General features: G+C 63.7%; 40 protein-coding genes (1 of these 40 only partly in view). 25 read left to right on the top strand and 15 right to left on the bottom strand.

The window, feature by feature from the left end; translation table 11 throughout:
- Positions 1–422 precede the first annotated feature (422 nt).
- A complete protein-coding gene (gene der, locus NKI88_RS15740; protein ID WP_352656015.1) occupies positions 423–1,853 on the bottom strand; it encodes a ribosome biogenesis GTPase Der in 1,431 nt (476 codons plus the stop codon).
- 76 nt (positions 1,854–1,929) lie between these two features.
- Positions 1,930–2,592 (bottom strand): tetratricopeptide repeat protein, encoded by a 663-nt coding sequence (locus NKI88_RS15735; RefSeq protein ID WP_023668491.1) that lies wholly within the window; start codon positions 2,590–2,592, stop codon positions 1,930–1,932.
- Positions 2,593–2,785: 193 nt separating this feature from the next.
- Between NKI88_RS15735 and NKI88_RS15730 the strand changes: the two genes are divergently transcribed.
- Positions 2,786–3,790: a polysaccharide deacetylase family protein gene (locus NKI88_RS15730; protein ID WP_352656013.1), complete on the top strand. Its 1,005-nt coding sequence runs from the start codon at positions 2,786–2,788 to the stop codon at positions 3,788–3,790.
- Between the two features lie 33 nt (positions 3,791–3,823).
- Here NKI88_RS15730 and sbmA read toward each other — a convergent pair whose 3' ends face one another.
- The 3 genes from sbmA to NKI88_RS15715 form a co-directional block, all read right to left on the bottom strand.
- Positions 3,824–5,083, bottom strand: coding sequence for a peptide antibiotic transporter SbmA (gene sbmA, locus NKI88_RS15725; protein WP_023684385.1), 1,260 nt, complete (start codon positions 5,081–5,083; stop codon positions 3,824–3,826).
- Between the two features lie 120 nt (positions 5,084–5,203).
- Positions 5,204–6,361, bottom strand: a complete 1,158-nt coding sequence (locus NKI88_RS15720; protein ID WP_023684386.1) for a YbfB/YjiJ family MFS transporter — start codon at positions 6,359–6,361, stop codon at positions 5,204–5,206.
- A 334-nt stretch (positions 6,362–6,695) separates the two neighbouring features.
- Positions 6,696–6,899 carry a hypothetical protein gene (locus NKI88_RS15715; protein WP_023687097.1) on the bottom strand — a complete coding sequence of 68 codons (204 nt, stop codon included), beginning with the start codon at positions 6,897–6,899 and terminating at the stop codon, positions 6,696–6,698.
- Positions 6,900–6,994: 95 nt separating this feature from the next.
- Here NKI88_RS15715 and NKI88_RS15710 point away from each other — a divergent pair, with 95 nt between their 5' ends.
- The 3 genes from NKI88_RS15710 to NKI88_RS15700 all read left to right on the top strand — a co-directional run bounded on the left by NKI88_RS15710 (position 6,995) and on the right by NKI88_RS15700 (position 9,624).
- A complete protein-coding gene (locus tag NKI88_RS15710; protein ID WP_023752591.1) occupies positions 6,995–7,909 on the top strand; it encodes a LysR substrate-binding domain-containing protein in 915 nt (304 codons plus the stop codon).
- Between the two features lie 86 nt (positions 7,910–7,995).
- Entirely contained in the window at positions 7,996–9,252 is a 1,257-nt protein-coding gene (locus NKI88_RS15705) for an aminopeptidase (RefSeq protein WP_352656010.1), read from the top strand.
- A gap of 15 nt (positions 9,253–9,267) precedes the next feature.
- Positions 9,268–9,624 carry a DUF488 domain-containing protein gene (locus NKI88_RS15700; protein WP_352656008.1) on the top strand — a complete coding sequence of 119 codons (357 nt, stop codon included), beginning with the start codon at positions 9,268–9,270 and terminating at the stop codon, positions 9,622–9,624.
- A 138-nt stretch (positions 9,625–9,762) separates the two neighbouring features.
- Here the strand turns inward: NKI88_RS15700 and NKI88_RS15695 are convergent, their stop codons facing one another.
- Positions 9,763–10,110, bottom strand: a complete 348-nt coding sequence (locus NKI88_RS15695) for an ArsC family reductase (RefSeq protein ID WP_023687095.1) — start codon at positions 10,108–10,110, stop codon at positions 9,763–9,765.
- A gap of 164 nt (positions 10,111–10,274) precedes the next feature.
- Between NKI88_RS15695 and NKI88_RS15690 the strand changes: the two genes are divergently transcribed.
- Together NKI88_RS15690 and NKI88_RS15685 are read left to right on the top strand one after the other, a co-directional pair.
- Positions 10,275–10,631: an ArsR/SmtB family transcription factor gene (locus tag NKI88_RS15690; protein WP_023684392.1), complete on the top strand. Its 357-nt coding sequence runs from the start codon at positions 10,275–10,277 to the stop codon at positions 10,629–10,631.
- Positions 10,628–11,107: an SRPBCC family protein gene (locus tag NKI88_RS15685; RefSeq protein WP_023668501.1), complete on the top strand. Its 480-nt coding sequence runs from the start codon at positions 10,628–10,630 to the stop codon at positions 11,105–11,107. The genes NKI88_RS15690 and NKI88_RS15685 overlap by 4 nt, the downstream gene beginning before the upstream one ends.
- A gap of 91 nt (positions 11,108–11,198) precedes the next feature.
- On the opposite strand, the gene NKI88_RS15680 is transcribed toward NKI88_RS15685, so the two are convergent.
- Entirely contained in the window at positions 11,199–11,552 is a 354-nt protein-coding gene (locus NKI88_RS15680) for a nuclear transport factor 2 family protein (protein ID WP_023684393.1), read from the bottom strand.
- A gap of 186 nt (positions 11,553–11,738) precedes the next feature.
- On the opposite strand from NKI88_RS15680, the gene NKI88_RS15675 reads away from it, so the two are divergent.
- A complete protein-coding gene (locus NKI88_RS15675; RefSeq protein ID WP_023684394.1) occupies positions 11,739–12,443 on the top strand; it encodes an SOS response-associated peptidase in 705 nt (234 codons plus the stop codon).
- Positions 12,444–12,883: 440 nt separating this feature from the next.
- On the opposite strand, the gene NKI88_RS15670 is transcribed toward NKI88_RS15675, so the two are convergent.
- From NKI88_RS15670 to NKI88_RS15645, 6 genes are all read right to left on the bottom strand, one after another.
- Positions 12,884–13,969 carry an ABC transporter ATP-binding protein gene (locus NKI88_RS15670; protein WP_023684395.1) on the bottom strand — a complete coding sequence of 362 codons (1,086 nt, stop codon included), beginning with the start codon at positions 13,967–13,969 and terminating at the stop codon, positions 12,884–12,886.
- Complete coding sequence (locus NKI88_RS15665) at positions 13,959–14,558, bottom strand: helix-turn-helix domain-containing protein (RefSeq protein WP_023684396.1); 600 nt, start codon at positions 14,556–14,558, stop codon at positions 13,959–13,961. The genes NKI88_RS15670 and NKI88_RS15665 overlap by 11 nt, the downstream gene beginning before the upstream one ends.
- Positions 14,559–14,839: 281 nt before the next feature.
- Positions 14,840–15,946: an ABC transporter substrate-binding protein gene (locus tag NKI88_RS15660; protein WP_023668506.1), complete on the bottom strand. Its 1,107-nt coding sequence runs from the start codon at positions 15,944–15,946 to the stop codon at positions 14,840–14,842.
- A 25-nt stretch (positions 15,947–15,971) separates the two neighbouring features.
- Positions 15,972–16,799: an ABC transporter permease gene (locus tag NKI88_RS15655; protein WP_502909472.1), complete on the bottom strand. Its 828-nt coding sequence runs from the start codon at positions 16,797–16,799 to the stop codon at positions 15,972–15,974.
- Entirely contained in the window at positions 16,796–17,677 is an 882-nt protein-coding gene (locus tag NKI88_RS15650; RefSeq protein WP_023687088.1) for an ABC transporter permease, read from the bottom strand. The genes NKI88_RS15655 and NKI88_RS15650 overlap by 4 nt, the downstream gene beginning before the upstream one ends.
- 96 nt (positions 17,678–17,773) lie before the next feature.
- Complete coding sequence (locus tag NKI88_RS15645; protein ID WP_352656005.1) at positions 17,774–19,051, bottom strand: NAD(P)/FAD-dependent oxidoreductase; 1,278 nt, start codon at positions 19,049–19,051, stop codon at positions 17,774–17,776.
- A 176-nt stretch (positions 19,052–19,227) separates the two neighbouring features.
- Here NKI88_RS15645 and NKI88_RS15640 point away from each other — a divergent pair, with 176 nt between their 5' ends.
- The 7 genes from NKI88_RS15640 (at position 19,228) to NKI88_RS15610 (ending at position 27,374) form a co-directional block, all read left to right on the top strand.
- Entirely contained in the window at positions 19,228–20,385 is a 1,158-nt protein-coding gene (locus NKI88_RS15640) for a fumarylacetoacetate hydrolase family protein (RefSeq protein WP_023668510.1), read from the top strand.
- Between the two features lie 137 nt (positions 20,386–20,522).
- On the top strand, positions 20,523–22,067 hold the full coding sequence (locus tag NKI88_RS15635) for a sugar ABC transporter ATP-binding protein (RefSeq protein WP_352656003.1): 1,545 nt from the start codon (positions 20,523–20,525) through the stop codon (positions 22,065–22,067).
- Positions 22,064–23,092 (top strand): ABC transporter permease, encoded by a 1,029-nt coding sequence (locus NKI88_RS15630; RefSeq protein WP_352656001.1) that lies wholly within the window; start codon positions 22,064–22,066, stop codon positions 23,090–23,092. The genes NKI88_RS15635 and NKI88_RS15630 overlap by 4 nt, the downstream gene beginning before the upstream one ends.
- Positions 23,093–23,388: 296 nt before the next feature.
- Complete coding sequence (locus tag NKI88_RS15625; protein ID WP_023687083.1) at positions 23,389–24,321, top strand: substrate-binding domain-containing protein; 933 nt, start codon at positions 23,389–23,391, stop codon at positions 24,319–24,321.
- Positions 24,322–24,429: 108 nt separating this feature from the next.
- Positions 24,430–25,416 (top strand): ABC transporter permease, encoded by a 987-nt coding sequence (locus NKI88_RS15620; RefSeq protein WP_023668514.1) that lies wholly within the window; start codon positions 24,430–24,432, stop codon positions 25,414–25,416.
- A 4-nt stretch (positions 25,417–25,420) separates the two neighbouring features.
- Entirely contained in the window at positions 25,421–26,215 is a 795-nt protein-coding gene (locus NKI88_RS15615; protein ID WP_352655999.1) for an ATP-binding cassette domain-containing protein, read from the top strand.
- A gap of 136 nt (positions 26,216–26,351) precedes the next feature.
- A complete protein-coding gene (locus NKI88_RS15610; protein ID WP_023668516.1) occupies positions 26,352–27,374 on the top strand; it encodes a LacI family DNA-binding transcriptional regulator in 1,023 nt (340 codons plus the stop codon).
- A gap of 336 nt (positions 27,375–27,710) precedes the next feature.
- Here the strand turns inward: NKI88_RS15610 and NKI88_RS15605 are convergent, their stop codons facing one another.
- Positions 27,711–28,292: a TetR/AcrR family transcriptional regulator gene (locus NKI88_RS15605; protein WP_023668517.1), complete on the bottom strand. Its 582-nt coding sequence runs from the start codon at positions 28,290–28,292 to the stop codon at positions 27,711–27,713.
- A 242-nt stretch (positions 28,293–28,534) separates the two neighbouring features.
- Here NKI88_RS15605 and NKI88_RS15600 point away from each other — a divergent pair, with 242 nt between their 5' ends.
- From NKI88_RS15600 to NKI88_RS15565, 8 genes are all read left to right on the top strand, one after another.
- Positions 28,535–28,795, top strand: coding sequence for a hypothetical protein (locus NKI88_RS15600; RefSeq protein WP_352655997.1), 261 nt, complete (start codon positions 28,535–28,537; stop codon positions 28,793–28,795).
- Positions 28,789–31,977 (top strand): efflux RND transporter permease subunit, encoded by a 3,189-nt coding sequence (locus NKI88_RS15595; RefSeq protein WP_352521258.1) that lies wholly within the window; start codon positions 28,789–28,791, stop codon positions 31,975–31,977. The genes NKI88_RS15600 and NKI88_RS15595 overlap by 7 nt, the downstream gene beginning before the upstream one ends.
- A 14-nt stretch (positions 31,978–31,991) precedes the next feature.
- Positions 31,992–33,146 (top strand): efflux RND transporter periplasmic adaptor subunit, encoded by a 1,155-nt coding sequence (locus tag NKI88_RS15590; RefSeq protein ID WP_352655995.1) that lies wholly within the window; start codon positions 31,992–31,994, stop codon positions 33,144–33,146.
- Between the two features lie 179 nt (positions 33,147–33,325).
- The gene (locus NKI88_RS15585) at positions 33,326–34,033 is read left to right on the top strand and encodes a GntR family transcriptional regulator (protein ID WP_352655993.1); all 708 of its coding nucleotides are present in this window, start codon (positions 33,326–33,328) and stop codon (positions 34,031–34,033) included.
- A gap of 17 nt (positions 34,034–34,050) precedes the next feature.
- Complete coding sequence (locus tag NKI88_RS15580) at positions 34,051–35,154, top strand: mandelate racemase/muconate lactonizing enzyme family protein (RefSeq protein ID WP_023729287.1); 1,104 nt, start codon at positions 34,051–34,053, stop codon at positions 35,152–35,154.
- Positions 35,155–35,315: 161 nt separating this feature from the next.
- Positions 35,316–36,638 carry an NAD(P)H-dependent oxidoreductase gene (locus tag NKI88_RS15575; RefSeq protein ID WP_023668524.1) on the top strand — a complete coding sequence of 441 codons (1,323 nt, stop codon included), beginning with the start codon at positions 35,316–35,318 and terminating at the stop codon, positions 36,636–36,638.
- 20 nt (positions 36,639–36,658) lie between these two features.
- Positions 36,659–38,146, top strand: coding sequence for a xylulokinase (locus NKI88_RS15570; RefSeq protein ID WP_352655990.1), 1,488 nt, complete (start codon positions 36,659–36,661; stop codon positions 38,144–38,146).
- A gap of 97 nt (positions 38,147–38,243) precedes the next feature.
- Positions 38,244–38,837 (top strand): hypothetical protein, encoded by a 594-nt coding sequence (locus tag NKI88_RS15565; RefSeq protein WP_352655988.1) that lies wholly within the window; start codon positions 38,244–38,246, stop codon positions 38,835–38,837.
- Between the two features lie 17 nt (positions 38,838–38,854).
- Here NKI88_RS15565 and NKI88_RS15560 read toward each other — a convergent pair whose 3' ends face one another.
- Positions 38,855–39,817, bottom strand: a complete 963-nt coding sequence (locus NKI88_RS15560; protein WP_023668527.1) for a sugar-binding transcriptional regulator — start codon at positions 39,815–39,817, stop codon at positions 38,855–38,857.
- Positions 39,818–40,101: 284 nt separating this feature from the next.
- On the opposite strand from NKI88_RS15560, the gene NKI88_RS15555 reads away from it, so the two are divergent.
- The 3 genes from NKI88_RS15555 to NKI88_RS15545 all read left to right on the top strand — a co-directional run.
- Positions 40,102–41,085 (top strand): ABC transporter permease, encoded by a 984-nt coding sequence (locus tag NKI88_RS15555; protein ID WP_502909473.1) that lies wholly within the window; start codon positions 40,102–40,104, stop codon positions 41,083–41,085.
- A gap of 129 nt (positions 41,086–41,214) precedes the next feature.
- Complete coding sequence (locus tag NKI88_RS15550) at positions 41,215–42,153, top strand: sugar ABC transporter substrate-binding protein (protein WP_023804347.1); 939 nt, start codon at positions 41,215–41,217, stop codon at positions 42,151–42,153.
- A gap of 29 nt (positions 42,154–42,182) precedes the next feature.
- A protein-coding gene (locus tag NKI88_RS15545) for a sugar ABC transporter ATP-binding protein (protein ID WP_352655984.1) crosses the window boundary here: on the top strand, positions 42,183–43,343 show its 5' portion. The gene runs 348 nt beyond the window's last position; the window shows 1,161 of its 1,509 coding nt (coding positions 1–1,161); its start codon is at positions 42,183–42,185; its stop codon lies off the right edge, out of view.

The raw sequence follows: 43,343 nt of genomic DNA, 5'->3' as shown, positions 1-43,343 counted from the left end.
CTTGCACACTTCCTCATCGCGCTTGTGACCGAACCCCTCTCGCAGGAGTTGGGTGTCTCTCCCCCTTGAGCGACGGGCGCCCGCTGCTGTGGCGCGCCACCCGCCAGATCGTCGCCTCTCTGATCGCTACCATCTTTACTCAACCTTCCTTGGCGGCCCTGCGTCAAAATCTCCATGCCTTGCGATATCGCTGGCGCGAACCACCACGAAAGCGCAAATTTCAGTCCATGCCAAAGCTATCTTAGCGCCTATGCCCGCAAGGGGGAGATTGGATCTCGCGAATGCTTCGCCAATTTTCAACGTTGCAAGAGAGGCTCCAAAGACGAAACGACTGATCTCCCCCCTTGCGGGGGAGATGCCCGGCAGGGCAGAGGGGGGTGCTGTCCCGCCAATCTTGCGGAGAATTCCGCAACCGTCACCGCTCACTTGCGCTTGTTCGCTCTCCCCGCGAACGGGTTGTCCGAAGTCCGCAGCGCTATCCTGATCGGCACGCCGGGCAGGTCGAAGGCTTCGCGCAGGCTGTTGGAGAGGTAGCGGACATAGGATTGCGGCATCGCGTCGGGCCGCGAGCACTGGACGACGAAACCCGGCGGCCGGGTCTTGGCCTGGGTGACATATTTGACCTTGAGCCGGCGGCCGGCGACAGCGGGCGGCGGGTGATGCGCCAGAATGCTTTCCAGCCAGCGGTTGAGCTTGCCGGTGGAAACGCGGCTGTTCCACACCTTGTGCGTCTTGACGACGGCATCCATCAGCTTGTCGAGGCTGCGGCCGGTCTCGGCCGAAACGGTCACCGCCTGGATGCCGCGCACCTGCGGCAAAAGCCGTGTGGTCTTTTCGCGCAACTCGGCCAGCAGTTCCTGCGGATTGTCGATCAGGTCCCATTTGTTGAAGGCAATGACCGGCGCCCTGCCCTCGCGGATGATCAGGTCGGCGATCTGCAGATCCTGCTTCTCGAACGGGATGGTGGCGTCGAGCACGATGATGACGATCTCGGCAAAGCGGATGGCGCGCAGGCCGTCCTGCACCGACATCACTTCCAGCTTTTCATGGATCCTGGCCTTGCGGCGCATGCCGGCGGTGTCGAACAGTTTCATCCGGCGGCCATGCCAGTCCCAGTCGACCGAGATGGAATCGCGGGTGATGCCGGCTTCCGGGCCGGTCAACAGCCGCTCCTCGCCGATCAGCGCGTTGATCAGCGTCGACTTGCCGGCATTGGGCCGGCCGACGACGGCAATGCGCATCGGCTTGGTGTCGTCATAGGGGGGTTCGGCGTCGGGATCGGTGATGTCCTCGCCGATCAGCACCTCACTGGCGGCGACGTCCTCGGCCTCGTCTTCTTCCTCGCCGAAGGCGCGGTCTTTGCCTAGCGCCTCGATCACCGCGTCGCGCAGATCGGGCATGCCCTGGCCGTGCTCGGCCGAGACCGGGATCGGCTCGCCGAGGCCGAGTTCCCAAGCCTCCAGCATGCCGCCCTGGGCGCCCTTGGCCTCGGCCTTGTTGGCGACCAGCACGACCGGCTTGCCGGACTTGCGCACGATCTCGGCAAAGGTGCGGTCGTCGGGCAAAAGGCCGGACTTGGCGTCGATGGTGAAGAAGATCAGGTCGGCTTCGCGGATGGCGATCTCGGTCTGCGCGCGCATGCGGCCGGGCAGCGTCGAAGCGGCGGCGTCTTCGAAACCGGCGGTGTCGATGACATCGAAATGCAGATCGTAGAGTTTGGCCGCGTGGACGCGACGGTCGCGGGTGACGCCCGGCGTGTCGTCGACAAGCGCCAGCTTCCGTCCCACCAACCGGTTGAAAAGGGTCGATTTGCCGACATTGGGCCGGCCGATAATGGCGACTTTGAAGCTCATTCGGCTATCCATATCATCGCCCGAACCGCAGCGCGCCCTTGGGTCAGGCCCGAGGGCAGGCTTTGGGCGATGCGTATCATGACGCGCCCGAGCCGCGGATCAGTTCGGACATCAGCGTCGCCCGCTGGCGCGCATTGCGCGGGGCGCCGTCATCGGCGGCGATCTGGTCGAACAGTTTCAGCGCATCCTGGGTCTTGCCTTCTTTCCAGGCGGCAAGGCCGAGCGCTTCGCGCGCCGTGTGGCGTAGCGTGTTGTTGTCGGCGGTCAGCGCCTCGACGCGGCTGGAAACGTCGGCGAAGGAGCCGTGATCGACGAGCAGCAGGGCGGCCCGCAGGCGCGCCATGTCGCGAATGCCCTGGGGAATGGCGGTGTCGGCGGCGACGCCATCGAAATCCGCGACGGCAGCGGCAAAGTCGCCCTTGTCGGCCTTGACGGTTGCCGCGCGCATGCGGGCGAGCAGCGGATAGGCGCCGTAGCCGTCCTTTTCCAGCTGTTCGAGGGCGGTCAGCGACTCGTCGCTCTTGCCGTCATTGGCAAGCTTCAGCGCCTGCGAAAACGCATCGCCCGAGCGGTTGGCGCGGGTCTCGTCCCAATAGCGGTAGCCGACGAAGGCAGCGGTGCCGAGCACCACCAGGACGGCGAGGACAAGGATCGCCGGGCCGAAACGATCCCAAAGCACCTGCGCCTTTTCGCGACGGATCTCGTCGTTGACTTCGCGGATAAAACTGTCGTCGGACATCAATCAAAACCATTGCTGCCCCAACAGGGGCGCTTCTTGAGCCCGCGTTTTAGCGAAATTTCGCGGGCATGGAAGGGGCTCGGCAGGAAAATCGGCTAATCGCCGGGCGCATAGCTGCCGACATTGATCGCACCCACGCCACATTTTGCCGATAGCCGGCTTGGACTGCCTCCGGATCAAGCCCAGATTGCCGATGCCACGTTTGTCCCGCGTTGTTGCGTTTTCCTCAGCCGTGCTTGCCATGGCGGGCACTGCTTTCGCCGACCCGCCGGCGCCGCCTGCCCCGGCAAAGCCGAAGCAAATCGTCATCATCTCGTTCGACAGCGCCCGCGAGATCTCGCAATGGCAGCGCAGCCGGGCACTGGCCAAGCGCACCGGCGCGCATTTCACCTACTTTCTGTCCTGCGTGTTCCTGTTGTCGCAGCAGACGCGCGCCGAATACACCGCGCCGGGCAAGTCCGCGGGCAAATCCAACATCGGTTTTGCCGCCTCGAAACAGGAAGTAGCCGATCGGCTCGACCAGATCGGGCTTGCCGCGGCGGAGGGCCACGACATCGCCAGCCATGGCTGCGGCCACTTCGACGGCAAGGACTGGAGCAAGGCCGACTGGCTGAAGGAATTCGCCTCGTTCGGGCACATTCTGGAGAACGCCTATGCGATCAACGGCATTGCGCCCGAGCCGGCAGGCTGGCGCGCTATCGCCCATGCCGTTGTCAGCTTTCGCGCACCCTACCTCTCGACCGGCAAAGGGCTCTACGAGGCCCTGGATGAAGCCGGCTACCACTATGACGCCAGCGGCGTTTCGAATGGCCCGGTCGAGCCGCCGACCGGCGGCGGCCTGACCCGCTTTTCGCTGCCGCAGATCCCGGAAGGCCCGAACTCAAGGCCGGTGATCGCCATGGACTACAATCTTTATGTCCGGCATTCCGGCGGCTTCGAGCGGCCGAGCCAGGCAGCCGAGTTCAGCGATCGGACCCACCAGGCCTTCCGTGCCGCCTTCGACAAGCAATATCAGGGCAAGCGCATCCCGCTGGTGTTGAGCTTCCACTTCACCTTGATGAACAACGGCGCCTACTGGAACGCGCTGGAGCGCTTTGCCGACGAGACCTGCGTCAGGGCCGATGTCGAGTGCATCAGTTTTCGCGATTATGTGCAGCGCCAGCGCGGCGGCCAGCGGCAGGCGGCGGTGGGCGGCTGAGCCGCCCACCCGGTGCGATCTTCAAAGCTCAGTTTACGCCGGATCTTCGGCGCTCTGCCGCTCAAGGTAACGTTGATCGATGGGCGGGAGCGGCTCGCCTTGCAGTGTCGCTTCGAAGGCGCGCAGGCGTTTGTGGACCGACTGAAGCTCAACGATGGTCGACCAGGAATTGATCAAAAACTGGAGCGATCCCGTCACCCGCCCGAAGGCGTTGGAGATCTGGCTGAGCGAGCCAAAGGTGATCTTGTGCGCGATAAAGGAGGGGGCGAGAATAATGAAGGAGAATATATTGTCTGCCTGAAGAAAGGTGTAACGCACAACGTTAAAGTAGATGTAGTGAAAATACAGGCGGAAATAGTTCTTCCGCACATTGTCGAACAGTTCCGTCGTCGTCTCCGGCTGTGCACGGTCCTCGTGATCCTCGCCATAGACGAGTTCCTTGCGATAGGCTGCCTCGACGCGCTGGTTGCGAAACTGCAGACCCGGGAGTTTGACGCCGGCAAGCATCACGGCGAGCGTCCCAAACAGGCACCAGCCGATCGCCGCCACCACAAGCGGTTGGGGAACAGCGCCGATGATCGGCAATTCGGTAATATGCTGTTGCAGGGCGACCATGACCGGCAGGAAGGCGATGAGTGTCATGATGGACTGGACGAAGGTAGCTCCTAGATCCTCCATGATCTGGGAGAAACGCATCGTATCTTCCTGGATGCGCTGTGACGCGCCCTCGATGTGGCGAAGCCGTCCCCAGTTGGCCATGAAATGGCCGTTCATCGCCATGCGCCAACGGAAGACCCAGTGGCTGACAATGAAGGCATTGACGACCGATACATTCATGCCGATCAACGCCAGCCAGACAAAGCTGGATTGTCCAGCATAAAATTCGCCGACAGTGGATTCAATCTTTCCTGACATCAGCCCTTGGACGTAGTCGAAGAATGGCCCGTACCAGGCGTTGACCGCGACGCTGATCTGCACATTGAAATAGATGAGGAACAGGATGATCGCGGTGACCAGGATCGACCAATTTTGCCATGGATGCGGCGAATACCAAGCCCAGAACGCGTAGAAGGCGGCCACGAAAAACGCGAAATAGACATAAAACCACAGAAATGGGAGCGACCAGAACACAGAGATGTCGCCGATGGCCGGCGCGTCGGCCGCCGCAGGCGGCAAGCCGATGTTTGCGCCCAGCTGCTGGCCGCCGAAGAACCAAAACAGGATGCCGAAAAGGCTCCAGACGGCGGCCGAGGTGAAAAACAGCTTCGGCTGCGGGAAGAAGGATACGAACACTGTGGCGAATTCCTCGGTCGGTGCGCAAATCAGCGGGGTTGCTGGTTAGGGGCATAAAGTCACACATTAGGTGGAAAGCAAATGCCCGTGCCCGATGCCCGGCATCGAGCAAGACCACAATCATGGCGATTTTGGCGCGGCCGACCAGGTGATGCCTGCCGAGACCAGCAAGACCGCAGCAGCGACGATCGAAGCGAGGAAGAAGTTGCCCGAGGCTTGCGCCAGCAGGCCGGCGACGACAGGGCCGACGATCTGGCCGATGCCGAAGGAAGCGGTCATCAGCGCAAAAATCCGGCGCGGCGCCTGCGGGACAAGCAGCCTTGCCGTCTGCAGGCCCAGTGCTGTGACGGCGATGAAGGTGCCGCCGAGCAGGACGCCCGCCAACAGCGGCCCGGCGGTGCCGCCGATGGCGACGCTGGCGGTGACGCCGACCACCTCGACCAGGCAGCCCACGGCATAGGCCGCGTAAAGCCCGATCCGTGCCGCTACCTTCTGCCACAGCCGGACCGAGGGAAAGCCGGCAAGGCCGGTGACCATCCAGACGCTTGCCTCGAAGACGCGGCCGCCGCCGCCCTGGCGCACGATGGCGACCAAGAAGGTCGCCGTCACCACATAGCCAAAGCCGAACAGGCCGTAGGCAACGATGACTTTCATCAGCGACCGGTCCCTCGGCAGTGCCGGTTCGCGGTCGGCCACGCCGCTGGCAGGTGCGGTGCCGCCGGCGAGCAAGGCGACGAGCGCAAGGCCGCCGGCGGAAATCGCTGCCGACCACAGCCAGCCCGAAGCCCAGCCGGCATGTTCGGTGACCAGAACCGCCATCAGCGCTGAGGATGCCGCGATGCCGAGGCCGACGCCGCCGAAATGCAGCGCCTGCAGGTCGCTTCTGTTGGCGGCTGCCAGGTGACCGAAGACGATGGAGGCCATGAACACCATGACGAAGGCGCTGGCGAGACCGGCAAGGAAACGGATGAGGATGAAGGCCGTCATCGTTTCGGTCAGTCCCATCAGGGCGGCGAGCGCAGCACTGGCGGCAAGGCCGCCAAACATCAGCAGCCGCTCGCGCCCATGCGCCCAGCCGCCGGCCGCCGCAAGCGCGCCGACGAGGTAGCCGAGGTAGTTGGCCGACGCGATCCAGCCGGCATCGGCCGGCGACAGATGCAGTTCTTCCATCATTCCGGGCAGGATCGGCGTGTAGACGAAACGGCCAATGCCCATGGCGACGGCCATGGCGATCATGCCGGCGAGAGCAAGGCGCGAGGGTGATGGCGCGGCGTTCATTGCAGCGCACAATAAGGGTGCGGACCGATCAGACCAATCCACTTGCGTTGGGCCAGACTTGGCGGCGGCGACAGTGGCCGTTGGCGTGACTGTGCCGAGGCGCGAGGGCCACTTGGCGTCGCGCCGCCCCGCCTGCCGGCACCTTCTCCCCATATAGTGACGGGGAGAAGGGGGTTAACCGTGTGCCTCGGCGCCCTTGCCTGCAGGGCTGGTGATTGGCGAAACCTTCGGCGCCGGCAACCTTTCTCCCTTACGGGGAGAAATGCCCGGCAGGGCAATGAGCGGCAGCGCTGGCGCCGACAGTATCGCCTTCCCAGTTACCGCGTCCGCGATTTCAGCGGCAGCCTGCTTGCGCCGTCTCGTATGCAGTGCGGCGCGCCGTCAGGCGAAACGGCATGTCGCCGAGTTCGCGCTCCGACATGGTGTCGAGCACGGGATGCGACAGCGGATCGGTCACCCAATTGAGGACATCCCCGTCAGGGCGCCGCCGCGTGCAGCCGGCGGCAAAGACTTTGAGCAATGATACGATCGTCACCATCCTCGCCTCCTCGGTCTGGTTGTCTTCGCTAGAATCTGCCCTGTCTCGCCGTCTTTCAATTGAGATTTCGGCCGCGCCGGTTTAGAAAAACTGGAATGGCCATGCTGAACCGCGTCCATCTCAACGGCCTGCGCGCCGTCGAAACCGTCGCCCGCCTCGGCTCGCTGGCGGCCGCTGCCGGCGAGCTCAACGTCTCCGTCAGCGCCGTCAGCCAGCAGATCAACCGCACCGAAAAGCAGCTTGGACAGGCGCTGTTCGAACGTACGGCGAGCGGGCTGGTGCTGACCGAGTTCGGCACGGTTTTTTCCGCCCGGCTGGGCGCCGGTTTTCGCGAGCTGGCGCAGGCGGTGGCGCTGGCCGACGAGGCAAGCCAGTGCACGCTGGTGGTTTCGGTGGCGCCGGCCTTCGCCTCGAAATGGCTGCTGCCGCGATTGTCGCGGCATTTCGACCGCCATCCCAACGTGCTGCTGCGCATCGACGCCTCGGTGCGGCTCGCCGATCTCGAGCGTTCCGACATCGACATCGCCATCCGGCTCGGCGACGGCAAATGGCCGGGCGGCCGGGCGGAACTTTTGTTGGCGCAGGAGGTCTTTCCGGTCTGTGCGCCGGTGATCGCCAAAAAGCTGACGTCGATCGAAGACCTCGCACAGACCTGCGCCATCACCGACGAGCGGGCGATGGTCAACTGGGAGAGCTGGTTCAAGGCCGCCGGAGCCGAGCCGGTCACCTTCCGCAAGGGCGCGCGCTTCACCGACCCGATGCTGTGCCTGGAATCGGCGATCGCCGGCCATGGCGTCATGCTCGGCTGGCAATTGCTGGCCGCCGATGCGCTGGCCGACGGCCGCCTCGTCGCGCCTTTCGGCGTGCGGGCGCAGAGCGGCCTCGGCTACTGGCTCGTGACCTCGGCGACCAAGACCGAAAGCCGCAAGGTGCGCGATTTCAAGATCTGGATCCGCGAGGAAATCGCGGCGACCGTGGCGCAGTTCAGCGCGCTGGAAAGCGCTGCCTAGGGCTGTCCGTCGCGACAGTGCTGGAAAGCACAGCCGCGCCGATCTATGTTGGAAGCTTCACCCCCAAGACCAAGGCAGGCAGGATCATGACCACACATTCGCGCGGCGTTTCCGCAACGATCGACCCGGTGAAGCTCGACAGGCTGGCGGAAGTCGCCATCAAGGTCGGGCTGCAATTGCAGCCGGGGCAGGATCTGGTGCTGACCTCGTCGATCGCAGCCCTGCCGCTGACCAGGCGCATCGTCGAGCACGCTTACAAGGCGGGCGCCGGGCTGGTAACGCCGATCTTCAACGATGACGAGATCACGCTGGCGCGCTTCCGCTACGGGGCGGATGCCGGCTTCGACCGCGCCGCCGGCTGGATGTATGAAGGCATGGCGAAGGCCTTTTCCAACAATGCGGCGCGGCTTGCCGTGCGCGGCGAGGACCCGTCGCTGTTGTCGGCGCAGGACCCGGCGAAAGTGGCGCGCGCCAACAAGGCGAACTCGATGGCCTACCAGCCGGCGCTGGAAAAGATCACCGGCTTCGACATCAACTGGAACATCGTCGCCTACCCGGATCTCGCCTGGGCAAAACAGGTCTTCCCCGGCGATGCCGACGATGTCGCCGTGGTGAAGCTCGCCGATGCGATCTTTTCGGCATCACGGGTCGATGTGGAAGACCCGATCGCAAACTGGACGGCGCACAATGCAGCGCTGCGCGGCCGCACAAAGTGGCTGAACGAGCACAATTTCCATGATCTGCATTTCAGCGGCCCGGGCACCGACCTCACCGTCGGGCTGGCCGATGGCCATGAATGGATGGGCGGCGCCTCGACTGCCAAGAACGGCGTCACCTGCAATCCGAACATCCCGACCGAGGAGGTCTTCACCACGCCGCATGCACGGCGCGTCTCCGGCCGTGTATCCTCGACCAAGCCGCTGTCCTACCAGGGCACGCTGATCGACGACATCTCGGTGCGTTTCGAAGAGGGCAGGATCGTCGAGGCCAAGGCTTCGAAGGGCGAGGACGTGCTGAAGAAAGTGCTCGACACCGACGAGGGTTCGCGCCGGCTCGGCGAGGTGGCGCTGGTGCCGCATTCCTCGCCGATCTCGGCCAGCGGCCTGCTGTTCTTCAACACGCTGTTCGACGAGAACGCCGCCTGCCACATCGCGCTCGGGCAGTGCTATTCAAAATGCTTCGTCGACGGCGCCTCGCTCACCCAGGACGAAATCGCCCAGCGCGGCGGAAACAAGAGTTTTATCCACATCGACTGGATGATCGGCTCGGACAAGATCGAAATAGACGGCGTGCACAAGGATGGCCGCAAGGTGCCGGTGATGCGCAAGGGTGAGTGGGCGTAAGCTCGCGGAGGGCGGATGGGTTTCGACCTGACGGTCAAGCGAATTTACGAAGCACCCGCGCCCGATGATGGGCAGCGGGTGCTGGTCGATCGCATCTGGCCGCGCGGCATCAGCAAGGAGGATGCCGCGCTGACGCTGTGGCTGAAGGAGATCGCGCCGAGCGATGAATTGCGGAGGTGGTTCGGACATGAGCCGGCGCGATGGGCGGAGTTTCAAGTGCGGTATTCGGTCGAGCTGGATGGGAATAGAGAAGCGGTGGCGAAACTGCGTGGCTTGCTCGGCAAGGCCAAGGTGACGCTGCTTTATGGCGCACATGACGAGGCGCATAACAATGCGGTGGCGTTGGCGGGGTATTTGCGCGAGACGGGTTGAGAGACAGCGAACCGCTGCATACGCCGCAAGCGAAAGCCTTCACAATTAGCGATCGCCCTCCACGCGTTCGTCATCCTCGTGTCTGCGCTGCGTCGCTTCGCTCCTTGCTACGCCATAGGCTGACGAGGCAGGGCTACGCTACTTCACCACCCCTTCATAAGCCTCCGGCTTGAACCCCACCAAAATCTCATCCCCGACCTCGAGCACCGGGCGCTTGATCATCGTCGGGTTGGCCAGCATCAGCTTCCTGGCCTTCTTCTCGTCGAGCCCTTGCTTGTGCTTGTCGGGCAGTTCGCGGAAGGTCGTGCTGCCCTTGTTGAGCAGCTTTTCCCAGCCAACCTTGCCGATCCATCCATCCAGTCTGCCCACCTCTATCCCCTCGGCCCGGTAGTCGTGAAAACGGTAAGGCACATCGTGGCCCTCCAGCCAGGTGCGCGCCTTCCTGATCGTGTCGCAGGTGGTGATGCCATACATGGTGATCGTCAAAACGCACTTCCCTTGGGCTGGTGGTCGAATCCGCCGGACAGCCTAAACCGTCCTTCCCGCTTTGCCAGCACCCCGGTCACATCAGCCCATTTTTAGGGCTTGCCAATACTAAGGAATTTTCCTAAGTATCTTTCTATACCCGTCGACGGACCTCAGGATCGCCCATGCCAAGCCTCCACGCCCCAACTACAAGTCTCCCGCCGATCGACGGCATCTTCCGCGCGCTGGCTGACCCGACGCGGCGGCGCGTGGTCGAGCGGTTGAACCGCAGTCCGGCCTCGGTCAGCGAGTTGGCGCAGCCTTTCGAGATGGCGCTGCCTTCCTTCATCGAGCATCTGAAAGTGCTGGAAGGCTGCGGTCTGGTGCGATCGGAAAAAATCGGCCGCACCAGGACCTATCAGCTGGCGCCCGAACCGCTGCAGCTCGCCGAAAACTGGCTGGCCGAACAGCGCACGCTGTGGGAGCGCCGACTCAATCAATTCGACGCCTATGTGATGAGTCTCAAGGAGCAAGAAAAGTGAGCTATCCCTTCAAGCCCGACCCCAGACTGGACCTTGTGCTGGAGCGCAAGCTCGACGCGCCGCGCGAACTCTTGTGGAGCGCGATGACGGTGCCGGAGCATGTCAAGCAATGGTTCACGCCCAAGCCCTGGCTGATCACCGATTGCGAGATCGACCTTCGTCCGGGCGGACTGTTCCGGACGCGCATGCAATCGCCCGACGGCAAGGAGGTCAACGACCGCCATTGCTGCTATCTCGAGATCGTGCCGAACGAGCGGCTGGTGTGGACCGATGCGCTGCTGCCGGGCTATCGGCCCTCCGGCGAGCCCTTCATCACCGCAGTCATTTCGCTTCAGTCGGATGACAAGGGCACGCGCTACACGGCAACGGCCATCCATCGCGACGAGGCTACCCGCAACAATCATGAAGAGATGGGGTTCTTCGACGGCTGGGGCACGGTGGCCGATCAGTTGGCGCAGTATGTGAAGACCATTTGAGCTTTTCCCACTGCGGCCAGGACTTTGTCCCGGCCGCCTGGTTTTTGGGTCGTGCAGCGAAGCGCGCGCCGGAACCCGACGGCACCCGGGCTCAGTAGTAGAAGCGCTCTTCGGTGATCTTGCCGTTCTTGACCGTGTACAGGCCAACCTCGTCCATGGTGACCCGTTCGCCGGTGGCCTTGGGCGTTATGTCGAACTTGAAGCGCACCGCGAACTGGTCGCCGTTGACATAGGGGCCTTCGACAGAGCCGCCATGGACTTCGTGGTTCTCTTGCCACCATTCGCCCTTTTGCCTGAGAGCCTCCTTGCCACGGGCGATGGCCATCGGCCCCTCCATGGCTTCGAGGCTGACGATATCATCGGCATTGTACTTTTCACCAGCACCCAGGTGATCCCCCTGCTGGAGCATTTCAGTGAAATCCTTGGCAACATCCGCGATGGTCATGTGTGTTCCTCCTGTTCAGACTGGTTTGAAGTAGGGAAGCGCTTGCCGGCCCGCCACCTTTACCCGCACGACAGCTGACAAGGTGTGTCAGGACGATGATATAGCGCGGCTGTGTGACGACGATTGCGGCGGCGTCGGACAGCGACTTCGGTTGCAGACAAAAGCCAATTCCGCAATGCTGGGTGCATGTGCAACCTCTACAACATCACGACGACGCAAGAGGCGGTCCGCCAATGGACCCGCACATTGCGCGATATCAGCGGCAACCTCGAACCTTCGCTTGATGTCTATCCCAATCAACCTGGGCTTGTCGTTCGCAACAGGACGGATGGGGAGCGTGAACTGGCGAAACTGCTTTGGGGGTTGCCAACGCCGCCCGAGCGCATGAAAGGTAAGGCCGACTACGGCACCACCAACGTTCGCAATCCGCAATATTCGCACTGGCAGCAATATGTGGGCGTCGAGCACAGATGTGTCGTGCCGGTGACCAGCTTTGCCGAGCCCAGCCCTGCGGCGAACGATAAAGACCCGGAAACAGGAATCCAGCGAAATTACTGGTTTGCCCGTGGCGAGAGCCGGCCGCTGTTCTTCTTCGCTGGTTTCTGGACGTCTTGGCAGGGCGTGCGAAAGGTCAAGGACGGTCCCGGCGACTTCGAGCTATACGCCTTCATGACCACCAAGCCTAATGCTCTCATTGCGCCGATCCATGAGAAGGCTATGCCCGTGATCCTCACCACGCCGGAGGAAACCGAGGCTTGGCTGACGGCGCCATGGTCGGAAGCACGGCGTTTGCAGCGGACGGCGCCCAACGACGCGTTGGTGATCGTTGAGAAGCCAGCCACACAGATCAAGTTCCCACCACAGGCCCCGGCCCAAGGGTCTCTGTTTTAGCCCGAAATCGGCTCTCCTCAATCGTCGTCTCGCCAGATTACCCGGCGAACCATGCGGATTTCGACAAGACGTCTGACGCGAATTTTAAGGCGTTCAGCAGCGCTTGGCAGAATGATGCCTGCATCGAGCTCACGACCTTTGCAGCGCTCGCACCGCATGTGCCGCTCCACATCCCAAAAGGGGATATCACCAACCAGCTTTGCGAGATCGCCAGGCAGATAGTGTCGAGTGATGTTGCAGTTCCGACATCGAACACGAATTAGCTGCCCGACTTCATGCGCCAAGCAGAGGGTTTGCACATTTCGGCGCGGTCGGGTGCTTAGTTCGGGCATCCCGCAAAGTAGGAATATGTTCCTTTGCGAGTCAATTCACACTTAATTCCACCTTGGCGATCTTCACAGCAGGTTAAATCCAACCGTCGATGAAGGGATTGGGTTGGATCAGCTTCGCAGCATAGGGCAGTTGGCACCACGGCGCAGGCTGATATGCGCCACGTCGCCGACGCTGAATTGAAAGCCCTCGGCCTGGCGCGGCGCATCGATCACCACCGGCAATCCCTGCCCCAGCTCAGCATGCAGCCGCAGCGTGCGGCCGTGGAAGACGATGGAGTTGACGCGCGCCGGCGCGGTGCCGGCGGCGGCATCGGTGGTGGCCAGCAAGTCCTCGGGGCGAACGCCGATGGTGCGCTCAGTGCCTTCGCCGGGTGTGTCGCCGGTTTCAGATGTTGCTTCCAGCGAAAGCCCGCCAGCGGCGAAGCGCAGGCGGTCGCCGTCGCGGCCGATGAAGCGCGATTGCAAGAGGTTCATGGTGCCGATGAAGCTTGCGACGAATTTCGTCGCCGGCCGGTCGTAAAGCGTAGCCGGCGGCGCGATCTGCTCGATGCGGCCCTTGTTCATGACGACGATGCGGTCGGAGATCGACAGCGCTTCGGTCTGGTCGTGGGTGACCATGACGAAGGTGGTGCCGAGCCGCGACTGCAGCCGCTTCAGTTCGACCTGCATCTGTTCGCGCAGATGCGCATCGAGCGCCGACAGCGGTTCATCGAGCAACAGAACGCGCGGCTCGCAGACTATGGCTCGGGCGAGCGCGACGCGCTGGCGCTGGCCACCCGACAGTTCGGAAACGCGGGCGCCGAGCTTGTCGGCGAGGCCGACCATGTCGAGGGCTTCGCGGACGCGCTTTGCCTGCTCGGCGCCGGACAGTTTGCGCAGCGACAGGCCGAAGCCGACATTCTCGGCGACGTTCATATGCGGGAACAGCGCATAATCCTGGAACACGGTGTTGACGGGACGGTCGAACGGCCTGAGCGCGGTGATGTCGCGACCATCGAGCAGCACCTTGCCGCTCGACGGGCTCTCGAAACCGGCAATGACGCGCAGGCTGGTGGTCTTGCCGCAGCCCGAGGGCCCGAGCAGGGTGATGAACTCGCCGCTGATAATGTCGAGATCGACGGCGTCGAGCCCGACAATGCCGCCGGGGAAAACCTTCGAGACCGTGTCCAGGCGTACCAGCGCATCAGGCGCCATCGCGAACCTCGGACGGCTTGGTGGTGTTGACCCAGAGGATCTGGCAAGGCTCGGTGCCGGGATTGCGGAAGGCGTGCAGAAGCGTGCTCTTGAAGGCAAAGGAGTCGCCGCTCTTCAGCACGTATTTTGTCGAGTCCACCACCAGTTCGACCTCTCCCGACAGGACATAGCCGAACTCGTGACCGATATGCGCATAGGCTTCCGCCGTGCCGCCATCGGCTTCCACGGTCACCAAGAGGCCGGTCAGCGCCGCGCCCGGCGGCGACAGCAGCGCCTTGGCGATGCCTTCCGACTTGACCGGGAGCTGCCGCCTTTTGTCGGCGCGCACGCAATAGAGATCGTTGGCGGCTTCGTTGCCGTCGGTGATCAGCGCCGAAGGCTCGATGTCGAGCGCGGCCGCAAGCGGCCAGATCACCTTGACGCGCAGCGAAGACAGGCCGCGCTCGATCTGGCTCAGCGCACCGATGGAGACGCCGGCTTTTGCTGCCAGCTCGGCCAACGACAAATTGCGCTCCAGCCGCAGCGCCCGCACGCGCCGGCCGACGCGAATGTCGGCGTCGGCCTTTGGTTTCGCTTCAAGCATGTCCATCAGTTGGTCCTTGTTGCAGTCTTTGGCGCGGCGGCAAGACCCGCGGGCTTCAGGAGATTAGTCACAATTACCTGCCGTCGGCGCTGCCTCTCATTGTCCTGCCGGACATTTCTCCCCGTATAGTGACGGGGAGAAAGCGGCTGGTCGCAAACTCGGCGCCATTTCTGCAACGTTTGCGATTTGCGAAATCGCTGGTGACAGCGCCCCTCTCCCCGTCACTATACGGGGAGAGGATGCCGGCAGGCAGGTGAGGGGCAGCGCAACCGTCGGCGATGGATCCCTCAGCCGCCCGCCTTCACTTTCTCGAACATCTTCGCCACATCGTCGTTCTGCTTCATCGGGCCGGTGAAGATGGTGGTCTTCAGCATCACCTCCGGGTCCGCCGGCAATTGCAGCTTGTCCAGTTCGTCCTTCGCCACGCCGGCGAAGGCGGTGCTGAGCGAGCTGCCATAGCCGTAGGCCTGGATCAGGTACTTACCCGAGTCGGCGTCGAGCCGGCTGTTGATGAAGTCATAGGCGAGGTCGACGTTTTTGGCGTCCTTGAGCATGACGAAGCCGCAGGCCCAGGTCAGCATGCCCTCCTTCGGCTTCATGAACTCGACCGGCACGCCCTGCTTCTTCAGCGAGGTTGCCGACGCGTTCCAGGTCATGGCGGCGACCAGCTGGCCGCTGGCCAGCGCCTGTTCGACCGAGGTCATGTCGGTGGTGTAGTTGGAGAGGAGGGGACGCTGCTCGCGCAACTTTTCCGCCACCTTGTCCATCTGCTCGGGCGTCATGTCGAAGGGGTTTACGCCGGCCAGAAGTGCGGCAACGATCGGGGTGTCATGCACGGCATCGATGGTCGCCATGCGGCCGGCATATTGCTTGTCCCACAGAAGGTTCCAGCTCGCTTCCGGGTTCTTCACCAGATCGGTGCGGTAGAGGATCGAGGTGTTGCCCCAATCCCACGGCACCATCCAGACCTTGCCGTCGCCGGCCTGGATGTCGGGCAGGTTCTTGAACACCGGGAAGATCGAATCCCAGTTCTTGATGCGCTTGGTATCGATCGGCTGCAGCAGGCCTTCCTTGTTCCAGCGCGCCACCTTGTCGTAGCAGGGATGGGCGATATCGGGGCGGAAGCCGGCCTTGACCTTGGTGAAGGCATCGTCGTCGTCGCCGAAGATCGAGGCCTCGACGCCATCGGGATGGGCCGTCAGGAAGCTCTTGTTGAAGTCGGGCAGTTCATAGCCGGACCAGGTGAAATATTGCAGCTTGTCGGCGGCGAAGGCGACAGTCGACGACAGGACGATTGCAAGCGCGGCAAGCCCGGTGCGGGCTGTCTTTGCAGTGATCGATTTCGGGCCCGTGATCGATTTCAGCCCAGTAATTGATTTCGGGTCGAATGCCATTTCGGTTCTCCTCTTTTGTTATGGTTCAGGCTGGACTGGTGGGCGCCGTCCGACGGGCTGTGCTCAGCCCGCGATGGCGCAGGATTTCGGCGATGCCGGCGATGATGACGGACACAGCAAGGATAGCTGTCCCCAGCGCCATCACGGTCGGCAGCGAGCGAGGAAAACGCAGTTGGCTCCAGATGTAGAGCGGCAGCGTCGGCTCAGTGCCGGCGAGGAAGAAGACGACGATGAACTCGTCGAAGGAAATCAGAAAGGCCAGCATGAAGGCCGAGACGATGGCCGCCAGCGAGAGCGGCAACATCACCCGCCGGAAGGTCGTCCAGTCGGAAGCGCCGAGATCGAGTGCGGCCTCGCGAATGGTTTTCGGAATTGCGGCAAACCGGCTGCGCATGATCACCACGGTGGTCGGCAGCGCCACCAGTATGTGGCCGAGAACGATGGCGATGCGCGACGGGCCGAGGCCGATGAGATTGACGAGGATCAGCAACGATATGCCGACGATGACGCCGGGGATCAGGATCGGCAGCCTGGAGATGGCGCTGATGGTGGCGGCGAGCGGCGAACGACCGTAGAGGTCCATATAGGAGACGGTGATGCCGCAGAGCGTGGCGCCGGCGGCGGCCACGACGCCAATGACGAGACTGTTCAAAAGCGCGCCGGACAGCGCCGGATTGCCATAGAGCGTGGCATACCATTCGAGCGTGAAGCCCTGCAGCGGAAACGCGGCCTGGATGGAGTTGTTGAAGGAAAACAGCGGGATCAACAGCACCGGCAGATAGAGGAAGACGAGATAGGCAAGCACATAGACGCCGAGCCAGCCGCGGCCATCATCTCTCCGCGCCGCGCTCATGTGCGGCTGCCGAATTTGCGGTCGGCGCCGCGTGCGACCAGCACCACGCAGAGGATGACCAGCATCACGCAGACTGAAAGTGCCGCCCCGAACGGCCAGTCATTGGCCTTGCCGAACTGCGACTGGATCAATGTGCCGATCATGGTGCTGGCGGGACCGCCGACCATGGCCGGGGTGACATAGTCGCCGACCGTCGGCACAAAGACGACGAGGGCGGCCGCCAGAACGCCCGGCATCGAATTGGGCAAGACGACGCGGCGAAACGCCGTGAACGGTCTGGCGCCGAGATCGGAGGCGGCTTCGAGCAGTGATTTCGGGATGGTGTCCAGCGCCACATAGATCGGCAGGATGGCGAAGGGCGCATAGGCATGCGCCAGCGTGACGACCACCGCCGCCGGCGTGTTGAGGAAGGCCAGCGTCGGCTCCGACCAGATGCCGCTTTCGATCAGCGCCGAGTTCAAGACGCCGTTGTAGGCGAGCACGATCTTCCAGGCGAAGACGCGCAGGAGATAGCTGGTCCAGAACGGCAGGGTCACCAGAAACAAAAGCAGGCTGCGGCGGCGGCCGGCATGGAAGGCGAGATAGTAGGCGACGGGATAGGCGGTGACGACGGTCGCCAGCGTCACCAGGCCGGCGATCACCAGCGAGCGCAGCGTCACCGTCCAGTAGAGCGGATCGGAGACCACGGTGATGAAGTTGCCTGCCGTGAAGCCGGCGCCGAGCAGCGAACCGTCATTGCCGCGCAAGGCGAGGAACAGCACGAGGCCGAGCGCAAACAGGATCAGGAAGAAGGTGACCAGCCCGCCCGGCAGCAACATGGCGAAGCGGAAGCCCCGGGCGGAGCCTGCTGGCGCTTCAGACGCAACGACGGTCGACATCAGGCTGCTCAATGGAAATATGAAATCGACTTAGCTTTTTTCATATTCATGAAACTGTCAAGCTGAATCCACGAGGCCTAAACGGCCGGCGCGCAATCAGCGCTCGAAGGCGTCGAGCATGCGGTACCAGGCGATCGTCGCGGCGACGCCGATCTGGCGAAAGGCGTGGAACGGAATCGGCCGGATCGGCGACAGCGGGAACGGCAATTGCGCTGCCTCACCGTTTGCCAAATAGCCCGCCATGCGTTTTCCCAGCGCGGTCATCAGGCCGACGCCCCTGCCCTGGCAACCGACCACGGCGAGCAGGCCCTTTTCAGGTTCGTGGATGTGCGGCAGATGATCCGGCGTCATCGCCACGCGACCGAACCAGCGTTTCTCGATGGCGACATCGGAGAGCGCGGGATAAAGCCGCACCAGCGCGCGCTGCAGATGCGCCCAGTCGGCCTCGCTCCTGGGAAGCGCCATGCGGCCACGGCCGCCAAGCACCAGATGGCCGTCGGCTGTTTTGCGGTAGTAGACGAGAATGCGCCTGGAGTCGGACACCGCCTGCCCTTCCGGCAGGATCGTCGCCGCAAGGTTGGATGACAGCGGCGCGGTCGCGACCTGGAAGGAATGCAGCGGCACGATCGTTTCCGCGAGGCCCGGAAGCAGTCCATCGGTATAGGCGTTCGTCGCCAGGACAACCGCTTTCGCCCGCACCTCGGCGCCGCTTTCGGTTGAGACACGCCAAAGGCCGGCCTCCTTGCGGAGTTTCACCACCCTCTGCCGCTCGGCAATGCTGGCGCCGGCGGCGGCGGCGATGCGCGCCAGTTCCACTGTATAGGCGAGCGGATCGATGATGCCGGCGCGGCGGTCGAGCCAGCCGCCGAGATAGCCTTGCGCGCCGGTCATAGCGGCGATCTCGCTTTCATTCAGAAGCCGGACATCGGCGCCACGCGCCCGCCATTGACGATCCCTGTTCGCCGCCGCTTTCAATGCGGTTTCGGTATGCGCGGCCTGGATCCAGCCATTGCGGGTGAACGGCACCGCCAGCTTTTCGTCTTGGATGAGATCGAACACCGTATCCGCCGTCGAGGCGGCGAAATCGACCAGCGCTTGGCCACGCTCGGGGCCGAAATGCTCGAGCAGCCATTCGGGATCATATTTCAGGCCGGGAATGACCTGGCCGCCATTGAGGCCCGAGGCGCCCTGGCCGATCTCGCCAGCCTCCAGCACCTGTACACCGAGACCGAGCCGGGCTGCGTGCAAGGCGGTCGACAGGCCCATGAAGCCGCCGCCGACGATGGCAACGTCGACCGGCGCAGTGACGAGCAACTGGAAGGCGGATGCGGTCTGCGGCTTCTGCCAGATCGGAACGGAAAACGGTGCGGGCAAGGCTTCACCTGGAGTATGCGGAAAATGAAAATTCTAGTGCCAGTTTCATTTTTTTGAAAGAGCGGGCCTCATGTCAGAACCGACAATTGCCTGCGCCACGGGATAGACCTTTGGCGTGAATCCGGTGAAAGTGCAGCGGCCCAGCTGCCATCTCGATCATCAAAGGACCGTAAGCCATGACGAACCCAACGCAGCTTCCCGCCGACGGGCTCTTCATCGGCCGAGCCAGGGCAAGCGATGCCTCGCATCCTCTGGTGGTCACCGTGCGCGACGGGATCGTTTTCGACGTCACCTCGACCACCGCACCCACAGTGCGCGACATCTGCGAGATGGCCGATCCGGCCGGACACGTGCGCTCTGCCAAGGGCGAACCGATCGGCTCGCTCGACGCGATCGCCGCCAACAGTTTTCAGGCCACCCGCGATCCGGCAAAACCCTATCTGCTCTCGCCTGTCGACCTGCAGGCGGTGAAGGCGTCGGGCGTGACCTTCGTGGTCAGCCTGCTCGAACGCGTCATCGAGGAGCAGGCGCGCGGCTCGGCGGAAAAGGCCGACGCCATCCGCGCCGACATTGCCGGGCTGATCGGCCACGATCTGTCGAAGCTGAAGCCCGGCTCACCCGAAGCGATGGAGATCAAGGCCAAGCTCATCCAGCGCGGCGCCTGGTCGCAATATCTGGAAGTCGGCATCGGCCCCGACGCCGAGATCTTTACCAAATGCCAGCCGATGGCGTCCGTCGGCTTCGGCGCCGATGTCGGGCTGCATCCTGTCTCCACCTGGAACAACCCCGAGCCGGAGATCGCCATGATCGCCGCCAGCACCGGCAAGATCGTCGGCGCGACCATCGGCAACGACGTCAATCTGCGCGACGTCGAGGGACGCTCGGCGCTGCTGCTCGGCAAGGCCAAGGACAACAATGCCTCGGCCTCGCTTGGGCCCTTCATCCGGTTGTTCGACGCAAGCTTTTCCATCGACGATGTCAAGCGCGCCACGGTGCGGCTGAAGGTCGAGGGCGAGGACGGGTTTTCGCTGGAGGGCGCGAGCTCGATGGCCGAGATCAGCCGTTCGCCCGAAGAGCTGGTCGCGGCCGCCATGGGGCCGCACCACCAGTATCCCGACGGCTTGGCGCTTTATCTCGGCACCATGTTCGTGCCGTCGAAGGATCGCGGCGAGAAGGGCAAGGGATTCACCCACAAGATCGGCGACATCGTCACCATCTCGTCGGAGAAATTCGGCGCGCTGGTGAACCGCGTGCTTCTGTCGCCCGATTGCCCGCACTGGACCTACGGCGCCAGCCATCTCATGCGGGACCTCGCCAAGGCCGACCTGATCTGATTTCGGAGCAGCGGGACGAACGGATAGCCGATAAACGTTCGTATCCGGTCCCTGTAAGCCGTTTGTTAGCGGAATCCGGGTGACTGTATCGGAAATTCGCTCCAGGATCGGGGCGCGGTCTGTGGGGGCCGAATCGCATGCTCGGTTTGCCGATGATATCGGTGCGCAATCTCGCCATGCGTTATGGCGGCGTTGTCGCGCTCAGGGATATGAACCTGTCTGTCGGACAGGGGACCATCCATGCTGTCGTCGGTGAAAGCGGCGCCGGAAAGTCGACGCTGGTGAAGGTGCTTGCCGGCGTGCTCCGGCCCAACAGCGGCACCATCCGCGTCGGCGACCAGATGGTCACCGTCGACAGCCCGATCGCTGCACGCAAGCACAGCTTCGGCGTCGTCCACCAGGGGCTCGGCCTGTTTGCCGACCGCTCGGTGCTGGCCAATCTGTTCGTCAATCGCGAGCCGTTGCGCAATGGCTTCGTCTCCAGGCGCGAGATGGAGGCACGCAGCCGCACCTTGCTTCGGCAACTCAAGCTCGACGTCGATGTCCACGCTCCTGTGGGACAACTCGGCATGGGCGAACGGCAATATGTCGAACTCGGCCGCGCAATTCTGGAAGGCCCGAGGCTGCTGATCCTCGATGAACCGAATTCTGCGCTCGACCGGCGCCAGACCGAGCACCTGTTCACCGTACTAAGTGACCTCAAGGCCAAGGGCACGAGCGTGCTCTATGTCTCGCACCGGCTGGAGGACGTGTTTGCGATCGCAGACCAGGTCACCGTGATGCGCAACGGCCGTGACGTGCTGACAAGTGAGCGCTCGGCGTTGAGCGAAGCCGATGTGATCGACGCCATGATCGGCCAGCAGCGCGGCAGCCTGTTCCCGCCTGCACTGCCGGCCAATGCCAGCACGATAAGGCCGCGGATCACGGTGGAGGGTCTGAGCGGCGGCCGGATTTCCGGCGTCAGCTTCACCGCCCGCTCCGGCGAGATCCTCGGCTTGGCCGGGCTTGAGGGGTCGGGCGTTGAAGACCTGTTCGAGATGCTGTTTGGCCTGCGCGAGGCGCAAGGCGGCAGGGTGCGGCTCCCCGACGGCTACGGCTTGCCTGGAAATCCGACCGAAGCGGCGCGACGCGGCATCGGCCTGGTGCCGGCCAACCGCCTGTGCAACGGCCTGATGCCCGACCGGTCGCTGGCCTTCAACATAGGCAACATCGCTACCGGCGCCCGCAACTGGGGGTCGCGCCGCTACTCGCCCAAGGCCGCGATCGCCGCCGCCGCAAGGCAGATTGATGCGCTGCGCATCAAGGGCCTGCCGGACGCGCCGGTGAATTCGCTGCTGGCCGGCGATCAGCAGAAGATCGTAGTCGCCAAATGGCTGGAGACGGCGCCGCAAGTGCTGCTCCTCGACAATCCGGCTGGCGGTATCGAGGCGGCTGCCAAGCGCAAGATCTATGCGCTGATCCGGCAGATGGCAGCCAATGGCTGTATCGTTTTGCTGCGTTCGGTCGAGCCGTCCGAACTGACCAACCTCAGCAACCGCGTCCTTGTCTTCCACCGCGGCCGGGTCGCCGGCGAGCTGTCCGGCGCCGAGATGAAGCGAAGGACAGTGCTGCAACTGACCACCACCGGCGAGATGCCGGAGGCGGAGCGGCCGAAAAAGAAACTCGTGGGAGCCATGGCATGACACGATTGGATCCCACGCTGCAGCTTGCCGGTTCGGCTGCCCACCCGAAGCGCAGCCTTCGCCTGGCCGTCGAACTCAGGCCGCTCATCGGGCTCGTTGTCCTGGTGGCGATTACAGGCTTTGCCCGGCCGGATTTCCTCGATGAGGCCAATGTGCTGTCGTTGCTGGAAACCGCTGCGTATCCCGGCATGCTGGCGATCGGCATGGTGTTCGTGCTCGCACTCCGCGAGATCGACCTTTCCGTCGGCTGGATATTCCATCTCGCGGCCCTTCTCACCGCATTCCTTCTGGCCGCCGGCATCGACCCGTGGCTTGCCGCCCTTGCCGGCGTGCTGCTCGGCGCCGGGCTCGGCCTCGTCAACGGCCTGCTGGTGGTGGCGCTGCGACTGCCGGCCATCGTCGTTACGCTGGGCACCTTTGCAATGTTCCGGGGCCTGGCGGCGGTGGCCGTCAAGATGCAAGCGACAGCTCCGGCCAGCCCAGGCGGCGACTTCTTTGAGATCGTTCACGGCAAGCTGTTCGGCCTTGTGCCGACGGCTGTCTTTGTCTTCGTCACAATGGCGGTGGTGATGCACCTCGTGCTTCACCGCAGCCGCTTCGGCTACCGGATCCAGGCCGTCGGCAGCAATCCGCAGGCGGCGCTCTATGCCGGCATCCCGACAGGTGCTGTGCGGCTGCAGACGCTGGTGCTGATGGGCATCGTCTCGGGGCTGGCGGGCGCGCTGTGGCTTGGCGCTCCCGTTACCGACGTCGACCAAGGCGGCGGTTTCGTGCTGATGGCGATTGCCGCGGCGATCATCGGCGGCACCTCGCTTTCCGGCGGGCGCGGCACCGTCTTGGGTGCGGTGATCGGCATGCTGATCGTCCAGGTCATCTTGAGCGGCGTGACCCTGTTCGGCATCGACGCCGCATGGAGCCCCTTCGTGATCGGCGCGGTGATGGTGCTGGCGCTCGCGCTCGACCGGCTGGCCAAGGTGCTGCGCAACCGCCAGGCCGAGCGCTTTCAGGAAAATCCGCGCGCCTGAGTTTAAGCCCCGCCTGCTTGCCGGGAAATATCTCTATCTCTCGGTTGACGCAATTCCGGACGGAAAACCGTTTCACACTTTTCCTGGAATTGCCCTCTAACTGATGCGATCTGATGGGATCGATGATGGCGCGTTGCATCGCGCCACCATCCATTGGGCGGATGGAGGCTTGCCATCGGCCGCAAAAGAAGATGCTCTGCGCATCCGGGTCGGCGCTGGCAGGAGGAGAGGATCAAGGGCATGGCCCGGATCATCGCCGGACGTGGAGGTCGTTTTTCAACATGGGAGGAAAGCAAATGCTGACGAGGCTACGATTACTCGTGCTTGGCTTGATTGTGGCGCTGGCCGTTCCGGCGGCGGCACAGGCCAAGACGTTCTACTGGATTTCGCATGGCGGCCCGGCCGACCCGGTCTGGACCTACTTCCTGGCCGGCGCCAAGCAATGGGCGAAGGACACCGGCAACACCGTCAACACCTCGTTCCACAATGGCGACGTTGCCTCGCAGCAGGAGGCCGTGCGCGCCGCGATCTCGGCAAAGGCCGACGGCATCGTCACCACCAGCCCCGATCCGGGCAGCCTGATCGAAATCGCCAAGGAAGCCAACACGGCCAAGATCCCGATCATCAACTTCAACACGCCCGATCCCAAGGCAAGCTTCGACGCCTATGTCGGCGGCGACAACGTCACCTTCGGCAAGCACTGGGCGCAATATCTGGTCGACAAGGGCCTGGTGAAGAAGGGCGACTTCGTCTGGATGCCGGTCGAAATCCCCGGCGCCACCTACGGCGTCCAGGAAGAGGAAGGCATCAAGAGCGTCTTCGAACCGCTGGGGATCACCTATGAGATCACCGAAGCGACCCTCGACCAGGCCGAAGCCATCAACCGCATGGTCGACTATCTCACCGCCAACAAGGCCAAGGTCAAGGCAATCATCGGCCTCGGCGATCTGGTCACCGGCTCGATCAAGCGGGTGTTCGACCAGGCCGGCATCAAGCCGGGCGAAATCCCGGTCGTCGGCTGGGGCAACTCGCTCGACACTACCCAGGAAGTGCTGACCGGCTACGTCAATGCCGGCCAGTGGCAGGACCCGCAGGCGACCAGCTACGTCGCGCTGTCGCTGGCCAACATGGCGGCGTCAGGCATTCCTCCGGGCTTCAACGTCATCACCGGCGCGCTCTATGAAAAGGACACCGCGCAGGTCTACGACGACATCCTGTCGGGCAAATAACCCAGACCTTCAACAGTCGCGGCCGCAGCCGCGGTCGCGACTGTCTTTTCGCCGAGCCCTTCGCGTTGCGCGCTGGGCTCAGCCTTCCCTTCCTGTCGCAGGTTATCAGTGGAAAACCGTTCGCTCATCCAACGCCTGATCGCGAGGCCGGAATTCGGGCCCTTCGTTCTGCTCATCGTCGAAATCGCGGTGTTCTGGAGCATCAACCACGATTTCCTGTCGCCGCAGAACATCTCCAACACGCTGGCCTTCACCGTCGAGCTCGGGCTGATCGCGCTGGCGATGACGCTGTTGATGACGTCGGGTGAATTCGATCTGTCGGTCGGCTCGCTGTTCGGCTTTTCGCCGGTGCTGATGTGGACGCTGTTCAACAGCGGCCTGACCTCGCTGGAGGTCGGCTTCCTCGCCGCGCTGCTGATCGCGGCCTTCATCGGCCTGGTCAATGGCTGGTTCGTCACGCAGCTGAAAATCCCATCCTTCCTGGTGACGCTCGGCATGCTGCTGGTGGTGCGCGGCACCGCGCTGTTCGTCACCGACGGCTTTCCGCAGCGGACGTGGAGCGCCGAGGGCAGCTGGCTGGCCGAAGCGCTGGTCGGTGATTTCTTCATCGGCCCGTTCCGCATCTATATGTCGCTCTTCTGGTTCATCGCGGCGGCCATCGCGCTGGGCTACGTGCTGACGCAAAGCCGGACCGGCAACTGGATCCAGGCAGCCGGCGGCAATCCAGGCGCCGCAAGGGCGCGCGGCGTCAACGTCAGCGGCGTCAAGATCGGCCTGTTCGTGCTGTCGTCGGTGATGGCTTCGCTTGCCGGCGTCATCTCGTCGCTGCGCACGTCGGCCGCCAACCCCAACAGCGGCACCGGCTACGAGCTCGAAGTCATCGCCATGGTGGTGATCGGCGGCACGGCGCTGACCGGTGGGCGCGGCACCATCATCGGCACCGTGCTCGGCATCCTCATCCTGCGCGTCATGCGCAACGGCATCGTGCTGATCGGCGTGCCCGGGCTGGCCTACAACATCTTCATCGGCGCCATCATCCTCGGCATGATGGCGCTGCACTCATGGCTGGAACGCCGGCATCAGGCAGGGACCTAGAACCATGGCTGAACCGCTCATCCGCATGTCCAACATCAAAAAGTCCTACGGGCGCGTGCAGGCGCTCGAAGACGCCAATTTTCATGTCAACGAAAGGGAGATCGTCGGCCTGCTCGGCGACAATGGCGCCGGCAAATCGACGCTGATCAAGGTGTTGTCGGGGGCGGTGCCGCTGACCAGCGGCGACATTTTCATCCGCGGCAAGAAGGTCAATCTGCGCAGCACCAGCGACGCCATCGCGCACGGCATCGAGACGATCTACCAGGATTCGGCACTGGTGACGCAGCTGTCGATCGCGCGCAACCTGTTCCTCGGCCGCGAGCCGATCAAACCGCCGCGCTTTTTGAACCGCATGGACCAGGAGGCGATGAACAATGTCGCGCGCGACCTGCTGAAACAGGTCGGCATCTCCAAGAACATCCCGCCGACGACGCCGATCGGCTCCCTGTCCGGCGGCGAGCGGCAGGCCGTCGCCATCGCGCGCGCCATGCACTTCGACAGCGACCTGATCATCCTCGACGAGCCGACCAACAATCTCGGCGTCGCCGAGACGCAAGGCGTGCTGAGCTTCGTGCGCAACGCGCGCGATTCCGGGCATTCCTGCATCTTCATCGCCCACAACATCCACCATGTCTTCCAGGTGGTTGAGCGCATCGTCGTCATGCGCCGGGGCAAGGTGGTGGCCGACGACATCGACCCGAAGAAGACCAGCGTGGCCGAGGTCGAACGCATCATCACCGGGATGTCCGACAAGGAGATCCGCGACGCCATCATCGAAGGCGGGCCATCGCACGGCTGAACCGTCTTCGCGCCGTCTGGCACGGAAACGCATCCGCTCTAACTCGTTGTAGAGCATGACCTTTTGACAAAACGGTTCCCGTTTGTCCGAGAAAACCGGTTCCCACTTTTCGGGATCATGCTCTATGACTACAGCCATGAAAGCCACCGTTGCCGACATAGCCAGGAGCTGCGGCCTGTCGACCGCGACCGTCGACCGGGTTCTGAACAACCGGGCCGGCGCGAGCGCCGCCAACCGCCAACGGGTGATGGAGGCGGCCAAGCAGCTCGGCTATTTGCCGGTGGTCGATCAGGTGACGCTGCCGTCGCGGCCGGCGCATCTTGAATTCTTCCTGCCGATCGGCGCCAACGGTTTCATGATCGACCTCGCCGGGCACATCGAGGACTATGCGGGGCGCCTGCCGCTGGTCGCCTCGTGCCGGATCCACAATCTCGGCGGCATCTCGCCGGCAGCGCTGCAGGCGGCGGTTGAAAATCTGTCGCTGAAGGCCAATGGCGTCGGCGTCATTGCCGTCGATCATCCGCGAACGCGCAACATATTGCGCGATGTGGTCGAGGCAGGCATCCGCCTTGTCACGCTGGTCTCCGACGTTCCAGCCGCCCCGCGTTCGGCCTATGTCGGCATCGACAACCGGGTTGCCGGACGCACGGCGGCGCTGTTGATGGGGCGCTTCCTCAATGGCCGCCAGGGTCATCTGGCGATGGTCGTCGGCTCGCGTTCCTATCGCGGGCACGAGGAGCGAGAAATGGGCTTTCGGTCGGTGCTGACAGAGGAATTCCCCAATCTCACGGTCTCGAGTGCGGTCGAGATCAATGACGAACCGGAGGGCAGCTACACCGCAACGATGCAGGCGCTGCACAACGAGCCGGAACTGCTCGGCATCTATTGCGTCGGCGCCGGGCGCTCAGGTGTGGCGAGAGCGCTGCTCGAGGCCAAGCCAAAGAAGAAGCCGGTCTTCATCTGCCACGACCTGACCAAGGAAACGCGCGGCTATCTCGTCGACGACCTCGCCGATGTCGTCATCGACCAGAATGCGCGGCTGATCGCGGAGCAATCTGTGATCCGCCTGCTCGGCTCGATCGCATCCGCCGCGCCATACCTGACGAAGAAGTTCATCGAGCCACGGCTGATCTTCAAGGAAAACGTGCCGGTGCAGTGAAGTCGCGCCGTGGCGGTTTCTCCGATTTGTACGACAAGTCGGGGTAGATGCCGCAAATCTGCACAGCAGCCATGCAACTTTCATTGTTGCCGAATCATTGGGCAACCCGTACTCATCTGGGTGTCGGCCATCTACTCCTCCCAGATGCGATGCCGACGCTGAGCGCGGTGCACCTCCTCCCGCATCTCGCTCGAAATCGAGCCCGCTGCCACCTCCTCCCGGCAGCGGGCTTTTTTCATTCTCAAATGAATCTAAATTAGAGTTGACTGGCAAGTTCGGAGAATAGCCAAAAGCCACCCCGCCGGATGGGGACTCCTCAACTCCGAAAGCTGGAATTCAGCGCGCCCTGAAAGAGCTGATCAGGCCTTCAGCCATGCGCACGAACTGCGTGCTGGGGCCCTGGCAGCCCATGGTCTGCACGCTGACGCGCGCCCCTTCGAACAGCAGCGACAGGGTATCGGCCAGAAGCTCGGCCTGACCGATGCCCGCATCCCGGCATAGCGCAACAAGGCGATCGCGCTGAGCGCTCTTGAGCTCCTTGATCACGCTCCTGGCCGGATGGTCCGGCTCGGTCAATTCGGCGGCGGCATTGGCCATGTCGCAGCCGCGACCGTCAGCCGCCAGGCAAGCAGCGGCCATGCGAATCCAGGCATGCAACTGGGCGAGCTTGTCGCCGGGATGCTCAGCCTCGAATTGGTCCCACATCGCGGCGCCTTTAGCCGCCGACGCGCGCAGGCATTGGACGATCAGTTCGTCCTTGGACTCAAAATGACGGTAGAGCGTCATCTTGTTGGTGCCGGCGGCTTCCGTGATTGCGTCGACACCGACGCCCTTGATGCCATGCTTGTGAAACATGTCCTGCGCCGTCTCCAGGATTCGATCCCGGGGGCGCACACGATCGGTAATGCCGTCTGCCATCGCAGTCTCCTTGTCTCCCTAAAAATTCGGTTCACCTCTTGACTAGGGTGTTACCGGTCTGTAACTATCCGAATGTTACTTACTGGTAACACCTATGTGGCCTTCCGTCAATAACAAGGCCGTGAACTGGTCCTGCCAGATCACAAAGGGTGAAAATTGCAGGTCATGCGGCTCCGGCCGGTGAAGAGATGAAAACCGGTTCGCGATCGTCCGATGCGGGCCGCTGGAATGGAGACGCTCCAATGTCGAAGCGCAAGGATTTGACCATCGATGAAGCCATCCGGGATCCGATGATCCGGCTGGTGATGAAAGCGGACCGCGTCAACCCGCGCGCCTTCGAAGCGATGCTGAGGACCGTGGCCGATGAGCAGGGCCTCAGCGGCGCGGCGCCGTCTTCGTATTTTTTGCAGGACCCGGGCTCAGTCCGCGGCAGGCGGCTGTCCCGGTCTGCCCGTTCTTTTAAAGAGGCCGGTTCTTCTAAAGAGGTTTGCGTGTCGTGGTAAATTTTTTCATTCATCGTCCGATCTTCGCCTCGGCGATCGCCATCATCATGGTGCTCGCCGGGACGATTTGTTATTTCCTTTTGCCGGTTTCGCAGTTTCCCGACATCACGCCGCCGCAGGTCGTAGTCAGCGCCCATTATCCGGGCGCCAGCGCGCAAGTGGTCGCCGATACGGTGACGACGCCGCTTGAGCAGCAGATCAACGGCGTCGAAGGCATGACCTACATGTCGTCGTCGAGTTCCAATGACGGCTCCTCGACCATCACCATCACCTTCGATGTCGGCTATTCCTTGAGCACCGCGGCCGTCGACGTCCAGAACCGCGTTTCGCAAGCCGCCTCGTCGCTGCCGGCGATCGTGAACCAGGGTGGCGTGACGATCAAGAAGCAGAACCCGAATTTCGTCCTCATTGTCAACCTGACCTCGCCCGACAGTTCGGTCGATCCGGTGGCGCTGAGCAACCTCGCCTATCTGCAGGTCGTCGATCCGCTGAAGCGACTGCCCGGCGTCGGCGATGTGCAGATTTTCGGCGAGCGCCGCTATTCGATGCGCGTCTGGCTCGACCCGGACAAGCTCGCCAATCTTGGCATCACCGCTGTCGACGTCCAGAACGCCATCTCGGAACAGAACGTCCAGGTCGCGGCCGGCAAGATCGGCCAGTCGCCGGCGCCCGCCGGCACCGCCTTCGAGATGCAGGTCAACGCCGTCGGCCGCCTGAGCGACCCCAAGGAGTTCGGCGACATCGTCGTGCGCGCCAACACCGGCACCGGCTCGCTGGTGCGACTGCGCGACGTCGCCCGCATCGAGCTCGGCGCGCTGCAATATTCGTCGTCGGCCTTCTTCGGCAAGGACCCGACGGTGGTGCTGGCCGTCTACCAGATGCCCGGTTCCAACGCGCTCGATCTGCAGCAGCACGTCAAGGACAAGATGCAGGAACTGTCGGCCCGTTTTCCCAAGGGCGTCAGCTACGCCATGCACTACGACACCACGCGCTTCGTGTCGGCATCGATGCATGACGTGCTGATCACGCTTGGCGAAGCGCTGGTGCTGGTCGTGGCCGTGGTGTTCATCTTCCTGCAGAGCTGGCGCACGACGATCATCCCGACCATCGCCATTCCGGTGTCGCTGGTGGCGACGATGGTGGTCATGGAAATGATGGGCTTCTCGCTCAACATGCTCTCCCTTCTCGGCATGGTGCTGGCCATCGGCCTCGTCGTCGACGACGCCATCGTGGTGGTCGAGAACGTCGAGCGACAATTGGAGGCGGGCCTCAAACCGCTGGCGGCGACCAAGGCCGCGATGGCCGAGGTCACCGGACCGATCATCGCCACCACCGCGGTGCTGATGGCCGTCTTCGTGCCCGTTGCCTTCATTCCTGGCGTCTCCGGCAAGCTCTACAACCAGTTCGCGCTGACGGTGGCGATTTCGGTCGGCATATCCGCCTTCAACTCGCTGACGCTCAGCCCGGCGCTGAGTGCCGCCTTCCTGCGCCATCGCGGCGAGACGCAGTTCGCCCCATTCCGCTGGTTCAACACGGGCTTCGACAGACTGTCGCATGCCTATGCGCACGGCGTGCGTATCCTCATCCGGCTGCGCTGGATCATGCTCGGTCTGTTCGCGGCCGGCCTGGTGGCCACCTACTTCGTCTGGCAGAAGCTGCCCTCGACCTTCCTTCCGGTCGAGGACCAGGGTTACTTCTTCGTCGTCATCCAGCTGCCTGACGGCGCCTCGCTGGAGCGCACCGACGCGGTGGCCCAGAAGGCGCGCGACATATTGCAGGCTACGCCCGGGGTCGAGATTGTCGGTTCGATCAGCGGCCTGAACTTCCTGACCAGTGCGGCGCAGTCGAACTCGGCGGTCGAGTTCGCCATCCTGAAGCCATGGGAAGAGCGCGGCCCAGACCAGAGCGCGTCCAAGCTCGTAGCCGACGTGCGCGGCAAGCTGATGCAGATTCCGGAAGCCTTCGCGCTGTCCTTCGATCCGCCTTCGATCCCGGGTATCGGCACCACGGGCGGCTTCGAATTCGTCGTCGAGGATCTCACCGGGCGCGGCAGTTCAGCCCTCAACGACGCGACGCAAGCCGTGATCGCCGAGGCGCGCAAGCAGCCGGAAATCAATCCGCAGCAGCTGTTCTCGCCGTTCTCGACCTCGACGCCGCAGTTCAACTACGACCTCGACCGCAGCAAGGCCAAACTGCTCGGCCTCAACCTGCCCGACGTCTTCAACACGCTGCAGATCTATCTCGGCTCGCTCTACGTCAACGACTTCAACCTGTTCGGCCGCACCTTCCGGGTGACCATCCAGGCCGACAAGGACGCACGTGCCGACGCAGGCGACCTTTCGCGGCTCTATGTGCGCAACGCCTCCGGCGGCATGGTGCCGCTGAGCACACTGGGCAAACTGGTGCCGTTCGTCGGCCCGGAAACCGTGCCGCACTACAACAACAACGCCTCGGCCACGATCAATGGCGGCGCAGCCCCCGGCTTCTCGTCGGGCCAGGCGGTTGCCGCGATGGAACGGGCCGCCGCCACCGCTTTGCCCAGGGATTTCGGTTTCGAATGGACCGGCATCACCTTCCAGGAGCTCAAGGCAGGATCGATCGCGTCGGTCGTCTTCGGCCTCGCCATCGTCTTCGTCTTCCTGATCCTGGCGATGCAGTATGAGAGCTGGGCGATGCCGTTCATGGTGCTGCTGGCGGTGCCACTGGCCCTGTTCGGCGCCTTCGCAGCCCTGTTCCTGCGCGGCATGCAGATCGACGTCTACTCGCAGATCGGCTTCGTCATGCTGATCGGCCTCGCCGCCAAGAACGCGATCCTGATCGTCGAGTTTGCAAGGCGGCGGCGCGAGGAAGGCTTGAGCATTGTCGACGCGGCGATGGAAGCCGCGCGGCTGAGGCTGCGGCCGATCCTGATGACGGCCTTCGCCTTCATCCTCGGCGTGCTGCCGCTGATGTTTGCGACGGGTGCGGGTGCGGCAAGCCGGCAGTCGATCGGCACCACCGTGTTTGGCGGCATGGTCGCGGCGACCATCCTGTCGCTGGTGTTCGTGCCAGTCTTCTACGCGGTCATCGAACAGCTGCGCGAACGCCGCGTGCGCAGCGAACCCAACGCTGCTCATGACCAGGACAATAATGAACCGACAGCCGAACCAGCGCCGATGCGCCTGGCCGAAGCAGCCGAATAGAATTGGAGACCAAAATGCGTAAATGGAAAATAGCTTTGGGAACGGCCGTCGCCCTGGGAGCGATCTCGGTGGCAAGCGTCCACTTCCTCGACATGGGCAATCTCAGCCTCAATGCCGGCACGGCGGGAGCGACGGCAGCACCTGCGGCATTCGTTATGCCGGTGCCGGTGACGAGCGTGGTCAAGAAGACGATCCCGATCTATCTCGACTACGCCGCCCGCATCGAGGCGATCCGCAGCGTCACCTTGCAGGCCCGCGTGCCCGGCTATCTGCAGGAGCAGACGGCTGAGGACGGCGCGGATGTGCGCCAGGGTGATCTGCTATACAAAATCTCGCCCGACGACTTCAAGGCGGCTCTCGACCAGGCCAAGGCCGAAGTGCAGCGCGACCAAGCGAGCCTCGACTATGCACGCTCCAATCTCGGCCGCGGCTCCGAACTCGCCAAGAGCGGTTATCTGGCCAAGGATGGGTTCGACCAGCGCACGAGCACCTTGCGTCAGGCCGAAGCGTCGCTTGCCGTCAACCAGGCGGCGGTGCGGACGGCCGAGCTTAATTTGAGCTACGCCGAAATCCACGCTCCGTTTGCCGGCCGCGTCGGCCGCAACCAGGCTTCGGTCGGCACGCTGGTCAGCGTCGCCGGCACGGTGCTGAACACGCTGGTGCAGCTCGACCCGATCTACGTCACCTTCAATCCGAGCGAGACGGATCTGGCCGAAATCGAACAGGCCCGGGCCGCCGGCCCGATCGAGGTCGAGGTGCTGCTGCCCGGCGAGACCGAAGCCAGCCAGAAGGGCGAACTCACCTTCATCGACAACACGGTCGACCACTCGACCGGCACGATTACGGCGCGCGCCACCATCGGCAATGCGAAGTTCTCGCTGCTGCCGGGCCAGTATGTCCGGGTGCGGCTGCACATCAAGCAGCTGCCCGACGCGCTGATGGTGCCGCAGGTGGCGCTGGGTTCGAGCCAGCTCGGCAAATATGTCTATGTAGTCGGCAAGGGCAACACGGTCGACCAGCGCATCGTCTCGCTCGGCGCGACCAGCGGCGACCTTGTGGCGGTGCTCAGCGGCGTTGCCGAAGGCGACCAGGTGATAACCGGCAATCTGCAGAAGATCGGACCAGGAATGCCGATCTCGCCATTGCCCCAGGAGAAACCGGCCAGCTGATAACCCCCATCAGCCCCGGTCCTGCGGCGCCTTCGGCTTCCACGCCGAGGGCGCCGTTTTTTATGGAGCGCCGCACGCCGTTTTTGGAGTAACCGCAAGGCACAAGAATCCGGAACAGACATATTGTAGGATTGTCGACAATCTGCTTGTCTGTTTCCGGCTCTCACTGGAGTGACGGAATGGCCAAGCTGGACTTCAATCCGATCGCGGATACGACACGCCGGGCCGAGATCGTCGCGCTGTTGCGGCGGGCGATCCTGACCGGCCAGCTGGAACCCGGCCAAAAGCTCAACGAGCTGAGGATCGCCGAGCAGATGAGGGTCAGCCGTGCGCCGTTGCGCGAGGCAATGCGCGAGCTGGTGCAGGAAGGCATCCTGACCAGCATTCCCTATGCCGGCACCTTCGTCATCGATGTCACCGCCAAAGATATCGACGACGCCTATTCGCTGAACAAGGTGCTCGATGAATTCGCCATCGAGCGGACATGGAAGCTGCGCGACCAGCGCTTCTTCGACGAACTCGACCGCCGGCACGAGGCAGTGAAGCAGGCGACGCGCGCGCGCGACACCACCCGCCAGATCGAAGCCGCGCTGCAATTGCACGGGCTGATCTATGAATGGGCCGACAATTCGGTGCTGCTGGAAACCTGGCAGCGGCTGACCAGCCGGCTGCAGATGTATTTTGCCCTGCACCAGCGGGCCCGCAACGAGCCGGTGCCGGCCGAAGATCTCCACGAGACCTATGTGCGGCTCTTGAAGGGCGCCGACATGCGCGCTGCCCAGCGCCATGCGCGCGAGCATATCGACCTCGATTTCGAAGAGCTGCTTGCCTATGCGCGTGGCCTCGAGCAGCGGAACATCGAAGGGCTGACCCTCCTCAACGCCTAGAGACAACGGACAGACAAGTGCAGATCAAAACCATCAAGGCCTATCGCGTCGTGCAGCCCTTCGTGGACGGGCCCTACCGCATGTCCAAGGGGCGGGTTGCAGACTGCTTCGATGCGGTGATCGTCGCAATCACCTCCGACAGCGGCGTAACCGGCTGGGGCGAGATGGCGCCGCTCGGCAATTTCTATTCGGCCGCCTTTCCGGCGGGAACGCGTGCGGGCGTGGTCGAGATCGCGCCGCACCTGATCGGCCAGGACCCGCGTGGCCTCGCCGGCATCGGCCGATTGATGGATACGGTGTTCAAGGGCCATCCCTACATCAAGTCGGCGCTCGACATGGCCTGCTGGGATCTGGCGGCCCGGGCCGCCGACGTGCCGCTGGTGACCATGCTTGGCGGCCGCGAGAGCGACATGGCGGAGACCTACCGCGTCGTCACCCACGGCACGCTCGACCAGATGGCGGCACTGGCCAAAAGGATCATCGCGGAAGGCTGCCGGCGGCTGCAGGTCAAGGTCGGCGGCAATGTGCATGACGACATCGACAGGGTGAGCGCAGTCGCTTCGGCCGTGCCGAAAGGCACGGTGATTTTCTGCGACGCCAATGCCGGCTGGACACCCTACCAGGCGCGGCAGTTCGCCGATGCCACGCGCGGCATCGATTACACGTTCGAGCAGCCCTGCACGACGATCGAGGAGAACATGTCGGTGCGCCGCATGCTCGACAAGCCGATGGTGCTGGACGAGAGCGTCATCTCGCTCGAGGCGATGGTGGAAATCCACCGCCTGGGCGCCGCCGACGGGCTGACGCTGAAGATCTCGCGGCTTGGCGGCGTAACCAGGACAAGGCAAATCCGCGACGTCGCCGTCGATCTCGGTTTCATGATCACCGTCGAGGATACGGGCGGCGCCGAGATCGACACGGCGGCGATGGCGCATCTGTCGCTGTCGACGCCGGAAGAACGCCGGCTGCACGCCATCGCCTTCCATGAGTGGGTGACGGTGCGCACGGCCTCCAACGCCCCACCGGTCACCGGCAGCCACATGGGCATTCCCGACGGGCCCGGCCTCGGCATCGATGTCGTGCCCGACCTGCTCGGCAAGCCTTTCCTAGAGATCGGCTGAGATCAAGCGCAGCATGAAGCTGTCACCCCACGAATCCTCCGTGGGAGATTTGGTCCTGCAGCCATTCTCCGATTTGCGGGTTGAAATATTTTTCAAATGGAAATAGGAATGTTCAAAATGATGATTTGACGCTGCGGCGCGTCATGACTGGAGGAAGCGATATGGCCCATCCGCAATTTGCAGCGGAACTTCTGCAGCGCGCTGAAGCCCAAGGGCCCATCACCATCGGACTCGCCGGCGCCGGGCAGATGGGCACCGACATCGTCGTCCAGGTGGCGCTGATGCCGGGCATGCGGATCGGTGCCATTTCCGAGGTGCGCCCGCAAGCGGCGATCGATGCCGCACTGCTCGCCGGCCATGACCGCTCCGACATCGTCCAGGCTGCGAACGCCTCTGCCATCGACCGCGCCATCGAGGCCGGCAAGATCGCTGTCACCGAAGATCTGCATGCGCTGGCCGCGGCCGGCCGCATTGATGTCATCATCGACGCGACAGGCAATCCCAACATCGGCACGCTGTTTGCGCTCGAAGTGATGAAGAACGGCAAGCACATCGTCATGCTCAATGTCGAGGCGGACATTACGATCGGCCGCTTCCTCAAGGAGGAAGCGCGCAAGGCCGGCGTGGTCTACACCGGTGCGGCCGGCGACGAACCCGCCTGCACGCTGGAGATCATCGGCTTCGCCAAGAGCCTCGGCTTCAACATCATCGCCGCCGGCAAGGGCAAGAACAACCCGCTCAAGATCGACGCCATGCCCGCCGACTACGAGAAGGAAGCGGCCGAGCGCAATATGAATGCGCGCATGCTGGTCGAGTTCGTCGACGGTTCCAAGACGGCGATCGAGATGGTGGCGATTGCCAACGCCACCGGGCTGGTGCCCGACGTGCCGGGCATGCACGGCCCGACGGCGACGCTGGAGGAACTGGCCAGCGTGCTTTGCCCGCGCGAGGATGGCGGCGTGCTGCACCGCAAGGGCGTGGTCGACTATTCCATCGGCAAGGGCGTGGCGCCCGGCGTGTTCTGCATCATCGAAACGAGGCATCCGCGCGTGCTGGAGCGCATGGTCGACCTCAAGGTCGGCAAGGGCCCCTATTTCACGATCTACCGTCCCTATCACCTGACAAGCCTTGAAGTGCCGCTGTCGGCGGCGCGCGCCGTTGTCTACAAGCGCGCCGACATGGAGCCGCTCGACCATCCGGTCGCCGAAGCGGTGGCGGTGGCCAAGAGCGATCTCGGCGCGGGCCAATCGCTCGGCATGATCGGCGAGAACGACTATCGCGGCTTCGCCATGACCTGGGAGGACGCCCGCGCCAAGGGCGCGCTGCCGCTCGGGATTGCCGAACGCGCCAAGGTGGTCAAGCCGGTCAAGACCGGCGACTTCCTCACCTATGAAAATTGTGTACCCGACGATTCGATGGTGATAACGCAGATCCGCCGCCGTCTCGACCAGTCGGACGGACAGTTTGTGACCAACGCCGCCTGAACCTTCGGGATCTCCCTGTGATGGACGATGTCGTTATCGGGATCGATGCCTCGACGACGGCGGTGAAGGCAATCGCCTTCACCCGCGACGGCGCGGAGCTGTTCCAGGCGCGCGAGGCCTATCCGCTGGCCAATCCGAAGCCCGGCCATTTCGAGCAGGATGCCGAACATTGGTGGGCAGCCCTCGTCAGTGCGCTGAAGCAGGTTGCCGACAAGGTCGGCGCCGCGCGCGTGGCGGCAATTGCCATAGCCCATCAGCGCGAGACCTTCACCCTGATCGATCAGGCCGGCACGCCGCTCATCCCGGCGATCCTGTGGCTTGACGAGCGCGCCCGGCCTCAAGTCGCCAGGCTGTCGGCCGAGCTTGGCCGCGAGACGATCCGCGACTGGAGCGGCAAGCCGCCGGATCCGACGCCGGCGCTCTATGCCATCGCCTGGCTGGCCGAACATCAGCCGCAGGTGCTGGCCAACGCCGCCGCCCTGGTCGATGTTCATGGCTTCTTCGTTCACCGGCTGACCGCACGGCTGGTTACCAGCACGGCAAGTGCCGACCCGCTCGGCTTGCTCGATGTCGCGACAGGCGAATGGCACCCTGAGCTTGTCGCGGCTGCAGGGCTGCAGCCACGGCAGTTGCCGGCGCTGATCGGCCCAGGCGAAATCTGCGGCGGCCTTGCCGAAAGCATTGCCCAGCTGACTGGCCTCAAAGCGGGCACGCCAATTGTCGCCGGCGCCGGCGATGGCCAGGCCATGGGTCTCGGCATGGGCGTCTATGGTGCCGGCAGGAGCTATCTCTCGCTCGGCTCCGGCGTCGTCAGCGGCTGCTATTCCGGCACGGTCACCACATCGGACGCGTTTCGCACGCTGGTCTCGCCGACCGGCTCCGGCTTCATGCTGGAAACCGTGCTGCGCTCGGGCATGCAACTGGTCGACTGGATCGTGCGCACCACCGGCGCGTCTTCCGCGGCAGAACTGGAGAAGGGTGCGGTCGATGTTGCGGCCGGCAGCGACGGTCTTTTGGTCATGCCCTATTGGGCCGGCGTCATGAGCCCCTATTGGGATGGCGCGGCGCGCGGCGCCGTTGTTGGCCTGTCGCTCGACCATGAGCCCAGGCATCTCTTCCGCGCCACGCTGGAAGGCATCGCTTTGGAGCAAGCCATCGCCAGCGAGGCGATGGAGGCCGAAAGCGGCGGCAAGCCGGGAGAGATGATTGCCGCCGGCGGCGGCACCAATTCGGCGCTGCTGATGAAGATCATGGCCAGCGTGCTGGAGCGGCCGCTGTTCGTGTCGCCGGTCAGCGAGGCGGCGGCCCTTGGCGCGGCCATGCTGGCGGCTTCGGCGATCGGCTGGTTCGCCTCGGCGGAAGACGCCGCCAAGGCAATGGCGGCGGCGCCGGCCAGGCGTGTCGATCCGGATATGACGCTGGTGCCGGCTTACCGGGCGCGCAAGGCGATCTACCGCGACCTCTATCACGCGACACGCGACATCCACGCGCGGCTCGGTGCGATCTGAGTTCAAGCGCAGCTTGCCTGCGTGAGGCTCCCATGCCCAACCTGCCCAGCTTGCCGATTTTGCGTCCTGCCCGGCCAATGCTAGACTCATCGGGCTCATGAAAGCAGTATTTCACCTTGCCGCCCTGCCCTGGATTGTCGCGCTTGCGGCAGCTCCAATGACGGCGCGTGCGCAGGACGAGCCGCCCTTCGAAGTCACGCTCGACATGGACAATGACGGCAGGATGGATCGGGCCGCGATCGCGGCGGATTCCGACAGCGGGCTGGCGGATCTCTCGATCTATCTGGCTGCCGGTGAAGGAAAGCTCGATCCTTCGCGCAAGCCTGACTTCGTCAAGAAGGCGCTGACGCAGGACCGTATACTCGGGCTCGAAAGCAAGGGCAAGGGATCGCTTGCCGTCACCTCGTGCTTCGGCTGCGGCGCCAACAAATCATGGGATACGACGCTGACCATCGTCTGGCACGGCGGTAAATTCCTTGTCGCCGGCTACAGTCGCGACTGGGACTGGAATGTGCAGAAAGCTGACGGCTCAGTCGAGACGACGCTGGGCGGTTGCGACATCAATTTTCTCACCGGCAGAGGCGTTGCCTCAAAGGACCTGGACGACGGCAAACCGGTCGCGGGAAAATTCGTGCCGATCGCACTGGCCGACTGGTCGGACGACAATCGTCCGGAGCCCTGCGAATTCTGACCGACGCCGGACAGCGCTCAACGGTTGAGCAGGCCTTTGGCCGCATCTTCATCGGTAATGAGCACCGAAATCCTGGTGTTGGCGAGCGCGGCGCGCATGACGGCGACCTTCTCCTGACCGCCTGACACCAGGATGATGCTCGGAATATCGGACAGATCCTGCAGCGGATAGGCGCAGACGCGGCGGTTGACCTCATGGTCGACAGGGTGGCCCTCGGCGTCGATGAAATGGCACAAGAGGTCGCCGACCGCGCCGGCCGCCTGCAATTCCTCGAGTTCGCTCGGTTTGATGAAGCCGTAATTGGCGATCGGGCTGTCCTTGGAAAACGAGCCGACGCTGAGCACGGCGATGTTGGCGCGGCGCGCGCGGAAGACCACATCCTGAACGCTGCGCTGGCTCATGAAGGCATCGCGCTGTTCCGGCTTGTCGGCATAGACCGGCACCGGCAGCAGGAAACATTCAGCGCCGATCTTTTCGGCGAACTCCCAGGCGCTTTCGGTCGGGTTGAGCGGCTGCGCGTGGGTAAGGCCGCCGAGCATCGAGACGACCGTCGTCCTGGCAATCGGCCGCCTCGGCAATTCGTTGATGGCGAATTTCAGCGTCCGGCCCCAGCCCAGCGCAATGACGTCGCCGGCATTGACGTTGTCGGCGAGATAGGCGGCAGCCGCGTGGCCGATCATCAGCGGCGCGTTGCTGCGGTCGGCGGCCGACGGCACCACGACCGCCTGGCTTAGCCCAAAGCGCTGCTTCAGGCTCTCCTCGAGCTGCACACATTCGACGACACTGTCGCGAATGCGGAACTGCACGATGCCCTCCTCTCGCGCAGCGGAGAGAATGCGGTGCACCTTGATGCGGCCGACGCCGAGGATCTCGGAAATGCGCTCTTGCGTCAGACCTTCGACATAGTAATGCCAGGCGGCCCGGGCCTTGAGCTCGGCATCGGGGAAGCGCGAGGCCTTCTCGTTTTCGACGGTCGCCATCTTTTGCCCTCCCGCGGCAGATTTCGGAAATCTTTCCGCAAGCGCCGCCCCCTGGCCTTCCCTAGGACAAACCGCCCTGTGGCGCAAACCACCGCCGAATGGCGCAACGGCTCTTGACAATTTTCTAATGAACAGTTTAGCTGAACAAAATTGCATATCAAAGATAAATTGTTCACAGGGAGGTGCCTGGTGAACAAGAGCGGACGGCAGGCCATCGCCGTTTCGCTGACGGAGGAGACGAAGTGGCCGTGAGTAATGATGCAAGCGAGTCGAAGGCTGGCGAGTTGAAAGCCGCGCCCGGCACTCAAGGTGCGACGGCCGCGAAGCTTTCGGCACTGTTTGCCGGAACCATGGGGCCGCTGATCGGGCTGCTGCTGCTTTGCCTGGCGCTGACGTTGACCACCGACACGTTCCTCACCGTGCGCAACATCCTCAACGTGCTCGACCAGATCACGGTGCTCGGCATCATGGCAATCGGCATGACGCTGGTGATCCTGATCGGCGGCATCGATCTCTCGGTCGGCTCGGTGCTGGCGCTGGCCGCCATGGTGATGGGCTTTGTCTCCCACCCCGACTATCTCAATCTCGGCCTTGCCGCCGGCGTCGTCGCCGCACTTGTGGTGGCGGGCCTTTGCGGCCTGGTCTCGGGCCTGTTGGTGACCGTCACCCGGCTGCCGCCGTTCATCGCGACGCTGGCGATGATGTCGGTGGCGCGCGGTCTTGCCAACATGATCACCGACGGTTCGCAGATCGTCGGCTTTCCCGACTGGTTCACCAACCTGTCGATCATCCGCCATTTCGGCTTCCTGTCGGTCACCGTCGGGCTGATGGTGGTGTTGGCGATCGTCTTCGCCATCTTCCTCAACTACCGCGCCACCGGCCGCAGCCTTTACGCCATCGGCGGAAGCGCCGAGGTGGCGCGGCTCTCCGGCATTCCGGTGAAGTCACTGACCAACTGGGTCTACGCCATCTGCGCCGTACTTGCGGGTCTTGCCGGCATCGTGCTCGCCGCGCGGCTGGATTCGGTGCAGCCGAGTTCCGGCCTCGGCTATGAGCTCGACACCATCGCGGCGGTGGTGATCGGCGGCGCCAGCCTGTCGGGCGGCATCGGCTCGATCGGCGGCACCGCGGTCGGCGTACTCATCATCGGCGTGCTGCGCAACGGGCTCAATCTGCTCGGCGTCTCGCCCTTCATCCAGCAGGTGGTGATCGGCGTGGTGATCGCGCTGGCGGTCGCCAGCGATACGTGGCGGCGCAGGGCGCGATAGGGAGCGGGGCACAATTGAGAATTCGCCCGGAGCGTCCGGGCGATAGACGGATCGGTCGATCCGAAACTGGGATGTTCCAAGGGGCGCGATGCGCTGGCGGGACAGTTTGACTATCAACGGAGGAAAAACATGCTGACCAAACGTTCACTGCTGCTGGCCGCTGCCGCCATCATTCCGCTGCTTGGGCTGACCGACATGGCCTCGGCCAAGGACGCCAAGAAACTCGGCCTCGCCGTCGCCAATCTGCAGGCCGACTTCTTCAACCAGATCAAGCAGTCGGTCGAAGCCTACGGCAAGGAGAAGGGCATCGAGATCGTCACCGTCGACGCCAAGGGCGATTCAGCGACCCAGGTCAGCCAGGTGCAGGATCTGATCACGCAGAACATCGACGCGCTGATCTACATTCCGGCCGGCGCCACAGCCGCCACCGTGCCGACCAAGACCGCCAAGGCTGCCGGCATCCCGGTCGTCAATGTCGACCGCAACGCCGACGGCGCGCCCGGCGACACCTTCATCGCCACCAACAGCGTCGCCTCGGCGCAGGCGGTGTGCGACTACATCGCCAAGCAGGCCGGCGGCAAAGGCGAACTGATCATCATCCACGGCCAGAAGGGCACCACGCCGGAAGTGGATCGCTCGAAGGGCTGCGGCGAAGCGCTCAAGGCCTATCCCGATATCAAGGTGGTCGGCGAATTGTGGAGCGAAGGCTGGCACCAGGACGAAGGCTTCAAGCTGACGCAGGACCTGCTGCAGTCGCATCCCGATGTCTCCATCGTCATCGGCCAGGCCGATGCGCTGGCGCTGGGTGCGGCACAGGCGGTCAAGGTCGCCAATCCCGGCCACAAGGTCTGGGTTGCCGGCTTCGATGGCGACGTGGCCGCGCTCAAGGCGCTGAAGGACGGCGTGTTCGACGTCACCGCGACGCAGCAGACGCAAGGCATGGGCCGGCTCGCCGTTGATGCGGCGATCAAGCTGGTGGCGGGCGAGAGCGTTCCGGCCGAACAGCTGCAGGATGCGACGCTGACCACCAAGGACAATGTCGAGCAGTTCATCGCCAAGCATCCGTAACGACCGGCACCGCTTAAGAGAGCGCCACGATGTCTCCTGATCCTCGCCACAGCGAAAGCCCGCACAACGGGCTCTTCGTCAACGGCCTTTGCAAGAGCTACGGACCGGTCCAGGTCCTGGCCGATGCAAGCTTTGAGGTGCGGCCGGGCGAGGTTGTGGCGCTGCTCGGCGAAAACGGCGCCGGCAAGTCGACGGTGTCCAATATCATCGCCGGCTCGACCCGGCCCGACGCGGGCACCATCATCTGGCGGGGGAAGCCCTATTCCCCCGCCTCGCCCGCCGCCGCCATCGATGCCGGTGTGGGCATGATCCATCAGGAACTGAAGCTGCTGCCGGATCTGTCGGTGGCGGAGAACGTCTATGTCGGGCGCCTGCCGATGCGCGGCGGCCGCATCGACCGCGCAGCGATGAACGCCAAGGCCTCGGCGCAGTTGAAGCGGCTTGGCCTCGACGTCTCGCCCGAGCGCAAGGTGGGCACGCTGCGCATCGCCGCCCAGCAACAGGTCGAGATCGCCAAGGCGTTGACGCTCAATGCCGAATTGCTGATCTTCGACGAACCGACCGCAGCGCTTGGCGGCGAGGAAACGGAGCTTTTGTTCCAGCAGATCCGCAAGCTCAAGGCGGAGGGCATGTCGTTCATCTACATCAGCCATCGTCTCGACGAGATCGCGCAGATTGCCGACCGCGTGGTTGTGATGCGCGACGGACGCATCGTCGCCCGCCACGAACGCGCCGATATTCCCGTGCGCACAGTAGTGGAGCAGATGGTCGGCCGCTCGGTCGAGCGGATGTTCCCACACTTGACGCCGCCGCGCGAGGAGACGCTGCTCGAGGTCGACAACCTGTCTTCGCCGGAGAAAAGTTTCAACAACGTTTCCTTCTCGGTCAAAGCAGGCGAGATCCTCGGCATTGCCGGGTTGATCGGCGCCGGCCGCCCCGCACTGGTGCGGGCGATCCCCGGCGCCCATCCGATCTCGTCGGGCTCGGTGCGCGTTGCCGGCAAACCGGTGCATCTCAGCGGGCCGGCGGCAGCCATCAAGGCCGGCGTCGTGCTGGTGCCGGAAGACCGCAAGGCGCAAGGCGTCGTGCTCGACCAGACCATCGGCGAGAATCTGGCGTTCGGCAATTTCGACCATGTCGCGCCGAAGGGCTGGGTGTTTCCGAAAGCGGTGCAGAAATTCGCCGAAGCC

Origin of the sequence: Mesorhizobium sp. M0317 (assembly GCF_040321555.1) — a bacterium.
Lineage (GTDB): Bacteria > Pseudomonadota > Alphaproteobacteria > Rhizobiales > Rhizobiaceae > Mesorhizobium.
Note: the sequence above shows the minus strand (reverse complement) of the source record. Positions and strands in the feature narration are given on the sequence as shown.

Excerpts from the sequence above, each read along its gene's own strand:
- der (WP_352656015.1), bottom strand. The coding sequence starts at position 1,853 with ATGAGCTTCAAAGTCGCCATTATCGGCCGGCCCAATGTCGGCAAATCG.
- NKI88_RS15735 (WP_023668491.1), bottom strand. The coding sequence starts at position 2,592 with ATGTCCGACGACAGTTTTATCCGCGAAGTCAACGACGAGATCCGTCGC.
- NKI88_RS15730 (WP_352656013.1), top strand. The coding sequence starts at position 2,786 with ATGCCACGTTTGTCCCGCGTTGTTGCGTTTTCCTCAGCCGTGCTTGCC.
- NKI88_RS15720 (WP_023684386.1), bottom strand. The coding sequence starts at position 6,361 with ATGAACGCCGCGCCATCACCCTCGCGCCTTGCTCTCGCCGGCATGATC.
- NKI88_RS15715 (WP_023687097.1), bottom strand. The coding sequence starts at position 6,899 with ATGGTGACGATCGTATCATTGCTCAAAGTCTTTGCCGCCGGCTGCACG.
- NKI88_RS15710 (WP_023752591.1), top strand. The coding sequence starts at position 6,995 with ATGGCCATGCTGAACCGCGTCCATCTCAACGGCCTGCGCGCCGTCGAA.
- NKI88_RS15705 (WP_352656010.1), top strand. The coding sequence starts at position 7,996 with ATGACCACACATTCGCGCGGCGTTTCCGCAACGATCGACCCGGTGAAG.
- NKI88_RS15700 (WP_352656008.1), top strand. The coding sequence starts at position 9,268 with ATGGGTTTCGACCTGACGGTCAAGCGAATTTACGAAGCACCCGCGCCC.
- NKI88_RS15690 (WP_023684392.1), top strand. The coding sequence starts at position 10,275 with ATGCCAAGCCTCCACGCCCCAACTACAAGTCTCCCGCCGATCGACGGC.
- NKI88_RS15680 (WP_023684393.1), bottom strand. The coding sequence starts at position 11,552 with ATGACCATCGCGGATGTTGCCAAGGATTTCACTGAAATGCTCCAGCAG.
- NKI88_RS15675 (WP_023684394.1), top strand. The coding sequence starts at position 11,739 with ATGTGCAACCTCTACAACATCACGACGACGCAAGAGGCGGTCCGCCAA.
- NKI88_RS15670 (WP_023684395.1), bottom strand. The coding sequence starts at position 13,969 with ATGGCGCCTGATGCGCTGGTACGCCTGGACACGGTCTCGAAGGTTTTC.
- NKI88_RS15665 (WP_023684396.1), bottom strand. The coding sequence starts at position 14,558 with ATGGACATGCTTGAAGCGAAACCAAAGGCCGACGCCGACATTCGCGTC.
- NKI88_RS15660 (WP_023668506.1), bottom strand. The coding sequence starts at position 15,946 with ATGGCATTCGACCCGAAATCAATTACTGGGCTGAAATCGATCACGGGC.
- NKI88_RS15655 (WP_502909472.1), bottom strand. The coding sequence starts at position 16,799 with ATGAGCGCGGCGCGGAGAGATGATGGCCGCGGCTGGCTCGGCGTCTAT.
- NKI88_RS15650 (WP_023687088.1), bottom strand. The coding sequence starts at position 17,677 with ATGTCGACCGTCGTTGCGTCTGAAGCGCCAGCAGGCTCCGCCCGGGGC.
- NKI88_RS15640 (WP_023668510.1), top strand. The coding sequence starts at position 19,228 with ATGACGAACCCAACGCAGCTTCCCGCCGACGGGCTCTTCATCGGCCGA.
- NKI88_RS15635 (WP_352656003.1), top strand. The coding sequence starts at position 20,523 with ATGCTCGGTTTGCCGATGATATCGGTGCGCAATCTCGCCATGCGTTAT.
- NKI88_RS15630 (WP_352656001.1), top strand. The coding sequence starts at position 22,064 with ATGACACGATTGGATCCCACGCTGCAGCTTGCCGGTTCGGCTGCCCAC.
- NKI88_RS15625 (WP_023687083.1), top strand. The coding sequence starts at position 23,389 with ATGCTGACGAGGCTACGATTACTCGTGCTTGGCTTGATTGTGGCGCTG.
- NKI88_RS15615 (WP_352655999.1), top strand. The coding sequence starts at position 25,421 with ATGGCTGAACCGCTCATCCGCATGTCCAACATCAAAAAGTCCTACGGG.
- NKI88_RS15610 (WP_023668516.1), top strand. The coding sequence starts at position 26,352 with ATGAAAGCCACCGTTGCCGACATAGCCAGGAGCTGCGGCCTGTCGACC.
- NKI88_RS15605 (WP_023668517.1), bottom strand. The coding sequence starts at position 28,292 with ATGGCAGACGGCATTACCGATCGTGTGCGCCCCCGGGATCGAATCCTG.
- NKI88_RS15600 (WP_352655997.1), top strand. The coding sequence starts at position 28,535 with ATGTCGAAGCGCAAGGATTTGACCATCGATGAAGCCATCCGGGATCCG.
- NKI88_RS15590 (WP_352655995.1), top strand. The coding sequence starts at position 31,992 with ATGCGTAAATGGAAAATAGCTTTGGGAACGGCCGTCGCCCTGGGAGCG.
- NKI88_RS15585 (WP_352655993.1), top strand. The coding sequence starts at position 33,326 with ATGGCCAAGCTGGACTTCAATCCGATCGCGGATACGACACGCCGGGCC.
- NKI88_RS15575 (WP_023668524.1), top strand. The coding sequence starts at position 35,316 with ATGGCCCATCCGCAATTTGCAGCGGAACTTCTGCAGCGCGCTGAAGCC.
- NKI88_RS15570 (WP_352655990.1), top strand. The coding sequence starts at position 36,659 with ATGGACGATGTCGTTATCGGGATCGATGCCTCGACGACGGCGGTGAAG.
- NKI88_RS15565 (WP_352655988.1), top strand. The coding sequence starts at position 38,244 with ATGAAAGCAGTATTTCACCTTGCCGCCCTGCCCTGGATTGTCGCGCTT.
- NKI88_RS15560 (WP_023668527.1), bottom strand. The coding sequence starts at position 39,817 with ATGGCGACCGTCGAAAACGAGAAGGCCTCGCGCTTCCCCGATGCCGAG.
- NKI88_RS15550 (WP_023804347.1), top strand. The coding sequence starts at position 41,215 with ATGCTGACCAAACGTTCACTGCTGCTGGCCGCTGCCGCCATCATTCCG.